Annotated in this window: 56 protein-coding genes, 1 pseudogene and 1 riboswitch (2 of these 58 cut by a window edge); of the genes and pseudogenes, 30 read left to right on the forward strand and 27 right to left on the reverse strand. The window is 63.3% G+C overall.

Going from position 1 to position 55,189, the window contains the following annotated elements; all coding sequences use genetic code 11:
• The 4 genes in view from AC097A_RS03730 to AC097A_RS03745 are tightly spaced (at most 10 nt apart) and all read left to right on the forward strand, a layout consistent with a single transcriptional unit that may run on beyond the window.
• Positions 1-476, forward strand: the 3' portion of a protein-coding gene (locus AC097A_RS03730; protein WP_479619803.1) for an amino acid ABC transporter permease. The gene continues 700 nt to the left of window position 1, outside the view; 476 of the gene's 1,176 nt are visible here — the last part of the coding sequence; its start codon lies off the left edge, out of view; it ends in the stop codon at positions 474-476.
• Between the two features lie 10 nt (positions 477-486).
• The gene (locus tag AC097A_RS03735; protein WP_105262547.1) at positions 487-1,590 is read left to right on the forward strand and encodes an amino acid ABC transporter permease; all 1,104 of its coding nucleotides are present in this window, start codon (positions 487-489) and stop codon (positions 1,588-1,590) included.
• 9 nt (positions 1,591-1,599) lie between these two features.
• A complete protein-coding gene (locus AC097A_RS03740; protein WP_105262548.1) occupies positions 1,600-2,343 on the forward strand; it encodes an amino acid ABC transporter ATP-binding protein in 744 nt (247 codons plus the stop codon).
• A gap of 6 nt (positions 2,344-2,349) precedes the next feature.
• Entirely contained in the window at positions 2,350-2,637 is a 288-nt protein-coding gene (locus AC097A_RS03745; protein WP_479619804.1) for a hypothetical protein, read from the forward strand.
• A gap of 3 nt (positions 2,638-2,640) precedes the next feature.
• Here AC097A_RS03745 and AC097A_RS03750 read toward each other — a convergent pair whose 3' ends face one another.
• Both AC097A_RS03750 and AC097A_RS03755 read right to left on the reverse strand, forming a co-directional pair.
• Complete coding sequence (locus AC097A_RS03750) at positions 2,641-4,095, reverse strand: flavin-containing monooxygenase (protein WP_479619805.1); 1,455 nt, start codon at positions 4,093-4,095, stop codon at positions 2,641-2,643.
• A gap of 8 nt (positions 4,096-4,103) precedes the next feature.
• The gene (locus AC097A_RS03755; RefSeq protein ID WP_315496633.1) at positions 4,104-4,841 is read right to left on the reverse strand and encodes a M14 family murein peptide amidase A; all 738 of its coding nucleotides are present in this window, start codon (positions 4,839-4,841) and stop codon (positions 4,104-4,106) included.
• Positions 4,842-5,030: 189 nt separating this feature from the next.
• Here AC097A_RS03755 and AC097A_RS03760 point away from each other — a divergent pair, with 189 nt between their 5' ends.
• The gene (locus AC097A_RS03760; protein ID WP_315496632.1) at positions 5,031-5,549 is read left to right on the forward strand and encodes a flavin reductase; all 519 of its coding nucleotides are present in this window, start codon (positions 5,031-5,033) and stop codon (positions 5,547-5,549) included.
• A 9-nt stretch (positions 5,550-5,558) separates the two neighbouring features.
• Complete coding sequence (locus tag AC097A_RS03765) at positions 5,559-6,902, forward strand: TAXI family TRAP transporter solute-binding subunit (protein WP_479619806.1); 1,344 nt, start codon at positions 5,559-5,561, stop codon at positions 6,900-6,902.
• On the opposite strand, the gene AC097A_RS03770 is transcribed toward AC097A_RS03765, so the two are convergent.
• The 3 genes from AC097A_RS03770 to AC097A_RS03780 all read right to left on the reverse strand — a co-directional run bounded on the left by AC097A_RS03770 (position 6,892) and on the right by AC097A_RS03780 (position 13,245).
• The gene (locus AC097A_RS03770) at positions 6,892-9,243 is read right to left on the reverse strand and encodes a DUF1631 family protein (RefSeq protein WP_479619807.1); all 2,352 of its coding nucleotides are present in this window, start codon (positions 9,241-9,243) and stop codon (positions 6,892-6,894) included. The two genes, AC097A_RS03765 and AC097A_RS03770, sit on opposite strands and share 11 nt — an antisense overlap.
• Before the next feature lie 37 nt (positions 9,244-9,280).
• Positions 9,281-10,942 (reverse strand): energy-dependent translational throttle protein EttA, encoded by a 1,662-nt coding sequence (gene ettA, locus AC097A_RS03775; RefSeq protein ID WP_105262554.1) that lies wholly within the window; start codon positions 10,940-10,942, stop codon positions 9,281-9,283.
• Positions 10,943-11,016: 74 nt separating this feature from the next.
• Complete coding sequence (locus AC097A_RS03780; protein WP_479619808.1) at positions 11,017-13,245, reverse strand: DUF1631 family protein; 2,229 nt, start codon at positions 13,243-13,245, stop codon at positions 11,017-11,019.
• 293 nt (positions 13,246-13,538) lie between these two features.
• Between AC097A_RS03780 and AC097A_RS03785 the strand changes: the two genes are divergently transcribed.
• A complete protein-coding gene (locus tag AC097A_RS03785; RefSeq protein ID WP_479619809.1) occupies positions 13,539-15,320 on the forward strand; it encodes a DEAD/DEAH box helicase in 1,782 nt (593 codons plus the stop codon).
• Between the two features lie 43 nt (positions 15,321-15,363).
• Complete coding sequence (locus tag AC097A_RS03790) at positions 15,364-15,903, forward strand: Rossmann-fold NAD(P)-binding domain-containing protein (RefSeq protein WP_479619810.1); 540 nt, start codon at positions 15,364-15,366, stop codon at positions 15,901-15,903.
• Here AC097A_RS03790 and AC097A_RS03795 read toward each other — a convergent pair.
• The 3 genes and pseudogenes from AC097A_RS03795 to AC097A_RS03805 all read right to left on the reverse strand — a co-directional run bounded on the left by AC097A_RS03795 (position 15,900) and on the right by AC097A_RS03805 (position 18,036).
• Complete coding sequence (locus tag AC097A_RS03795; RefSeq protein WP_479619811.1) at positions 15,900-16,280, reverse strand: cupin domain-containing protein; 381 nt, start codon at positions 16,278-16,280, stop codon at positions 15,900-15,902. The genes AC097A_RS03790 and AC097A_RS03795 overlap by 4 nt on opposite strands.
• 61 nt (positions 16,281-16,341) lie before the next feature.
• Positions 16,342-17,567: pseudogene (locus AC097A_RS03800) on the reverse strand (MFS transporter).
• Complete coding sequence (locus AC097A_RS03805; protein ID WP_479619812.1) at positions 17,554-18,036, reverse strand: MarR family winged helix-turn-helix transcriptional regulator; 483 nt, start codon at positions 18,034-18,036, stop codon at positions 17,554-17,556. The pseudogene AC097A_RS03800 and the gene AC097A_RS03805 overlap by 14 nt, the downstream one beginning before the upstream one ends.
• Before the next feature lie 65 nt (positions 18,037-18,101).
• Here AC097A_RS03805 and AC097A_RS03810 point away from each other — a divergent pair, with 65 nt between their 5' ends.
• Positions 18,102-18,647, forward strand: coding sequence for a PaaI family thioesterase (locus AC097A_RS03810; RefSeq protein WP_479620196.1), 546 nt, complete (start codon positions 18,102-18,104; stop codon positions 18,645-18,647).
• 26 nt (positions 18,648-18,673) lie between these two features.
• Positions 18,674-19,087, forward strand: coding sequence for a lactoylglutathione lyase (gene gloA, locus AC097A_RS03815; RefSeq protein WP_479619813.1), 414 nt, complete (start codon positions 18,674-18,676; stop codon positions 19,085-19,087).
• A 76-nt stretch (positions 19,088-19,163) separates the two neighbouring features.
• On the opposite strand, the gene AC097A_RS03820 is transcribed toward gloA, so the two are convergent.
• The 4 genes from AC097A_RS03820 to AC097A_RS03835 form a co-directional block, all read right to left on the reverse strand.
• Positions 19,164-19,895, reverse strand: a complete 732-nt coding sequence (locus AC097A_RS03820) for a Crp/Fnr family transcriptional regulator (protein WP_479619814.1) — start codon at positions 19,893-19,895, stop codon at positions 19,164-19,166.
• On the reverse strand, positions 19,879-20,706 hold the full coding sequence (locus tag AC097A_RS03825) for a response regulator (RefSeq protein ID WP_479619815.1): 828 nt from the start codon (positions 20,704-20,706) through the stop codon (positions 19,879-19,881). The genes AC097A_RS03820 and AC097A_RS03825 overlap by 17 nt, the downstream gene beginning before the upstream one ends.
• On the reverse strand, positions 20,703-22,421 hold the full coding sequence (locus tag AC097A_RS03830; protein WP_479619816.1) for an ATP-binding protein: 1,719 nt from the start codon (positions 22,419-22,421) through the stop codon (positions 20,703-20,705). The genes AC097A_RS03825 and AC097A_RS03830 overlap by 4 nt, the downstream gene beginning before the upstream one ends.
• Before the next feature lie 269 nt (positions 22,422-22,690).
• On the reverse strand, positions 22,691-23,656 hold the full coding sequence (locus AC097A_RS03835) for a helix-turn-helix transcriptional regulator (RefSeq protein ID WP_479619817.1): 966 nt from the start codon (positions 23,654-23,656) through the stop codon (positions 22,691-22,693).
• A gap of 90 nt (positions 23,657-23,746) precedes the next feature.
• Here AC097A_RS03835 and AC097A_RS03840 point away from each other — a divergent pair, with 90 nt between their 5' ends.
• Positions 23,747-24,373 carry a LysE family translocator gene (locus AC097A_RS03840; RefSeq protein ID WP_479619818.1) on the forward strand — a complete coding sequence of 209 codons (627 nt, stop codon included), beginning with the start codon at positions 23,747-23,749 and terminating at the stop codon, positions 24,371-24,373.
• Positions 24,374-24,375: 2 nt separating this feature from the next.
• Here AC097A_RS03840 and AC097A_RS03845 read toward each other — a convergent pair whose 3' ends face one another.
• From AC097A_RS03845 to AC097A_RS03880, 8 genes are all read right to left on the reverse strand, one after another.
• Entirely contained in the window at positions 24,376-24,855 is a 480-nt protein-coding gene (locus AC097A_RS03845; RefSeq protein ID WP_479619819.1) for a VOC family protein, read from the reverse strand.
• On the reverse strand, positions 24,852-25,523 hold the full coding sequence (locus AC097A_RS03850) for a dihydrofolate reductase family protein (RefSeq protein WP_479619820.1): 672 nt from the start codon (positions 25,521-25,523) through the stop codon (positions 24,852-24,854). Before AC097A_RS03850 ends, AC097A_RS03845 begins: the two co-directional genes overlap by 4 nt.
• 54 nt (positions 25,524-25,577) lie before the next feature.
• Positions 25,578-25,877 carry an addiction module antidote protein gene (locus AC097A_RS03855; RefSeq protein WP_479619821.1) on the reverse strand — a complete coding sequence of 100 codons (300 nt, stop codon included), beginning with the start codon at positions 25,875-25,877 and terminating at the stop codon, positions 25,578-25,580.
• A 2-nt stretch (positions 25,878-25,879) separates the two neighbouring features.
• Entirely contained in the window at positions 25,880-26,176 is a 297-nt protein-coding gene (locus AC097A_RS03860; RefSeq protein WP_479619822.1) for a type II toxin-antitoxin system RelE/ParE family toxin, read from the reverse strand.
• A 120-nt stretch (positions 26,177-26,296) separates the two neighbouring features.
• Positions 26,297-27,250, reverse strand: a complete 954-nt coding sequence (locus AC097A_RS03865) for a hypothetical protein (protein WP_479619823.1) — start codon at positions 27,248-27,250, stop codon at positions 26,297-26,299.
• Positions 27,251-27,410: 160 nt separating this feature from the next.
• Positions 27,411-28,052, reverse strand: a complete 642-nt coding sequence (gene eda / locus AC097A_RS03870; RefSeq protein WP_105262568.1) for a bifunctional 4-hydroxy-2-oxoglutarate aldolase/2-dehydro-3-deoxy-phosphogluconate aldolase — start codon at positions 28,050-28,052, stop codon at positions 27,411-27,413.
• 33 nt (positions 28,053-28,085) lie between these two features.
• Positions 28,086-29,954 carry a phosphogluconate dehydratase gene (gene edd / locus AC097A_RS03875; RefSeq protein WP_479619824.1) on the reverse strand — a complete coding sequence of 623 codons (1,869 nt, stop codon included), beginning with the start codon at positions 29,952-29,954 and terminating at the stop codon, positions 28,086-28,088.
• 169 nt (positions 29,955-30,123) lie between these two features.
• Complete coding sequence (locus tag AC097A_RS03880) at positions 30,124-30,696, reverse strand: nucleotidyltransferase family protein (RefSeq protein WP_479619825.1); 573 nt, start codon at positions 30,694-30,696, stop codon at positions 30,124-30,126.
• 61 nt (positions 30,697-30,757) lie between these two features.
• Between AC097A_RS03880 and pdxH the strand changes: the two genes are divergently transcribed.
• Positions 30,758-31,396: a pyridoxamine 5'-phosphate oxidase gene (pdxH, locus tag AC097A_RS03885; RefSeq protein WP_479619826.1), complete on the forward strand. Its 639-nt coding sequence runs from the start codon at positions 30,758-30,760 to the stop codon at positions 31,394-31,396.
• Between the two features lie 426 nt (positions 31,397-31,822).
• On the opposite strand, the gene AC097A_RS03890 is transcribed toward pdxH, so the two are convergent.
• From AC097A_RS03890 to AC097A_RS03915, 6 genes are all read right to left on the reverse strand, one after another.
• Positions 31,823-32,782 (reverse strand): AEC family transporter, encoded by a 960-nt coding sequence (locus AC097A_RS03890; RefSeq protein WP_479619827.1) that lies wholly within the window; start codon positions 32,780-32,782, stop codon positions 31,823-31,825.
• Positions 32,783-32,794: 12 nt separating this feature from the next.
• Entirely contained in the window at positions 32,795-33,313 is a 519-nt protein-coding gene (locus tag AC097A_RS03895) for a DUF3299 domain-containing protein (RefSeq protein WP_479619828.1), read from the reverse strand.
• 68 nt (positions 33,314-33,381) lie between these two features.
• Entirely contained in the window at positions 33,382-33,624 is a 243-nt protein-coding gene (locus AC097A_RS03900; protein ID WP_315847807.1) for a hypothetical protein, read from the reverse strand.
• 42 nt (positions 33,625-33,666) lie between these two features.
• Complete coding sequence (locus AC097A_RS03905) at positions 33,667-34,878, reverse strand: ABC transporter permease (protein ID WP_479619829.1); 1,212 nt, start codon at positions 34,876-34,878, stop codon at positions 33,667-33,669.
• Positions 34,875-35,567 carry an ABC transporter ATP-binding protein gene (locus AC097A_RS03910; protein ID WP_479619830.1) on the reverse strand — a complete coding sequence of 231 codons (693 nt, stop codon included), beginning with the start codon at positions 35,565-35,567 and terminating at the stop codon, positions 34,875-34,877. The genes AC097A_RS03905 and AC097A_RS03910 overlap by 4 nt, the downstream gene beginning before the upstream one ends.
• Complete coding sequence (locus tag AC097A_RS03915; RefSeq protein WP_315480939.1) at positions 35,564-36,076, reverse strand: Fur family transcriptional regulator; 513 nt, start codon at positions 36,074-36,076, stop codon at positions 35,564-35,566. The genes AC097A_RS03910 and AC097A_RS03915 overlap by 4 nt, the downstream gene beginning before the upstream one ends.
• Before the next feature lie 105 nt (positions 36,077-36,181).
• On the opposite strand from AC097A_RS03915, the gene AC097A_RS03920 reads away from it, so the two are divergent.
• The 12 genes from AC097A_RS03920 (at position 36,182) to AC097A_RS03975 (ending at position 47,430) form a co-directional block, all read left to right on the forward strand.
• A complete protein-coding gene (locus AC097A_RS03920; protein ID WP_479619831.1) occupies positions 36,182-36,334 on the forward strand; it encodes a hypothetical protein in 153 nt (50 codons plus the stop codon).
• Positions 36,331-37,137, forward strand: coding sequence for a zinc ABC transporter ATP-binding protein AztA (aztA, locus tag AC097A_RS03925; protein WP_479619832.1), 807 nt, complete (start codon positions 36,331-36,333; stop codon positions 37,135-37,137). The genes AC097A_RS03920 and aztA overlap by 4 nt, the downstream gene beginning before the upstream one ends.
• A gap of 7 nt (positions 37,138-37,144) precedes the next feature.
• On the forward strand, positions 37,145-38,035 hold the full coding sequence (locus AC097A_RS03930) for a metal ABC transporter permease (protein ID WP_479619833.1): 891 nt from the start codon (positions 37,145-37,147) through the stop codon (positions 38,033-38,035).
• Between the two features lie 46 nt (positions 38,036-38,081).
• Positions 38,082-39,011, forward strand: a complete 930-nt coding sequence (locus AC097A_RS03935; protein WP_479619834.1) for a metal ABC transporter substrate-binding protein — start codon at positions 38,082-38,084, stop codon at positions 39,009-39,011.
• Positions 39,012-39,078: 67 nt separating this feature from the next.
• A complete protein-coding gene (locus AC097A_RS03940; RefSeq protein WP_479619835.1) occupies positions 39,079-40,638 on the forward strand; it encodes an ABC transporter substrate-binding protein in 1,560 nt (519 codons plus the stop codon).
• Positions 40,626-41,603: an ABC transporter permease gene (locus AC097A_RS03945; protein ID WP_479619836.1), complete on the forward strand. Its 978-nt coding sequence runs from the start codon at positions 40,626-40,628 to the stop codon at positions 41,601-41,603. The genes AC097A_RS03940 and AC097A_RS03945 overlap by 13 nt, the downstream gene beginning before the upstream one ends.
• The gene (locus AC097A_RS03950) at positions 41,600-42,406 is read left to right on the forward strand and encodes an ABC transporter permease (RefSeq protein ID WP_479619837.1); all 807 of its coding nucleotides are present in this window, start codon (positions 41,600-41,602) and stop codon (positions 42,404-42,406) included. The genes AC097A_RS03945 and AC097A_RS03950 overlap by 4 nt, the downstream gene beginning before the upstream one ends.
• Positions 42,407-42,419: 13 nt before the next feature.
• Positions 42,420-43,880 carry an ABC transporter ATP-binding protein gene (locus tag AC097A_RS03955; RefSeq protein ID WP_479619838.1) on the forward strand — a complete coding sequence of 487 codons (1,461 nt, stop codon included), beginning with the start codon at positions 42,420-42,422 and terminating at the stop codon, positions 43,878-43,880.
• A gap of 25 nt (positions 43,881-43,905) precedes the next feature.
• Positions 43,906-44,152: riboswitch (cobalamin riboswitch) on the forward strand.
• A 130-nt stretch (positions 44,153-44,282) separates the two neighbouring features.
• Positions 44,283-45,137 carry an ABC transporter ATP-binding protein gene (locus tag AC097A_RS03960; protein ID WP_479619839.1) on the forward strand — a complete coding sequence of 285 codons (855 nt, stop codon included), beginning with the start codon at positions 44,283-44,285 and terminating at the stop codon, positions 45,135-45,137.
• Positions 45,134-46,084: an ABC transporter substrate-binding protein gene (locus AC097A_RS03965; protein ID WP_479619840.1), complete on the forward strand. Its 951-nt coding sequence runs from the start codon at positions 45,134-45,136 to the stop codon at positions 46,082-46,084. Before AC097A_RS03960 ends, AC097A_RS03965 begins: the two co-directional genes overlap by 4 nt.
• Positions 46,084-47,118 (forward strand): FecCD family ABC transporter permease, encoded by a 1,035-nt coding sequence (locus AC097A_RS03970; protein WP_479619841.1) that lies wholly within the window; start codon positions 46,084-46,086, stop codon positions 47,116-47,118. The genes AC097A_RS03965 and AC097A_RS03970 overlap by 1 nt, the downstream gene beginning before the upstream one ends.
• Positions 47,119-47,247: 129 nt before the next feature.
• The gene (locus AC097A_RS03975) at positions 47,248-47,430 is read left to right on the forward strand and encodes a hypothetical protein (RefSeq protein ID WP_146097387.1); all 183 of its coding nucleotides are present in this window, start codon (positions 47,248-47,250) and stop codon (positions 47,428-47,430) included.
• A 17-nt stretch (positions 47,431-47,447) separates the two neighbouring features.
• Here AC097A_RS03975 and msrA read toward each other — a convergent pair whose 3' ends face one another.
• Positions 47,448-47,987, reverse strand: a complete 540-nt coding sequence (gene msrA, locus AC097A_RS03980; protein WP_315496594.1) for a peptide-methionine (S)-S-oxide reductase MsrA — start codon at positions 47,985-47,987, stop codon at positions 47,448-47,450.
• A 126-nt stretch (positions 47,988-48,113) separates the two neighbouring features.
• Between msrA and AC097A_RS03985 the strand changes: the two genes are divergently transcribed.
• The 6 genes in view from AC097A_RS03985 to AC097A_RS04010 are tightly spaced (at most 54 nt apart) and all read left to right on the forward strand, a layout consistent with a single transcriptional unit that may run on beyond the window.
• The gene (locus tag AC097A_RS03985; RefSeq protein ID WP_105262589.1) at positions 48,114-48,797 is read left to right on the forward strand and encodes a TetR/AcrR family transcriptional regulator; all 684 of its coding nucleotides are present in this window, start codon (positions 48,114-48,116) and stop codon (positions 48,795-48,797) included.
• Between the two features lie 7 nt (positions 48,798-48,804).
• Positions 48,805-49,947 (forward strand): efflux RND transporter periplasmic adaptor subunit, encoded by a 1,143-nt coding sequence (locus AC097A_RS03990; RefSeq protein ID WP_479619842.1) that lies wholly within the window; start codon positions 48,805-48,807, stop codon positions 49,945-49,947.
• On the forward strand, positions 49,947-53,126 hold the full coding sequence (locus tag AC097A_RS03995) for an efflux RND transporter permease subunit (RefSeq protein WP_479619843.1): 3,180 nt from the start codon (positions 49,947-49,949) through the stop codon (positions 53,124-53,126). Before AC097A_RS03990 ends, AC097A_RS03995 begins: the two co-directional genes overlap by 1 nt.
• Before the next feature lie 44 nt (positions 53,127-53,170).
• Positions 53,171-53,824, forward strand: coding sequence for a protein-L-isoaspartate O-methyltransferase family protein (locus AC097A_RS04000; RefSeq protein WP_479619844.1), 654 nt, complete (start codon positions 53,171-53,173; stop codon positions 53,822-53,824).
• A gap of 19 nt (positions 53,825-53,843) precedes the next feature.
• Positions 53,844-54,185, forward strand: a complete 342-nt coding sequence (locus AC097A_RS04005) for a rhodanese-like domain-containing protein (RefSeq protein ID WP_479619845.1) — start codon at positions 53,844-53,846, stop codon at positions 54,183-54,185.
• Between the two features lie 54 nt (positions 54,186-54,239).
• Positions 54,240-55,189 carry the 5' portion of a TolC family outer membrane protein gene (locus AC097A_RS04010; RefSeq protein WP_479619846.1) on the forward strand. 385 nt of this gene lie beyond the right edge of the window, so 950 of the gene's 1,335 nt are visible here — the first part of the coding sequence; it begins with the start codon at positions 54,240-54,242; its stop codon lies beyond the right edge, outside the window.

Genomic DNA, 55,189 nt, shown 5'->3' on the forward strand with positions numbered 1-55,189 from the left:
GTGGTGCGCCCACCGCCCTGAACATGCCGGTGCAAGGCGACTTTGCCGTGGAAAACGGTGGCGCGCTAACACCGGAATATCTGTCCGTATTACTGGGCCTGACGGTGTACACCGCGGCCTTTGTGTCCGAAGTGGTGCGTGGCGGTATCCAGTCCGTGGCCCTGGGCCAATCGGAAGCCGCAGCGGCTCTGGGTCTCTCCCGCGGCCAGACCATGCGTCTGGTGATGTTGCCGCAAGCGCTGCGCGTGATCATCCCGCCCGTCACCAACCAGTACCTCAACCTGACCAAAAACTCCTCGCTCGCGGTGGCCATTGGTTACCCCGATGTGGTGTCGATTGCCAACACCGCCATCAACCAGACCGGCCGCGCTGTGGAATGTATTGCCATCATCATGTTGGTGTACCTGAGCACGTCGCTGTTCACATCGGTTGCGATGAATTGGTACAACACACGCTCCGCCATCAAAGAACGCTAAAGACCTGACCATGAGCGCAACTACTTTTGAACCTATCGCTGCGCGCCCCGCCCCCGTGAAAACGGAAGGGCTGGTGGCCTGGATCCGCAGCAACCTGTTTGGTGACTGGAAGACCACGGTGGGCACCCTGCTGGTAGCGGCCGTGCTGCTGAAGGTGCTGCCACCTTTCCTGCATTGGGCTCTGTTCAGTGCCGTTTGGACACCGCAATTTGAACTGTGCAATGCCGAGGGTGCTGGCGCTTGCTGGGGCGTGGTGGCGGAGAAATTCCGCATCATCATCTTTGGCCGCTACCCCTTCGAGGAGCAATGGCGCCCCCTCATATCGACCCTGCTGCTGTGTGCTCTGCTCGCAGGCAGCTGCATGCGCGCCTTCTGGAAGGCATGGTTGGTCCCCTTGTGGATTGCGGTGTTGGCCTTCTTCTTTGTGGTGATGTACGGCGGTATGTTGGGCCTGAGCCGCGTGGAAACCGACCGTTGGGGCGGCTTGCCGCTGACCATTCTGCTGGCCTCGCTGTCCATGGCCATGGCCTTCCCCATTGCCTTGCTGATTGCGCTGGGCCGCCGCTCCAAGCTGCCCGCCATCAAGACCTTTTGCACCATTTATGTGGAGTTGATCCGCGGCGTGCCACTGATCTCGGTGCTGTTCATGGCGTCCTTTATGTTCCCGCTCTTGATGCCGCAGGGCTTCAATATCGACGTGCTGGTGCGTGTGTTGGCCGGTATCACCCTGTTTGCCGCAGCCTACATGGCCGAGGTGATTCGCGGTGGGCTGCAGGCCGTGCCCAAGGGCCAGATTGAAGCCGCCGCCACGCTGGGCCTGAGCTACTGGCAGACCCAACGCAAGATTGTGTTGCCCCAGGCCCTGGCCATGGTGGTGCCGGGCATCATGAACAACTTCATCTCCACCTTCAAGGACACGTCGTTGGTCACCATCGTGAGTTTGTACGAACTCACCGGTGCCATGAGCCTGGCCCTGAACTCGGATGCTGACTGGCGCCCCTTCAAGATCGAAGGTTACCTCTTCATCGCCCTGATTTATTTTGGCTTCTGCTTTGCCATGTCCCGCTACAGCCTGTGGATCGAAAAGCAAGTCAACAAAAGCAAACTCCGCTAAGGAACGAATATGTCTGAACCCATCATCACCTTCAACAAAGTCAACAAGTGGTACGGCAATAACTACCACGTGCTGCGCGATATCGACCTGACCGTCACCAAGGGTGAACGCATCGTGATTTGCGGCCCATCGGGCTCCGGCAAGTCCACGCTGATTCGTTGTATCAACCGCTTGGAAGAACACCAGCAAGGCAACCTGACCGTGGACGGCGTGGAGCTGACCGACGACGTGAAAGCGATTGACGACGTGCGCAAAAAAGTCGGCATGGTGTTCCAGCAATTCAACCTGTTCCCCCACCTTACGGTGCTGGAAAACCTGACACTGTCGCCCATGTGGGTGGGCAAGATGCCCAAGAAAGAAGCCGAAGAAAAGGCGATGGAGCAGCTCAAGCGCGTGCGTATTGCCGAACAAGCCAGCAAGTACCCGCTGCAGCTGTCTGGTGGCCAGCAGCAGCGCGTGGCCATTGCGCGCGCGCTGTGCCTCAAACCCAAGATCATGCTGTTCGACGAGCCTACCTCGGCGCTCGACCCCGAGATGATCAAGGAAGTACTAGACGTGATGATCGAGATGGCCAACCAAGGCATCACGATGATCTGCGTGACCCACGAAATGGGCTTTGCCAAGGCCGTGGCCGACCGTGTGATTTTCATGGACCAGGGCCAGATCGTGGAACAGAACACGCCGCACGAGTTCTTCAACAACCCGCAGAGCGAGCGCAGCAAGGACTTCTTGTCCAAGATTTTGGGCCACTAAACCCGCATGTCTTCCACCGCGCTTGCGCAATGGCAGACATTGCAGACCGGCCTCACCCAGTTGCGCGCGGGCGTACTGGGTGCGCACGGTTTGTCGGAGCTGGGGCGTACCCAAGAGGCCTTGCTCGAAGCCCTGGGGCCGCGTTACCGCGAAGTCTTGCTGCAGCTGCTGGACCGGCTGGAATCCAGTGCGCTGTTCAGTGAGGAGAGCTGCTCCTTCAGCCAGCAGGGCCTGCTCGACAACCTGCAGATCTGGCTGGACAAGGCGCGCGGCCAACTCGACCCTGCCGCGTAAGCGTCAAAGGTAGTCGTCTGCCTTGAAACGGCGGGTCTGCAGCCAGTACTGCCACGTGTATCCCGGCCACAGGGTGTCTATGTCGCCCCGCGCGTTTTGGTACCAGCTGTGGCAACCCGAGGCCCACACCGTGCTCTGCATCTTGTCTTGCACCTGGCGATAGTCGGCATCCGCCACTGCGGCCCGCAAGCGTAAAACCTGTTGGTCCGTGCGACGCAGGTGTTGCAAGGCCCGCACGATGTAGTGCACCTGGCACTCGATCATAAAAATCAGCGAGTTATGCCCCAGGCCCGTGTTCGGCCCCACCAGCAAATACAGATTGGGAAAACCAGCCACTGTGATGCCCAGTTTGGTGGCGGCCGGCGCAGTGCGCCAACGGGCGCTGAGTTCTGGCACCACGCCGTCGTCTGCCTCGCCAAACACCTGCATAGGGGCCACAAACTCGGTGGCCTTGAAGCCCGTGCCCCACACAATCACATCGCAGGGGGTCAGGGTGCCATCCGCCCCCACTAGCCCCTCGGGCGTCACGCGTGCCACCGCCTGGGTGTGCAACTGCACATGCTCTTTCTGCAACGCTGGGAACCAGGTATTGGAGATCAACAGGCGTTTGCAGCCCGGGTTGAAATGGGGGGTCAGCGCGGCTTGCATGGCAGGTGCGCGCACCTGGCGCGCCACATGGTGCAAGGCCAGCTTGCGCAGCAGCGCCTGCATGCGCAGGGACCCCATAAAACCCATGCCAACCACTTCGTTGAACCAATACACCCGCCAGCGGCTCAGGCGCTGCAAGCCCGGCACATAGCGGTAGACCCAACGTTTGAATGTCCCATACGGCCGGTCCCAGCGCGGCAGCACCCAGGCCGCAGTGCGCTGGAACACATGCACCTGCGCCGCCACCTTGGCAATCTCCGGTACAAATTGCACCGCACTGGCCCCCGTACCCACCACAGCCACACGCAGGCCCCGCAGGTCTACGTCATGGCGCCATTGGTTGGAGTGGAAGGCCACGCCCGCAAAGTCCTGCACACCCGGAATGTCTGGCACCAAGGGTTTGTTCAAAGGGCCGGTGGCCAGCACCACATGGCGTGCCTGCAAGGGTTCACCATCTGCCACCTCAACCTGCCAACAGCTCGCCTCTGCGCGCCAGCGCAGCGCCGTGACCTCTGTACCGAAGCGGATCAGGGGGCGCAGCTGGTACTTGTCCGTCACACGCAGGATGTAGTCCTGAATCTCGGCCTGCTGCGGGTAGGGGCGTGTCCATTCGGTATTGGGCTCGAAGGAGAACGAGTACATGTGCGAGGGCACGTCACAGGCACAACCGGGGTAGACGTTGTCCCGCCAGGTACCGCCTACTTCGCGGGCACGCTCCAGTACCAACAAAGACTGCACCCCGCTGGCTCGCAGGCGAATGGCGGCTGCCAAACCGCCTAAACCCGCTCCCACAATCAGGACGTCCAGCATGGAGGGCCTCAGGGAGTTTTGGCAACCTGGGCGGGCCCCAGGCGCTCGGAGGTCCAGCGCAGCAGGTCCATCCACATCTGCCGCGTCTCGGCATCCTGGGTCATGCGCGAGGCGCTGGGCAGCTCAATGGTGACCACTGGCACCCGTTTGTGGATACCACCATAGTTGCCCAGAGAACCCGGGAAGATGCCCACCTGGTCCAGGTACAGGCGCCCCAGTTTGCTAGGTGGCACCGAGGGGCCGTCGAAGTCCAGCACCCCATACGGGGCATGCACACTCACAATCAAATTGGGTTTGAAGCTGTCCATCTGCTCCAGCAAAAAGCGCGACTCAGGTTCTGACAAGGGTTTGTTGCCAGGCCAACGGCGCGGGTCGCGTTTGGTGCGGGACTCCCAGTACATGCGGGCGTCACGCGCCCAGTTGGGTGTGGGGAAGTTGCGGTTCAGATCCACGCCACTGGCATTGGTGCGCCGGGAGGGTTTGGCAAACAGGCCATCCGGATTCAGCGAAGGAATAAAGCGCCAATGGATGGACAAGGACATGTCAGACGGCGGATTCTGCGCCAAACCAATCCAGTGGAAGACCAGCGAGCTGGAGGACATTTCATCGCCGTGGATGCCGCCCACCACCAGAACCCGGAAGTTGGCATCCGCGGGTTGGATATCGGTCCCCCACAATACGCGCCCTTTGACCGAGCGGCCCTGCATGTCCCGCATGCCAGCGGCCTCGCACAAGGCGGGCGTCACACTTGGTATTTTTGACGCATAATCGACGCAAGCCCTTGTTGTATTTGCGTGAGCAGCTATAGAAAACATAGCAAAAACCAAGGATGCACAGGTTTGAAATCGCATGACTCCATTGTAGGATGCCCGCTGACCAGCGCTTTTGCGGGCCGACAGGGCAAGGCAGCGGCCAAAACCAGTTAAATTGCGAAGATGCGCTCCCCCACCACGACGCAACAGGCGCGTCCCCCAGATTTTTCGACCACAGAGTTCCGCGAGGCCTTGGGCATGTTTGCCACCGGCGTCACCATCGTCACGGCCCGCACGCCCCAAGGCGAGCTGGTCGGCCTCACCGCCAACTCTTTCAATTCGGTATCGCTGACCCCCCCCTTGGTACTCTGGAGCCTGGCCCGCAGTGCCGGCTCCATGGCGGCCTTTAGCACAGGCTCGCATTACGCCATCAATATCCTGGGCGCCGAACAGCAGGCACTGGCCCGCCAGTTTGCCGCCAAAGATGTGGACCGCTACCACGGTGTGGCCTTCGCGTTAGGCGCCAGCGGTGCGCCGCTGCTGGAAGGTGCAGTGGCTACGTTTGAATGCTTCAACCGCAGCCGCTACGAGGAAGGCGACCATGTCATTTTTGTAGGGGAGGTAGAGCGCTGCCACCACCGGGCAGGTGCCTCGCCACTGCTGTACCACGGTGGCCGTTTTTACAACGAGCACCCGCTCTAGTCTGCCGCCATGAAGCTGCCCCAGTTGCCCAAATCCGTGCGTTATGTGCTGTTGTCGCTGCGCGACCTGCTCACATCGGCCAGCCCATTTGTCATCGCCGCCGCAGGTTTGCTGTGGCTGGCCTATTGGTGGTTGGACCCGATGCCGCCCAAGAAGATCACCCTCGCTACCGGTCCCGCGCAAAGTGCTTACGCCGATTTTGGCCAACGCTACGCCAAGGCCTTGCAAGCCAGTGGCATCGAGGTCGAGCTGCTCACGACCGATGGCTCTTCTGCCAACCTGGAGCTGTTGCACAGCGGGCAGGCCGATGCTGGCTTTGTGCAAGGCGGAACGACCTCGCCCCAGGCGCAGGCCGAAGACGCAGAAGTACTGGTCACGCTGGGCAATCTGTTTGTAGAGCCGATCTGGTTGTTCTACCGCAGCGCCTCCGCCCAGGCAGTAACACCCAGCGGACAACTCAGCTCACTGACACAGCTGGCCCATATGCGGGTCAACGTAGGCGCCGCTGGCAGCGGCGTGCCCACGCTGATGCAAACCCTGTTGGACATGAACCGCGTTGCCCCCAAGAGCATCACGCTGTCACAGCTGGACCAAACCCCTGCCACCGTCAAACTACTGCAAGGGCAGCTCGATGCCGTGGTGTTTGCATCCGCCCCGGAAGCTCCCATTGTGCAAATGCTGCTGCAAACACCGGGCATTCGGTTGATGGATTTTCACCAAAATGAGGCCTATGCCCGTCGACTGCCTTTTGTGACGCCTGCCACCCTGCCCAATGGCATTGTGGACCTGGCCCGCAAACTCCCCACCCAGGATGTGCACCTGATTGCCACCACCACCAGCATGCTGGCGCGCGACGACGTGCACCCGGCGCTGCGCCAGTTGCTGTCGCAGGCGGCCATGCAGATCCATGGCCAGGCGGGCTGGTTCAACCGGGCACGTGAATTCCCCAATGCTGGCAACGCCGAGTACCCCCTCGCACCCGAGGCAGAACGCACCATGCGCACGGGCGTGCCCTCGCTGCAACGCTACATCCCCTTCACGCTGGCCAACCTGATCGAGCGTATGTGGTTGGCGCTAGGCCTGATCATTGCCGTGCTGCTGCCGCTGGGCAAGATAGCCCCGCCGCTCTACGCCTTCCGGGTTCGCTCGCGCGTGTTCCGCTGGTACGGCCAGCTGCGCGAAATCGAAGAGCGGTTAGAAGAGTCGCCGGGCAGTGCACCCGAGCTTTTGACGGAGCTCAATGCGTTGGAGAGCAAGGTAGAAAAAATCATCGTTCCGCTCTCGTACACCGACGAGCTTTACACCCTGCGCAACCACATTGGCCTGGTGCGCCAGCGCCTGCTTACAGCGTAGAGTCCAGACTATTGCGCATGGCCTGTTGGGCCACCGCATCCAGTGCGCCGTCCACCACGGGTTGACCGGAAATCATGCGCAGTTGCCCTGCTGCCACCAACTTGTCGTGGGTTCTGCGCGTCATGGACTGTGTGGTGCCATACACACTGGTAAAAAGGAACAAGGTGCCATGCGGGCTGGCCCAGGTGAGCTGGGTGCGCACCCACTCTCCGTTGGTCATCAACTCCACCCAAGAACCCAGGGGCAAAACAGCCCCACTTGCCAGGGTACCGGCAGCAGGCATCAGCACGGCTGGCTGCGCACCAGCCGCCGCCGTGTCTGTAACCGCCACCGGGGCACCGGCCTCTGGCTCCTCGGGCAACTCGATGAAGTTGGACTCGCGTGCCTCTTCGGGAGCGACCCAAGGGTCACCATCCTCCACCGGCCGTGTTTTATGCACATGCAGCGGCGCGTCAACCGGCGGCACAGCGGGCTCCGCTTTGGCGGCAGAACGAAACACCTGTTGGTGCAAGCCCATCAGGGCCTCCAGGAAAACGCTGGTCTTGGTGGCCGGGTAGCGGATGATCTCCAACCCCTCGCGCAGAGTGCTGATCAACAGCGGTACGAGGCGCGTGAGTTTGGTGACATTGGTGCGAGCCAACTCCGGATGGGCACTCCACAACATGGCCGAGATCAAGGCCTGGTATTTGTCGGCCGCGCTGGAGCCTGTGCCGCCCTGCAGGCGCGCCTGCGCCACCACCTGGGCCCACGGGCCACACAAGAAAGTAATCACAACCTCGGGGACTTGGGCCGCATCGGGATGGGAGTCGATTTCACGGGCAATCTTTTCGGCCAGCAGGTTGCGCTGCTCGGCTTTTTGCAGTGCCTGCATGGCCTGCGCACGCGAGGCCTCCTGCGCCTTGGCCGCCGCATCCCACGAGGCGCGCAGCTGAGCCAGCACAATTTCAAAAGGCTCTGGGCCCTGCACATCCACTTCGGTCAAGGGCGCAACCGCGTCCCGAACCTCCTGGTAGAAACCGGCAAACCCGGTCGTCTGCTCGGTCGCAAACGCCAGGCTGCGGTGCGTGATCTCCTGCACCAAGCCACGGGCAGCATGCGCCTTGTCCGTAAATACCCGTGGATCCACCAACGCCAAACGCATCAGCGCAGGCTCCAGGCTGCGCACCAGCTCCTGCACGGGCACCAGCAGGCGTGGGTCGCGCGCAATGTTGTCCACCATCAGGTTGACCACCTCCAGGCTCAGGGCCTGGGCCACACCGCTAGCGCTGCGTCGGATTGCCTCGCAGGCCAGCTGCACTGCACCGGCCTGCGCCATGCGCACCGGCGCGCCGCGACGCTGCTCCAGGCGCTGCACCACGCGGTCCACCTGCTTCATTTCGGTCAAGGCCTCGAAAGCGGCGGGCACGGTCGCGGCAAAGCCGCCATCCTGCGGGGCCTGGGGCGCCAGCAGGGCCTCCCCTTCAAACTCACGGGCAAACTGCTGCGCAAAGGCCGCCACCCGGTGGGGCGTGCCCTGAGCGTCCAGCTCCCCCGACAGCAGTTTGCGCAAACGGTCCAGGGTCAGCAAGGCAGGATCTGCGGCACGGCGTGCGCGCAACTCGGCTGCAATTTGGGCTTCACGCTCGGTACTGCCCGGCGTGCCGTGTGACACATTCGTAGAAGCAGCCTTGCCCACCCCAGCACCGGGCGTGGGCACCACGGCATAACCAGCGGCAACAACACCCTCCACCCGCATGCGGGCGGCCAAGCGGGTATACAACTCGCGCAGCTCAGCCCCCAGGGCCACGCCCATGGTGGTGAGCCAGTCCAGGCGCATAGCGGCCGGCACAGGCGTGCGCTCAACCACCAATTTGAGCGCCTGCAAATACACGTCGGGGCGCAGGGGGTTGCGCTCCGGACGGACGGTCGCCAGCCCCAGGGTGGCGCAAATCAGGGTGTTGAGCTCGGTGAGGCTGGCTTCGGCGGCCAGCATGGCCATTTGCTGCGCGCGTGCCATGGTCACGCTTTCCTGAACCTGAACTTCATCCATCAGTTCGAGCTGGTCAAACTGCACCTCGGCCATGCTCAGGACGGTGGTCTTGGGGGATGACACGGGGCCACTAAAGGCTGCCAACAAGGCTTGTGGATACTGCAGGCGCAACTCAGGCTCCTGTGCATGCAAAAGCTTCAGGGAGTCTTCATGCACCTCACGCTCACGGTAGTCGCGTGCGGAGCCCAAACGTTCCTGCACTGACTTGCGCACCGCCGCCACCAGTTTGCCCATAATGGCCTGCCCACCGGATGCTGCGTCCTCAATGGTGGCCTGGTACAGCGCGGCATAGTGGGGAGAAGGCACGGTCATGGCAATGGGCCCTGGTTGGACGGCGGAAAACGGTCGTTTACTTCAGTGCTTTGTAGCGCATCCGTTTCGGCTTGGCACCCTCTTCACCCAGGCGCTTCTTCTTGTCGGCTTCGTACTCCTGGTAGTTGCCGTCAAAGAAGGTCCACTGGCTGTCACCTTCGGCCGCCAAAATGTGCGTGGCGATACGGTCCAGGAACCAGCGATCGTGGGAAATGACCAGCATGGTGCCAGCGAATTCCAGCAGCGCGTCTTCCAAGGCGCGCAGGGTTTCCACATCCAAGTCGTTGGACGGTTCATCGAGCATCAGCACGTTGCCGCCCGCAATCAGGGTCTTGGCCAGGTGCAAACGGCCGCGCTCACCGCCGGACAACATGCCCACCTTCTTCTGCTGGTCACCACCGTTGAAGTTGAAGCGGCCGCAATAGGCGCGGCTGGCCATCTGGAACTTGCCCACGTTCAGGATGTCGAGTCCACCGGACACGTCTTCCCACACGGTTTTTTCGTCGGACAGTGCATCACGGTGCTGATCCACAAACGCCATCTTCACGGTAGAGCCGATCACGACTTCGCCAGAATCTGGTTTCTCCTTGCCAGCAATCAGCTTGAACAGTGTCGACTTACCGGCACCGTTGGGACCGATGATGCCGACGATGGCGCCGGCAGGAATATTGAAGCTCAGGTTGTCGATCAGCACACGGTCGCCAAAGGACTTGCTCACCCCCTTGAACTCAATCACCTGGCTACCCAGGCGGTCGGCCACGGGGATAAAGATTTCGTTGGTCTCGTTGCGCTTCTGGTATTCGAAGTCGCTCAGTTCTTCAAAACGGGCCAGACGGGCCTTGCTCTTGGCCTGGCGGGCCTTGGGGTTCTGGCGTGACCATTCCAATTCCTTCTTCAAGGCCTTGGCGCGGGCTTCTTCGCCCTTTTGTTCGGCTTCCAGGCGCGCGCCCTTTTGCGTCAACCAGTCGGAGTAGTTGCCCTTGTACGGAATGCCGGAGCCACGGTCGAGTTCCAAAATCCATTCGGCCGCGTTGTCCAGGAAGTAGCGATCGTGGGTGATGGCCACCACGGTGCCAGAGTAGCGCTGCAGGAACTGCTCCAGCCAGTCCACCGATTCGGCGTCCAAGTGGTTGGTTGGTTCGTCGAGCAACAGCATGTCGGGCTTGGACAGCAGCAGGCGGCACAGCGCAACGCGGCGTTTTTCACCGCCGGACAACACGCCAATGTTGGCGTCCCAGGGTGGCAGGCGCAGCGCGTCGGCGGCGATTTCGAGTTGGTGCTCGGAGTCGGTGCCGGCGGTGGCAATGATGGCTTCCAGCTCAGCCTGCTCGGCAGCCAGCGCGTCAAAGTCGGCGTCTTCCGCGCCATAGGCGGTGTAGACCTCTTCCAGGCGGGCCTTGGCGGCAAATACCTTGCCCATGCCGGCTTCCACGCTTTCGCGCACGGTCTGGGTGGGGTCCAGCTGAGGTTCCTGGGGCAGGTAACCGATGTTCAGACCCGCCATGGGGATGGCTTCGCCTTCGATCTCCTTGTCCACACCGGCCATGATCTTGAGCAAGGTGGACTTGCCGGAGCCGTTGGTCCCCAAGACACCAATTTTGGCGCCCGGGAAGAAGCTCAGGGAGATATCTTTAAGAATGTGCCGCTTGGGCGGCACGATCTTGCCGACGCGGTTCATGGAGAAAACGTATTGGGCCATTGCGATTCGATTTTTTCAGCGATAAACCGCCATTATCGACTGCCTCACCCCCAAGCGCCCGCACACCCAGCGTTTCAGGTGCTGGCTTCGCCCTTTTCCAGGTCGTTGCGCAGGGCGGCCTGGGCCACGGCATCCAGGGCGTTGTCCATCACATGGCCGTCGGACACCAGATGGATCAGGCCCATGTCGCGCAGACGGTCCATCGTGCGGCGGGACATGGAGTGCGCCCCCCCGCCCGCAGAGGTGAACATGAACAAGGTGCGGTGCGGGCTGGCCCAGGTCAACTGGGCGCGCACCCAGACACCATCCAGCGCCAGGTCCACCCAGGACCCGGTGCCCAGACTCTCGGCAGCCCAGGTGTTTTGCAGGGCCGGATCTGCCGCTTGGGGAGCATCAGGCATGGAAGGCGGCAACTCCTCGCTGTCGCGCATGAAGCCAGAGTCCGCCACCTCGTCGTCCGCCATCCAGAGCTCGTCATCGTCGGGCACCTGAAGCTCTGCGGCATCCACCCTGGGCACCAGGGCAGGCGTGGTGCCCCCCTCTGTCGCGGCCACACGCCCAGCCTCAAAAGCCTGCTCGTGGATGCTGATCAGACCGTCGAAGAACGGTGGAATGCGGTCTTCGGGGTAATCGATACGCTGCAGCCCTTGGCGTAGCTTGACCAGCATTTGCGGCACCATGTCCACCAGGCGCGCCCGGTTGCGGCTGGTCAGGCGCAGCTGCACACTCCAAATCAGGTCGTCCACCAGCGCGAAGTAACCATCAGCGTCCTGCGAGCCATCGGCACAGCGCAGCTGCGACTCCGCAACCACCTGGGCCCAGGGGCCACGCAGAAAAGTCACCACCAGCTCCGGCACACGCTTGCTGCCCACCCGCCCCATGAATTCTTCTGACAACCGCTGGGCCAGCATATTGCGCTGTTCAGCATGCAGCAGGCTGCGTGCCGCTTCTTCCGCACGCTGGCGATGTTGGTGTTCTTCCTGCGCCCAGCCGTCTTCGAGTTTGCGCAGTAAACGGGCGAAGGCGTTCGCATCGCCCTCCCCTCCCGACAGCACGCTGACGGCGTTGTCCAGGGTCTTCTGAAACCGCGTAAAACCAGGCTCCTCGACCGAGGTAAAGGCCAGACTGCGGCTCGTGATCTTGTCCAGAAAATGGCGCGCCGGATGTTTTCTCTCACTGAAGAAACGCGGGTCAGTGTGCGACAAGCGCAACAACACCGGCTCCATGGCCTTGAGGTTCTGGCGGATGCCCGGCAGCATGCGCCGGTCTTGCATCAGGTTGTCCAGCATCAGACGCACGACCTCTTCCCCCAGCTGCTGGCCCAGGGCCTTGCTGCGCACCGCTTCTTTGGACACACGCGGGGCCACCGCAGGGGGCGCCCCGGGCAGGCCCTCCGGGTTGGCCAAGCGCGCGCGCTCGGCCAAGCGCTTCATCATGGGCTCGACCAACTTCATGTCTTCCAGCGCTTCAAACGAGGCAGGCACCGTGTGGGTAAAGTCTTTGACGCCGGCCGCGGCCCCGCTGGGGTCCAGCTCACCGGACAGCAGGCGACGCAGCTTGTCCAGCGTGAGCAGCGTACGGGTGACCGAGTTTTCAGCCCCCTTCACCGGCGCACCAAACGGACCGGTGCCACCCGTCAGGGGCACCACGGGCTCCACACCTTGGGAACGCAACCAGTCCACCATTTCGCGGTACAGCTGGGCCAGTGCCGCCCCCAACAAGCTGGCGGCAGGCCCCATAACACCAGCGCGGGCCTCATCCGCCGGAATGCACTGGGCCAAGGACTCGCGCAGCGCATAAACAAAGTTTTCGGGTTTGAGCGGGTTCAGGTGGGCTTGCACGCTGCTCCAACCCAACAAGCTGCTTACCAGCCCATTGAAAGCCGGCAACACCGTGTCCACGGACAGCAGGACTTCCTGCTCGGTCATGGCCAATTCGATATTGGCGTCGATCTGCTCCTCCTCCAGAAACTGGAAGTCATCGAAGCGCACCCGGGCCGGGGGAGATTGATGCCGCGCCGTGCCGCCGTACACAGCGGAACGCAAGGCCGTGGAAAAGGCGTATTGGAATTCTTTTTTCTGTTGGGCCAAGGCATCCACCACGGCACGGCGCTGGGGGTTCTGGCGGGCGTGCAGGCCTTTCTTGCTATGGGCCTCGGAGGTTGCCAGCTGCAAGCCGGCGATGATGTCGTCGATCACCGCATCACTTTGCTCCAGCACCACCTCGATGCAGGCCTGCAGCGAGGGCTTGGTCGCTCCCGGATCGTGGGCCACGCCGAGGCGCCGCAACAGGTATTTCTTCATCGTGCGCCCATTCTCCACAACCCTGACCGTTTGCACCAGTAGCGTGACAGATTGTTACGGCGCTCAGCCCGTGTTTTGAGGTCCTTGCAACACCTCTTTTAGGCCACCAAGGCAATGCATGCGACAATACGGCCCATTGCGGCGCTTCAGTTGCCCGCAATACCAGCACCTTGCTGGGGACCCCACGACACAGGGCGTCCCACTTTTGAATCCATCTGCCTTTGACTGACTGCCGGCCTTTGTGCCTGCAGAACGGCCGATTCCCAAGCGTCCCGGACGGACGCATCTATCCAATGAACTTCGAAGAACTGAACCTGGCCCCTGCCATTGTCAAAGCCGTGCGTGAGCAAGGTTACGAGACCCCCACCGCGATTCAGGCCCAGGCGATTCCGCTGGTGCTGGAAGGCCATGACCTGCTGGGCGGCGCCCAGACCGGTACCGGCAAGACCGCAGCCTTTACCCTGCCCCTGCTGCACCGCCTCTCCATGAGCCGCAGCGCGCAAAACAAATTTGGCGGCACCGGCATCCGTGCCCTGGTGCTGACCCCCACCCGCGAACTCGCCGCCCAGGTGGAAGAGTCGGTGCGCCAGTACGGCAAGTACCTGCAACTGTCCTCCACCGTCATCTTTGGCGGCGTGGGCATGAACCCGCAAATCTCCAAGGTCAAAAAGGGCGTGGACATTTTGGTGGCCACTCCCGGTCGTCTGCTGGACCTGGCCCAGCAAGGCATGCTGGACCTGGGTCAAGTGCAAATGTTGGTGTTGGACGAAGCCGACCGCATGCTGGACATGGGCTTCATCCACGACGTGAAGAAAGTGCTGGCCCTGGTGCCCAAGGAAAAGCAAAGCCTGCTGTTCTCGGCCACCTTCAGCGATGAAATTCGCGAGCTGGCCAATGGCCTGCTGAAGAACCCGCAAAGCGTGCAGGTGACACCGCGCAACACCACGGTGCAGCGCATCACGCAAGTGATCCACCCCGTGGGTCGCGGCAAGAAAAAGGCCCTGCTGGCCCACATCATCAACGAGCAAAACTGGAGCCAGGTGCTGGTGTTCACCCGTACCAAGTTTGGCGCCAACAACGTGGCCGAATTCCTGGAAAAGAACGGCATCACCGCCATGGCGCTGCACGGGAACAAGAGCCAGGCCGCCCGTACCCAGGCGCTGTCGGGCTTCAAGAGCGGCGATGTGCGCGCCCTGGTGGCCACCGACATTGCCGCCCGCGGTATCGACATTGACGACCTGCCGCACGTGGTGAACTACGAAATCCCGAACGTGAGCGAAGACTATGTGCACCGCATTGGCCGTACCGGCCGCGCCGGTGCCGATGGCGCCGCGGTGAACCTGGTGTGCCTGGATGAAGAAGGCTTCATGCAAGACATCGAGCGCTTCACCAAGCAGAAGATTGACGTCAAGGTCATCGACGGCTTTGGCCCCGAACCCGGCGAAAAGGGCGAACCCATCGCCATGGGCCGCCAGACCATCTGGGGCGGCGCAGGCAAGCCCCCTAGCCGTGACGTGATGCAGGCGGCTGCCAAGGCCGCTCGCACCGAAATGCTGCAACGCGTGCGTGACAGCAAGGCCGGCCAGGGCGGCGCACGCTCCGGCGGCGGTGGCAATGGTGGTGGTCACGGCGGTAATGGTGGTGGCCGTGGCGGCCAGGGACCACGCGGCAATGGCGGTGGAAACGGCGGCGGTAATGGTGGCGGCCAAGGCCGTGGTGCCGACCGCAGCGGCGAATTCCAGCCTCCACGCTCGCAAGGCGCACGTCCTCCCCAGGGCCAAGGCCGTGGCCGCGGTCCCGGCATGGGCCAGCCCGCTGGCTTTGCCAACGAACCCCGTGCACCGCGCGCACCTGCCGGTCAGCCTGACCCGATGCGCACCAGCGTCGATATGATGGCCGAACGCGGCGCTCGCCGCAGTTACGGCGGTGGCAACCGCAACGGAGGCGGCAATGGCGGTGGCGGATACGGTGGTGGCGGCGGAGGCTTCGGCGGCGGCGGTCGCTCGGGTGGCTTTGGTGGCGGGGGCAACGGGTCTCGTGGGCCGCGAGGTTCTGGCGGCTCTTCTAGCCGATAAGCACACCAGCGCGGTGCACAGTCTGGGGCGGCGCATACTGCCCTTGACCCACCCCAAGCTGACCCAACACATCGTCGACTTCGCGGCGCTCCCCGAGCTGCCGCGAACCGACGATGTTTTTATTTGTCTGGGTACCACCATCAAGGTGGCGGGCAGCCAGCAGGCCTTTCGCGCCGTGGACTTTGAGGCAGTTGTGGCTGTAGCCCGCACAGCCTATGCGCAAGGCGCTACCAAATTAGGAGTGGTGAGTGCCATGGGCGCCGACGCCCAATCGGGCATTTTCTACAACCGGACCAAGGGCGAGATGGAGGCTGCCGTGTCTTCCATCGGCTACCCAAGCGTATCCATCGCGCAGCCGTCCATGCTGGCGGGCAACCGCGCTTCGCTGGACCAGCCGGTACGCAGGGGCGAAATCTGGGCGCTCAATGTGTCGCGCTGGTTGGGGCCGCTGATTCCGGCCAATTACCGCTCAATCCAGGTTAAGGACGTGGCGGCTGGACTGGTGCAGGCCGTCAAGGCCGGACGGCCCGGCGTGCAACGCATTCCGTCAGGCGCACTGCAAGGCGCCGCAAGCAGGGGTTAGCCGCGCACGAACAAGGTCACCAGCGCATCCGGCCCCACCTGCTGGCTCCAATGGCCGTGGATGGCGGCATCGAATGTGGCGCCTTCGGGCAGCAAGTCGGCGGAGTAGAAGTGTTCACCAGGTTTGAAGATGCGCGATTCGCCGTGCACACCGATCTCCATTTGCCCCTGCAGGATGAAGCACCACTGCGTGTGGCCCGAGCAGTGGAACTGGCTGCGAAAACCCACGGGGCTGATACGCAGCTGGTAGCCACCTGAGGCAAACACATCGGACAGCAAGGCCTGTGGCGTGCCCTGCTCCAGCGGCACGGCCTCTTCCTTGAAGCGGGCACGGCCGTCGGTGTCGGTGAACAGAATGACTTTGGTGAAAGTGGCCATGGTGGAGTTGGTGTTTGATTGGGGAACAATGCCGGCCATTATTCCCCAACGCTAACCCAGCTCACGCCGGCTGCTGGGCCAGCTTGGCTTCCTTGATTGGCAAGTGGATCAGCGCTGCGCCCACGGCCAACACGATGTCGATATACCAGACCCAGTTGTAGCTGCCGGTGGCATCAAAAATCTTGCCGCCCAAAAACGCGCCCAAGAAGCCGCCCACCTGGTGCGTCAGCATCACCAGTCCAAACAGCGTGGCCATGTGGGCCGTGCCAAAGAACTTGGCGACCAGGCCTGCCGTGGGCGGCACAGTGGATAAAAAGCTCACGCCCATGACGGCGGCAAACACCAGCACCACGGGGCCCGTCTTGGGTGCGAAGAGAAACACCAGCACCGCCACGGCACGCACGGTGTAGACCAACGACAGCAACGACTTCATGCGCCAGCGGCCCACGGCCCAGCCCATGGCGATGCTGCATTGAATAGGCCCAGGATGCCCAGCGCCCAGGCGCCCCACTGGGTGGGCAAGCCGCACGCAGCCACCACCCCCGGCAAATGCGTGGCCAGAAATGCCACGTGGAAGCCGCACACAAAGAAACCTGCCGCCAGCAGCAAAAAACTGGGCGTGCGCAGCGCCATGCGCACCGCTTCGCCGGTGCCCATGGTCTTGGCGCCGGGTGCTACTACCTGCACGTTGTTGCCTTTGAGGAAGAAGGCCGCGGGCAACGCCAACAACACAATGCCTGCCATCACCTGCATGGCATTGCCCCAACCCACGCTGACCATCAGCGCGCCAGCGATGGGCGCCATGATGAATTGGCCAAATGAACCACCCGCATTGACGATGCCCGTGGCCATGCCGCGCTTATTGGCCGGCAGCAGGCGTGTGGTGGCCGCCATCAGCACGGCCGGCCCCGCCATGCCCGCGCCGCCCGCGGCCAGCACACCAATGGCAAATATCAGTCCGGCGGTGGTGGTCATGAAAGGCGTGATGAAAGTACCCAGGGCTACCAGCGCTACGCCCAGCAACAACACGCGCCCGGCGCCCACGCGGTCGGCAAAGGCGCCCGCAAAGGGCTGGGTGAGCCCCCACCACAGCTGGCCAAACGCAAACGCCAGGCTGATGCTGCCCACGCCCAAGCCGGTGGACGTGTTGAGCGAGCTGAGGAACAGGCCCATAGTCTGGCGCACGCCCATGGTCAGCGCAAAAGCGCCCGCGGCAGCCAGCAAGATCACCCACACCGCAAAGGTGCGCGCGGTGGTAGTCGTTGTGGGGGACTCAGGCTTCGTCATCGTCAGGCTCCAGGGGGGACAGTAGTTCCAGGGCTTCGTCAATCAGCGCATGCAGCACCAGCACGCGTTCGATGCCCAGCGTGGCGTTGATGCCCTCTTGCGCCACGCGCCACTTGCGTTGTGCCTCGGTGCGCTTGGTTTGGCCCGCATCCGTAGCGCGGATCAGGCGGCTGCGTGCGTCGTCGCCCGCGTTCACCACGATCCAACCACTGGCAATGAGTGGCTGCAGGTTGCGCGACAGCGTGGACGTGCTCATGCGCATCACGCCCGCCAGATCCACCGCACGAATCGGCCCCAGCTTCACCACATGCGACAGCAGCGAGTACTGCGTGGTCTTCAGGCCGGTCTTGGCCAGTTCCGCGTCGTAATGCTGGCTCACGCGGCGCGTGAGCTGGCGCAGCTTGAGGTTGGTACAGCCCTGCGGCTTGGGAACATCCGCGACTGCCACGGGCTTGACAAGGGTTTTCATGTCAATTATTGTAGCTGCATCTGTTGCATATGCAAGTTTATTCCAAGGACCCACCCATGAACGCCATGACCACCCCCACCGCGCTGGACGCCTGGCTGGCCGAAGAAGCCACTGTTATCACCCGCCTGAACGCGGGCCCCGGCCCCGGGGTGGCCCGGCCGGACCAAATCTTGTACCTGAACGGCCTGGAGCAGATGCAGGCCATGCTGCGCGGCGAGCTGCCCTACGCTGCCATTGCCAAGACGCTGGACTTCACGATTCTGGAAGTGTCCGAGGGCCGTGCGCTGTTCCAGGGCACGCCGGGCCCCGCCCACCTCAACCCCATGGGCACCATCCACGGCGGCTGGTACGCCACGTTGCTGGATTCGGCGCTGGGCTGCGCGGTACACACCATGATGCTGCCCGGGCGCGGCTACACCACGGCCGAACTGGGTGTGAACCTGGTCAAGGCCATTGGCCCCAAGGTGCAGCGCATTCGCGCCGAAGGCAAGGTCATCCACTGCGGCCGCCAGCTCGCCACCGCCGAGGCCCGCCTCTATGGCCCCGACGGCACGCTGTACGCCCACGCCACCACCACCTGCCTGGTGTTTGACCTCAAACTGCCCGGGTAAACGCGGGCTGCGGCACAATCTCTGGCATGCGATTTCTCCACACCATGCTGCGCGTTGGCAACCTTCAACGCTCCATCGATTTCTACACCGGCGTGCTCGGTATGCAGGTGCTGCGCACCTCGGAAAACCCCGAGTACAAATACAGCCTTGCCTTCCTCGGCTTTGACGGCGGCAACCCCGGCCAGGCCGAGATCGAGCTGACCTACAACTGGGGCGTGGAAAGCTACGAGCTGGGCACCGCCTACGGCCACATCGCCCTCGGCGTGCCCGACGCCTATGCCGCCTGCGAGAAGATCAAGGCGGCCGGTGGCAACGTGACACGCGAAGCCGGCCCGGTCAAAGGCGGCACCACGGTGATTGCGTTTGTGACCGACCCCGATGGCTACAAGATCGAGTTGATCCAGCGTAAGGAAGATGCTGCAGGCGGTGGATTGCGCTAATTTGCTACTTTTTTAGTAGCTGCTCGCGCAGTATCCACCGCATCTACAGCCCATTTATTTATAAATTTCGGGCACCTCACAAGCGAGCTTGCTTGCAGCGTGTATCTGGCAGCAAGCGGCTCATCTCATTTTTGACCACGGCATAACACTCGCACACGTGCGACTCCAGCCCGTGCCGGTCCAGTACCGCAATGTGTCCGCGCCGGTAGCGGATGTAGCCCACCTGTTGCAAGCGCCCAGCGGCCTCCGTCACACTCTCCCGCCGCACGCCCAGCATGTTGGAGACCAGCTCCTGCGTCATCACCAGTTCACGTTGGGGATGGCGGTCCAGCGTCATCAGAAGCCAACGGCAGAGCTGCTGCTCCACGCTGTGGTGGCGGTTACACACCAAGGTTTGCGCCACCTGTGTAATCAAGGCCTGGGTGTAGCGCAGCAGTAAACGGTGCAAAAACTCTGCGCGGGAGAACTCTGCCTTGAGCAGCTGCCCGCTGAGACGGTAGGCATGCCCCTGCGCCATGACCACTGCAGAACTGCTGGTGCTGTTGCCCCCCATGAACAGGGAAATTCCCACCACCCCCTCATTGCCCACGCTCGCACTTTCGGCCGTGGCGCCAGACTCGGTTACGTAGTGCAAAGAGACAATGGCACTGGTTGGAAAGTAGACATGTTGCAGCTCCCCACCGGGCTCATACAGCATGGCCCCCAGGGGCAAGGAAATAGGCTCCAGGTGGTCGGCAATACGCGCGAAATCCAGCGCTGGCAAAGCCGCAAGAAGTTGGTTGTGGCGCGGGTCAAGGTGCGGCGTCATCACGCACTTCAACACCGATGCCTCGGTAGCCGATGAGGCTGCAAGACCGGTTGAACATGGGCTCCCCGCTCACCCGAAATTGCTGGCGCCGGCCATTGGGGTGGGTGCGGCTGAACAAGAAATCGATAAAGGGCTGGCGCGCAGCGATTTTCTCCTGCAGCGCGGCGCGCTCGCTCTCATTCCAGCCGTCGATGGGTGCCCCCCCAGCCTCCCCCAGCAAGGTGTCCACCTGGATACCCAGCATGTCCAGCACCGGGCCAGAGACCTTGGTAAACGCCCCCAGTTCGTCCTGCTCCCAGTACCAGTCGGAGGCTAGCTCTGTCAGGCTGCGGTAGCGCGCCTCACTCTCCTGCAGTTCCTGTGTTCTGCGTTGCACAGCCAACTCTAGCGCCGTATTGAACTCAGCCAGTTGCCGGTAGAGCAGCCGCACCTCCAGCATGTTGTGAATGCGTGTTTTCACCTCCACCAGATCGAAGGGTTTGCTGATGAAATCCTTGGCACCCGCCTGCAAAGCACGCAACTTGTGGCCCGGCTGCGCCGTCAGCACGATCACCGGCAAGTAACTATTTTCGATGTTCGCTTTGAGCCCCTCCATCACCTGAAAGCCGTCCATGTCCGGCATCTGCAGATCCAGCAGGATCAGGTCGTACAGGTTGTCGCGGTGCAAACTGCACACCTCGTCGGGATTGGAGGTCGAACTCACGTGTTTGTATCCGGCGCTCTGAAGCAATTGCTCCAGCAACTCCACATTGGCTTGCTGGTCATCCACTATCAAAATACGGGCCGCAAAAATGTCGTCTGAACTGATCATGGTGTCTCTTCCTGTTTCTCTTTCTTATTAACTCCCCTGCGTGTCTTGGCTACTTTCAACGATATGTCCAGGATGTCCATGAACTCGTTGACCTTGATCGGTTTGGTGAGGTAGCGGAAAAAACCCGCCTCCAGCCCTCTCTCGATATCCCGTGGCATGGCATTGGCACTGAGCGCAATTACCAACATATGTGCCGTGGCGGCGTCATCCGCCAAAATCTTCATCGCCTTGATCCCATTCAAGCCCGGCAGGTTGATGTCCATCAGGATCACATCCGGCTGCGACGCACGCGCCATCGCAACGCCCTGCATGCCATCGGGCGCGCTGAGCAAACGGATATCGGGCCGCCGTGCCACCAACTCCTGCACCAGCAGCAGGTTGGCCGGGTTGTCCTCAACGTAAAGCAAGGTGTAAACATTCGCGTTGTCCGACTGCAGGGGAAGCGTGATGCTGTCCAGCGCAGTGCTATGGGCATCTACTAGCCGTTCACTGGTCAGATTCAGCTCGAACCAGAACACACTGCCTTCGCCCACCGTACTTTCCACGCCAATGCAGCCGCCCATCAACTCCACCAGGCGCTTGGTCATCACCAGGCCGATGCCAGTGCCTTCTTCGGCGCTGGTCTCTTGGCCCAGGCGGTTGAAGGGCTGGAACAGCTTGGTCAGTTGTTCGCCCGTTAACCCCTCTCCGGTGTCTTCAATACCGATACGAATCCGCTCTGCCGAGAGCGCGGTGCAGGTCAGCGTGACCCGGCCGCCGATGCGGTTGTACTTAATGGCGTTAGACAGCAGATTGATCACCACCTGCTTGACCCGGGTGCGGTCTGCACGCACACAATAGTGCGTGCTGAGCAGTGGAAAGTGCATCTGCACATTGCGCTTGGCCGCCTGTGGTTCACACATGGTCTCGCACTCTTGCAGCACCTCGCGCAGGGCCACCGACTCGGGCGACAGCGACAGGCGCCCTGATTCGATCAGCGCCAGGTCCAGGATTTCGTTGATCAGCTTGAGCAGGTACCAGCCCGCGTTGAGGATCTGGTCCAGGCTGCGTTTCTGCGACACCGTAGGCGGCGGCATGCCCGACTCAATCAACTGCGCAAAACCCAAAATCGCGCTCAGCGGCGTGCGCAGCTCATGGCTCATGCCCGATAAAAAATCCGACTTGGCCAGATTGGCCTGCTCCGCGGCCGCCATCGCCAGCTTGAGGTTGGCCTCCACCTGCTTGCGCACGGAGTTGTCGGTGGCAATCAGCAGGTAACCGATGATGTCCTCGTACTCATTACGCAGCGCGGTGATGGAGGCAATCGCCGGAAAACTGCTGCGGTCCTTGCAGATGTAGGTCAGCTCGTAGATGTCTTCGATGCCGCGCGAGGCCTTGAACGCCAGCGCCTCAAAACCCGGTGCAATGGTGGTGCCCAGCTCCGCGCTCAGCGCCTGCGCACGGGCAATCACTTCTAGGGGGTCCTGGATATCGCTGGGCTTGATCTTGTTGACCACCTCGGCCGCCAAGTAGCCGAGCTTGCGCTCCGCCCCCACGTTGAAGAGCTGGATGATGCCTTTCTCGTCGGTGGCAATGATGGAAAAATTGGCACTGGTGAGGATGGCGCTCTGCAAGGCCCCAGTCTTGAGCCAAGCCTGCTGCCGCAGCAACTCATGCGAGCTGCTGAGAGCGGAAGGGGCGCCGCTTGCGGTCGCCTGAAAGGGCTTGTCCAACATGAATACTTCCGGGGTTAGTCGCTATCGCCCGTTCGCGGCATCCGCTGCCGCACGACGAAGAGAGACTTCGGTGGCATGCGGTTTGGCGCACAGACAATGAGCGGACCTTATCCGTCCATCGCCGAAAAATATGTGCGTTACCGAACATAGCCGTTCAATGCGCCCCATCTATGGAGGCCTACAGCACTATCGCACCGAGCCAAATAGCTATCAAATTAATAGCTGCTTGCGCAATATCCACCTGGGCTATGTGCCGATTTCTCTAAAAATCACACCACATAACAAGTCTGGATCGCTTTCAGGCGCTGCGCGATGGCCCGGCGCAGGGCCACAGGTGCCAGCACCACCACATCGGGCGCCATGCGCAGCAGCTGGTAGCTGGCGTTGTCCAGGGTTTCTATCGGGATCCTGAGGCGCACGGTCTCGCCTGGTTGTGCGATTGGCGCCTGCGCCGCCACGGCCTTGGCTACCGCGCTGCTGAGCTGGCGCAGCTGCTTCACGCCCTGGGCTGTGGCCTGCACCACGGCATGGCCCTGGTACAGCTCGGCCTCGAAGCGTTGGATCGATTCGGTCCAATAGGCTGGCAGGTCAAACCGCTTGGGCCGCGTGCTGGCCTTGTCCAGCACCGTGGCGCCAAGGATGTTGGAGATGCGGTAGGTGCGCGGTTTGGCGTCGCTGGTGGCCACTAGGTACCAGACGCCCGCCTTCAAGACCAACCCCAACGGGTGCACAGTGCGTTGCACCTCGGCCTTCCAGCTGTCGTAGCGCAGGCTCAGCTGCCGCTCTTGCCACACGGCGGTGGCCACCGTGGCCAGGTGCGGCACCGGGTCGGCCTCGCGGTACCAGTCGGCCGGGTCCAGGTGAAAGCGGGCCTGCACACGCTGCGCATCGTCGCGCTGGTGCGCGGGCAGCGCACTCATGAGTTTGAGCTGTGCGTCCACCACCTGCTGGCCCAGGCCCAGCTCGGCCGCGGGGCCGGCCAGCCCACTCATGAACACCGCCTGCGACTCGGACGCCGTGAAGCCGGTGAGCGTGGTCTTCCACCCCTCCACCAACTGAAAGCCGCCGTTGCGCCCTTGCTCCGCATAAATGGGCACGCCCGCTGCGGTGAGCTGGTCCACATCGCGGTACAGCGTGCGCACGGAGACTTCCAGCAGCTGGGCCAACGCCTGCGCGCTCATGCGCCCGCGGGTTTGCAGAAGCATCTGGATAGTCAGGAGGCGGCTGGCACGCATATCGGCATGGTAGCCATAAAAGATGACATTCGATGGCAGCTATTACGACACACACTCGCTCCCATCTTCACAAATCAACAAGGAATCGAGATGGAACACCTCTGGCTTTATGCGGTTTTGGTAGCGGGCATCGTCGTGCTGCCCGGCATGGACATGGCCTTTGTGCTGGCCAGCACGCTGGTGGACGGCCGGCGTTCTGGCGCCGCGGCCGTGGCGGGCATTGTGCTGGGCGGCATGGTGCATGTGGCCATGGGCGCGCTGGGCGTGGGTTTGCTGTTGCAGCACTTGCCCATCGCATTTAACGCACTGCTGCTGGCCGGCAGCCTGTATGTGGCGTGGATGGGCTACAGCCTGCTGCGCAACACGCAAGCGCTGTCCGAAGTGCAGGACCAACCCTCGCGCCCTTTGCACAGCACCTTTCTGCGCGCCACCCTCACCTGCTTGATGAACCCCAAAGCCTACATCTTCATGCTGGCCGTGTTTCCGCAGTTCATTCGCCCGCAGCTGGGCAATATTGCCACCCAGTCCATCGCCCTGGGCGCTATCACCGCCGCGGCGCAGATCGCGGTGTACGGTGGCGTAGCGCTGGCCGCGGCACAGTTGCGCGTATGGCTGCGCGGCAGTTCGTCCAGCCAGACGGCGTTCAGCCATTGGCTGGGTGGGCTGCTGGTACTGACCGCGGTGTGGACGCTGTGGATGGGGTGGCGGGTGGCTTGAGTTCAGCCGCGCCGGGCGGCTTCAATCTTTGCGATGTCGATCTTGCCCATCTCCATCATCGCTTCGAACACGCGCTTGGCGGCTGCACGGTCCGGGCCCGCCATGGCATCGGTCAGGGCACGCGGTGTGATCTGCCACGACAAGCCCCATTGGTCTTTGCACCAACCGCATTGGCTTTCTTGCCCGCCGTTGCCCACGATGGCGTTCCACAGGCGGTCGGTTTCGACCTGGTCGTCCGTCGCCACCTGGAACGAAAAGGCCTCGGTGTGTTTGAACATCGGCCCGCCGTTGAGCCCGAGGCAGGGAATGCCCATCACGGTGAACTCCACCGTCAGCACTTGGCCCTGCTTGCCCATGGGGTAGTCGCCCGGTGCGTAGTGCGCCGCGCCCACCGCACTGTTGGGGAAGGTCTTGGCATAAAACTCCGCGGCCTCCACTGCGCCGCCGTCGTACCAGATACAAACCGTGTTCTTGGGGGTCATGGATGTTCTCCTGGGGTGAGCGTTGCCGTGAACACCACGTGTGTGGCCAGCGCGGTGTTTTCGTGCTGGATGCAGGTGTAGCCCAAAGCGGGCAAGTTGACACCCTCGAACAGCCGCTCCCCCGCGCCCAGCAACACTGGCGAGATGGCGATGTGCATTTCGTCAATCAGGCCCAGGCGCAAATACTGCTGGATGGTGTTCACCCCGCCGCCCACCCGCACGTCCTTGCCCCCGGCCGCCGCACGGGCGCGCTCCAGCGCGACCACGGGGCCTTCGGTGACAAAGTGGAAGGTCGTGCCACCCTCCATAACCAACGGCGGGCGCGCGTGGTTGGTCAGCACAAACACGGGCACGTGGTACACCGGGTTCTCCCCCCACCAGCCGCGCCAGCTTTCGTCCGGCCAGGGCCCGCGCACGGGGCCGAACATATTGCGCCCCAAAATCCAGGCACCCATGTTCTGGAAACCACGCTGGGCAAAGTCGTCGTCGATGCCCGTCGCTCCGCCCTCAGTGTTGCCAAACACCTTGGTCTGAAACGTGCGCGTGGACATCGCCCAGCCATGCAGCGAGGTGCCGCCCACGCCGAGCGGGTTGGCCAGGTCTTGGTCAGGGCCTGCACCGAAGCCGTCCAGAGAGATGGTGAAACTTTCTACGCGGAGTTTGGACATGGGGATTCCTGGCGTTGTTGGTCGCTTCACTCAATCGCAGTGCTCGATATCCGATTACTGTTGAATAGCTTCTGCATGCAGCTTCAACCCCAGCGCACCCATGACCTTCAGAATGGTATCGAAGCCCGGCGCACGATCACCCGACAGTGCTTTGTAGAGGCTCTCACGGGATAGCCCGGCATCACGTGCCACCTGCGACATGCCTTTGGCACGGGCAATATCGCCAAGTGCTTTGGCAATAAAAGTCGCATCCCCGTCGGCCTCTTCGATGCAAGCCTCAAGGTAAGCCGCCATTTCCTCCGGAGTTCGAAGATGCTCCGCCACGTCATAACGGGAAGTTGTTGTCTTTGTCATGCCTACTCCTTCATATTGCGCGCCAACCGCAACGCCGTTTTGATATCTGCGGCCTGGGACGACTTGTCACCACCAGCCAACAAAATCACAAGCTCTCGGTCTCGCTTGGTGAAATACACCCGATAACCGGGTCCAACATCAATACGCAACTCGGAAACACCCTCGCCAACAGACTTCACATCGCCGGGGTTCCCAGCCGCAAGCCGTTCGATTCTGACCAAGATGCGTGCTCGCCCTCGAAGATCATGAAGACCATCTATCCAAGCAGCATAGACATCGGTTTTTCGGATTTGGATCACAGACTAACTGTAGCCAACAGACTACAACCTGTCAAGGTGAGAACTACGGCTTGGGGCTGCTGCCATTGCCGGTGGGTACTGTTCACGCTTTTGGCAATACCGTGCTCAGCCATTCGCGTGTCAATCGCCCGTGGCGATCACGTATGCCTTGGTAAGCCGAAAAACGTGTGCTGGTATGTCTTCACCACCTAGTGGTGCAGAAGTAGGGCAAAAGCGTGAACCGAACACTTCATCAATGACAAGAGGGACGAAGCTCTCGTGCTCCACCTGAACTAATTTTCCGAGATGGCAACGTATATCAACCTCCAACACCAAGTCCGCACCAGCCATAAATGGTGCGCGACTCAATGCACCCAAAAACTGATCCTTCAGTTCCTCTGGCAGGCCAGCCACAAGCAAGGGAAGCTGCTCTCGCTTAAAGTCAAAACTTGCGCAATGTGATTCATCTACTAGCTCTGTATTGACCGAAGCTGTATAGAGATTCAGGTCAATTTTGGCAAACATACCGAGTCGAACTCCCACCATGATGACATCAGCCCCATCGACCAACCCTAAACGAGAAATCTTGAACCCAAAATCTGGTTTCAACTGCCTTAGCTCCGGCTGCAGCAAATACTTTGGTGCGAGATACCTCTCAATTTCCTCCCAATGCGATTCGAATTTTTTGAATGGCAAGTCCAGAAGCGGAATAAGACTGTCGGCGCTATAGACAACTAGATGTCGCCCATTGCACAACGCGAAATTTTTTGTCCGAATCTCAGGATGGATGGCATAGCTATACGCTTGTTGAACGTTGGCCGCCGACGCTACGCTTTCGATCGGGCTCTTTGCGTCCAACACAGCCACTGGACGACCTTTGTAGTTCAGCGTGTAGTCTGGAATGATCGTAACGGGATGTTGACGGGTACCAACATAGATAAACGGCTGGACCAGTGATCTACTCCGGGTAACGGTTTGATCCCCGGTAGGGTGATACCCCAATCTGCGAAGCATTGGAACAATGATGACTTCCCGAACCGAATCCTCTTTGAAGTTTGGGTCATTGAACAGCGCTTCATCAAAGTGATCAAACATTTCGTTTCCTTTGTATCGGAGATGTCTCATTCCGCATTTTCAGAGGATAGCTAAATTCCACTCAACCAGTTATTTCATTAATTTGCTACCAAATACATAGCTGCTCGCGCAATAACAAAGGGGGCCTCAGCCCCCTTTGTTATTCAATCGCCAGTGCGCCTTACTTGCGCAGCGCCTGCGTATCTTTGGCAAGCTGCGTGATCTTGTCCCACTCGCCCTTGACCATGGCATCAGCAGGCACGATCCAGGAGCCGCCCACGCAGACCACATTGGGCAGCGCCAGAAACTCGGGCGCATTTTGCAGCGTCACGCCGCCGGTGGGGCAGAACTTCACGTCGAAGAAGGGGCCGCTCCAGGCCTTGAGCATGGCGGGGCCGCCGGCTTGCATGGCGGGGAAGAACTTGAGCTGGGTGAAGCCGTCTTCCTGCGCCATCATGATTTCGCTGCCGGTGGCCACACCGGGCAACAGCGAGAGGCCCAGGTCGCGGCAGGCCTGGCCCACGGCGCTGGTGTAGCCGGGGCTCACGGCAAAGCGCGCGCCAGCGTTGGCAGCGGCTTGCGCATCGGCCTTGCTGCGCACGGTGCCGGCGCCGACCACGGCTTCGGGCACATCACGGGCAATGGCTTCCATACAGGCCAGGGCCTGGGGGGTGCGCAGTGTCACTTCGAGCATGCGCACGCCGCCGGCCACCAGGGCGCGGGCCATGGGCACGGCATGGGCCACATCGTTGAGCACGATCACAGGGATGACGGGGGCGTCCTGCATCACTTGCAGGGCGGTAAAGGCGGGAGCTTGAGACATATAAATTCCAGATCGACGTTATAGGTAGTGGGTTCAGAACCAAGTGCAGGCGCCTTCTTCGGCGGCCAGTGCATTGCGGCGGAAGTTGGCAAAAAGTTCGCGGCCCATGCCGATGCCGTTGGCAGCGCGCAGTTCTTCGGGCATGGTGTCCAGCGGGCGGGCGGCCCATTCGGCATCGCTCACCAGCACTTGCAGGGTTTCGGCATTCGCGTCCAGGCGGATGACGTCGCCATCGCGCACCTTGGCCAGCGGGCCACCGGCCGCCGCTTCGGGCGACACGTGGATGGCGGCAGGCACCTTGCCCGATGCGCCGCTCATGCGGCCGTCGGTCACCAGTGCCACGCGGAAACCCTTGCCTTGCAGCACGGCCAGCGGCGGGGTGAGCTTGTGCAGCTCGGGCATGCCATTGGCCTGCGGGCCCTGCCAGCGCACCACGCAGATCACGTCGTGGTTCAGCTCGTTGGCGCTAAAGGCCTTGTGCAGCGCGTCTTGTGAGTCGAACACACGGCACGGCGCTTCGATGATGTGGCGATCGTCCGGCACGGCGGAAACCTTGATCACGCTGCGGCCCAAGTTGCCCTTGAGCAGCTTCAAACCACCACTGGCGCTGAAAGGCGCGCTGGCAGGGCGTACCACGCCTTCGTCCTTGCTGACACCGGCGTCGGTCCATTGCAGGCTACCGTCGGTGGCGGCGGAGGGAATGGCGGTGAACTCGCGCAAGCCACCGCTGCGCACGGTCAGCACATCGGCGTGCATGAAGCCGGCGTCCAACAACTCGCGGATCACGTAGCCGGGGCCACCTGCGGCCTGAAACTGGTTCACGTCGGCGCTGCCGTTGGGGTACACGCGGGTCAACAACGGCACCACGTCCGACAGGGCCGAGAAATCATTCCAGTCGATGACGATACCGGCCGCGCGAGCCACAGCCACCCAGTGGATCAAATGGTTGGTGGAGCCACCGGTGGCCAGCAGGGCCACCATGGCGTTGACGATGCAGCGCTCGTCCACCACCTTGCCAATGGGCGCAAAGCGCTTGGCCTTGGTGATGCCCAGCACGGTGCGCACGGCTTCGCGGGTCAGCTCCTGGCGCACGCCGTCACCGGGGTTGATGAAGGCGGTGCCGGGCACATGCAGGCCCATGGCTTCGAGCAACATTTGGTTGCTGTTGGCCGTGCCGTAAAAAGTACAGGTGCCTTCGCCGTGGTAGGCGGCGCTTTCAGCGGCCAGCAGCTCGGGGCGGCCCACCAGGCCCTGGGCGGCTTTCTCGCGCACCTTGGCCTTTTCGTTGTTGGGCAGGCCCGAAGTCATGGGGCCGGCCGGCACAAACACCGTGGGCAAGTGACCAAAGTGCAGCGCGCCAATCAAGAGGCCCGGCACGATCTTGTCGCACACGCCCAGCATCAGCGCGCAGTCAAACACGTCGTGGCTCAGCGACACGGCGGTCGCCATGGCAATCGCGTCGCGGCTGAACAGGCTCAGCTCCATGCCCGGGGTGCCCTGGGTCACGCCATCACACATGGCGGGCACGCCGCCAGCCACTTGGGCGGTGGCGCCGTGCTTGCGGGCTTCCACTTTGACGAGGTCGGGGTAGTGCTGCAGCGGCGCGTGGGCCGAGAGCAGGTCGTTGTAGGCGTTGACGATGCCGATGTTGGCGCCCTTCTCTTCCACGATCTTGAGCTTGTCCAGCCCGGTGACGCGGGTCTTGTCGGCGTCGGGCATGGCGGCAAAGGCGTGGGCTACGTTGGCGCAGCCCATGCGGTCAGCGCCGGGCTTGCGGTTGGCGGCCAGCTCCAGCTGAGCCAAGTAGGCAGCGCGGGTGACCACACTGCGCTCGCGGATGCGGCGGGTAACGGCCTCGACAACAGGATGCAAGGCGGTAGGGAATGGGGTGGTGTCTGGCATGGTGCTCTTGTAACTAAATTACAGGTTCTGATAGTAACTGGGAAACACCGGCTTGTGTGCAGGCGGAGTTACCAGGCGGGTACGAACTGGCCCCCACGCTCCGCCGCTGCGCGGGTCGCTGCCCCCCAAGGGGGCGCATTTCGCCTTGGGGCGGCCCGGCGGCGAAATCCTAGCGCCTTTTCTCCCAAGCGGCGCGGGCCCGTTCCAGATCGTCCACGGTGTCAATGTCGAGCACACAGCCCGCGTCATTCACTACTATTTTGATAGCTTCTCGCGCAGACACCACGGGGGCTGCGCCCTGATTTCCCTTTAAATCCGCGAGTGCGTCACCACAGCCGACCGCAAAGCGCACCGGGTGGCCGCGCTGCCCCTCGAACCACGGCACCAGCACGTCCCCATCCAGCGGGGCGCGGGCGATGGTAACCAGGGTGTTCGGCTGCACCAGTGGCAGATCCGCCGGCAGCACCATCCAGCCGCCCGCCGCTCCGCGTGTGGCGCGCACCGCGGCGGCAATGCTGTCGCCCATGCCGGGGTGGCCCGCGTCTTCCAGGTGCCAACGCAGGCCACTGGCCTGCACCGCGTCCAGCGTGCGCTGCAGCACCGTGGCACCGCATAGGTCGGCCTGCAGTTTGTGGGTAGTGCCACCGGATGCCAAAAAACGCTCGCCCCGGCCGGAGGCCAGCACCAGCACCACGGGCAGGTGGTCGGCATCGGGTAACAGCTGGGGGGTGGGCAACGACATCGCGGCATGGTAGCTGACCTGCGGCAAGCACCGGGTATGGCGCGCTGCCTATACTGGCCGCATGACCTCTATCGCCGACCTTCGCAAAAGTTACGAACGCGCCGAGCTGGACGAAAAAGCCTCGCGCGCCGATCCCCTGCAACAGTTTGACCAGTGGCTGAAAGAAGCCATTGCCGGCGAGGTGCCCGAGCCCAACGCCATGACCCTGGCCACCGTGGGCAGCGACCTGCGACCCAGCACCCGCGTGGTGCTCATCAAGGGCTATGACGCGCAAGGCATCGTCTGGTACACCAACTACGACAGCCGCAAGGGCCACGAGCTGGCTGGCAACCCCTATGCCGCCCTGCAGTTCCACTGGGTGGAGTTGGAGCGGGTGGTGCGCATTGAGGGCCTGGTGGAGAAAGTCAGTGCTGAAGAAAGTGATGCCTACTTTCATAGCCGGCCCTTGGATTCCCGCATTGGGGCCTGGGCTTCGCCGCAGAGCGAGGTGATACCGGGGCGTGGTGTGCTGGTGACCAACGCGGCCAAATACGCCGCGCAGTTTTTGCTGCAACCGCCACGTCCGCCGCATTGGGGGGGGTACCGGTTGAAGCCGGACAACTGGCAGTTTTGGCAAGGGCGCAGGAGCCGGTTGCATGACCGGTTGCGGTATACGCTGGAAGCGGATGGCAATTGGAAGCGGGACCGGTTGGCGCCTTAGTTTTTTCTATTTTTTTGGGTGCGCCTGCACCGCTTTTTTTAACACCCACTCCCCCAGCCCCTCGCCCCGTCGGCGAGGGGAGCCTTTAACAGCCATATTTTGTTGTCGTGCGCCGGCTATGGGCTAATGGGGGCAGGTTGCCACTATTAGTTCACTCCACGGCCCTGGGCTGCGGTTGTAGGACTTCGGAGGGATTTGTTTACCAACGCTGGCGGCTACGCACGCCAGTGGCGGTGCACCGACCCATGTGAAACCCTACAACCGTTCGCACTGGCCGTGGCGTACCCACCCGTTTGCAACGTTTCCGCTGTAGCACCGTAGCCAGAGTGAAGCCATCAAATCGGCTGTTCAAAAGGCTCCCCTCGCCGACGGGGCGAGGGGTTGGGGGAGTGGGTGTTAAAAAAGCGGTCCAGCCGAGCCAAAAGCCTAGGCAATCAAAGGCACCAACGTCATCACCAACGTCACGCTAACCAACGCCACCAAGGTAGAGACGGCCACACTAGCCGTCACCAAGTCCTCCGCCTTCTGGTACCGCTGCGAGAACAAAAACACGTTGGCGCCAATCGGCAGCGAAGCCGCCACCACCAACACCGTGAGCGACATGCCGCGCAGGCCGCACACATAACCCACCAAAGCCATCAACGCGGGGTGCAGCAAGGTTTTCACAGAAGAAATGGCCAAGGCGCCCTTGAGGTTGCGGCCAATGGCGGCGTTGGACAAGGTCACCCCTACCAATACCAGCGCCACAGGGCCAAAGGCATTGCCCAGCAACAGCAGGGGGCGGTCCACCACATCGGGCAGGCCCCAGCCGGTTTGGGCGTACAGCAGGCCGGCGATGATAGGCATGGGCACCGGGTGCACCACCGCGTTGCGCACGGCCAGGCCGATGGACTTGAGCGGGTGGCGCGGCGGGCCATCGGCTTGTGCGCTTTGCTCGCGTGCGCTCAGCAGCTCCAACACCACCGTGGCAAAAGTCAGCAGCACCAGCGCGTGCAAAGAGATAAGCGTGAACAACAGCACCAGGGCGTCTTTGCCATAGGCCAGCCCGACCAGCGGGATGCCGATCATCACGGTGTTGCTGAAGGTGCCCGACAGCGCGATAACCGCCGCGCGGCTGCTGGCGCCCTGCACCAGCAGCATGGCGGTAAACAAAGCTGCGGCCACCGCAAAGTAGAGCGAGACGGGCTGGAAGTCCAGGTCTTGCACATGCACACTGCTCATGGTGCGAAACAGCAGCGCCTGCGTGAGCACTAGGAAGACGAGGTTGGACAAATCGCGCACCGCCTCCTGGCGGATCAGCTTGGCCTTGCCGGTGATGAGGCCCACCACAATCAGCAGGACCACCGGCAACAGGGAGGAGACGACCGGGTGGTCGAGGGACAACAAACCGCGCGCCCTTTACTTGACGGCCACGGCGTCGGTGATGCGGTAATACAGACCGTAGGGATCGTCGGCGAGCACGGCAAACTGGCCTTCCACCACCACCACTTCCAGCGAATATTTGACCGGGGTTTTGGTCTTCACCTCCACCATGCTCTCAGGCCCGCCGGGTACACAGAACGAACAGGTCAGTGGCACCGAACTGAGCAAAAAGTGTTTTTGTTTTTCACCCGGCTCCAACGGCATCATGAAACCCTGGATGCGCTGGGTCTTCTTGTTAAGCGCCTGCACATCGGTCGGAAAGACGGGCAGCAGGCGGTTCTTCTCGGTCTTGGTTTTGACGGTGGTGAGCACCGACCAGGGCAGCACATCAGCCCGCTCCTTGATGGGGGCAAACGGGCTGTTGGGGTTGTGCACGCCGGCGCCGCTGCCAGGCGGCACACCCGGCATGGGGGAACTGAGCTGGGCCTGGGCGGCGCCCATGGCAAGGCACAGAACGAGGGGCAGGACGGCAAAAGTGCGAGCGAACAGTGTCATGGGAACCTCCAACCGGCTTATCTTAAATCGCCGCCTCGGCGGCGACAGGCGCAGGGGCTTTGCAGCGCTCAGTGTTCGTGTTTCATGCCGCAGAACTTGCCAATCGCCAGGCCTTTGCAGGCAGCTTGTAATTCCTTGTTGCAGACGGCTTCGCCCTTGCCGGACTCGCGGCATTGGGCGGCGGCGGTGTGAGCGGCGGCCATGGCGCGGTGTTTGGCGATGTCTTCTTTGGTTTCCTTATCACTCTCGGCTGCTATGGAAAACGTAGCTGCTTGCGCAAGCAGGACGAGGGCTAGAAGTGCTTTTTTCATATATTTCCTAAAGGTTGGAAGGGTTGCAGAAAGAAAACCAATTCAGCGCGCTTGCAGCAGTTCGAGCACGCTCACGCGGTAAGCCGCAAAGGTGGGTAACAACGCCGACAGCAAAGACACACCCAACGCCAGCGCGGGCACCAGCCACAGCGCCACAGGCCAGACCAGGCCGCCGATGAGCAAGGAGTTGTCCAGCGCCAGCAGCCAGGCCAGCAGCGCCGCAAAGCCCTGCCCCAGCAGCAGGCCCAGCACGGCGGCCAGCAGCCCCAGCCACAGTGCCTCGCTCAGCAGCAAGGCGGCCACCCGGCGCGGCGGTGCGCCCAGCATGCGCAACAGCGCCAAATCCGCCCGGCGCTCACGCACCGCGCTCCACAGCGCGATGAACACGCTCAGGCCCGCGGTCAGCAGCAGCACACCGGCAAAGGCGCGCAGCACATCGGTGCCCAGCCCCAGCATGTGCAGCAGGCGGCTCACCTCCAGCGCGGGGGCGGCGGCCTGCATCTCGGTGCTGGTGTTCACGTAGCGCGGAAAACTCAACGCGGCCATGGGGGTCTTGTATTTGACGAGCGCCATGGTGATTTCGCGCTCTTCTTCCATCACCTGGCGGTCTTCTTCGCTGTCATCGGGGGAGGCCGTGTAGTCCTCGTGCACCTTCCAGACCGAGGCCGTGTCGGTCAGGATGAGCCGGTCCAGCACGCTGCCGCTGGGCGCCAGAATGCCGACCACGGTGTAGGGGCTGTCGCCATGGGTGTGGCCACCTGCGCCCAGGCCATGCGAGCCCACAAAGGTCTGCCCCAAAGCGAGGCCCAGCTTGCGCGCCGTGGTGGCGCCCAGCACCACTTGCATGGGTGCGTCCCATACACGGCCCTGCGCGAGCTTGGCCTCGTAGTGGTCGACATAGGCCAGCGAGGTACCCACGATGCGGTAGCCCGCAAAGTTATCGCCCAGGCTGATCGGGATGATGCGTTCCACCAGCGGGTTCTTGGCTAGCTCTTTCACGGCCTTGAGCGGTACGTTACCGGGCGGCACGTCGATGTGCAGCACACCCGAAAGGATGAGCTGCATGGGGCTGCCCTTGGCGCCCACCACCACGTCGATGCCGGCCAAGTCGCGGTCAAACGCCTTGGACAGTTGTGCGCCCACCAGCACCAGAAACGTGATGGAGGCCAGCCCCAGGCTTAACAAAAGCAGGTTGAGCACCGCACCCAGGGGGCGCGACCACAGGTAGCGCCAGGCCAACAGCAGCGTCTTCATGCAACTTGCTCTTCTTTTGATAGCTGCTTGCGCAATAACGGTAAGCGCTGGAAGCCGATTTGACCCTCAACCCCGGGTGGAATGAGCACCGCCACCCGCGCATCGTGCGTGGCAATCACCAGCGTGGCGCCGTGGGTGCTGGCCGTAGCCAGCAGCAGCGCCACCGCGTCGGCCGCGGCCTCGTCGTCCAGGCTGGCGGTGGGCTCATCGGCCAGCAGCACACGCGGCTGCAGCAGCACGGCGCGCGCCAGTGCCACACGCTGCGCCTGCCCGCCAGACAGCTGCGCGGGCTTGCGTGCCGCCAGTTCGGCCACACCCAGCGCCTGCAGCGTGGTGCGGATGGCGCCTGCGTCTTCGGGCTGGCCGGCCGCCCACTGCGCCATGGCCAGGTTCTGCTGCACAGTGAGTGCCGCACTGAGGTGCAATTTTTGAGGGAGAAAGCCAATAGCCCTCGCTCGCCATGCATCAGCAGCTACGGATTTAAGCGCATGCAACGGCTGCCCGGCCACTTCGACGGTGCCGGCCGTGGGCGCCACCAGCCCGGCGACGAGCGCCAGCCAGGTTGATTTGCCGCAGCCAGACGGACCACTGAGCAGCAGCACCGCGCCCTGCGCCACGTCCACATCAGGGAACTGCAATGCGGCATCCGCGCCGGGGTACCGGTAGGCCAGCCCCTGCGTGCGGATCATGCGGCGGGCCCTGCTGCCACCTCAGGCGCCACAACGCCAGTGGCGCAGTCCACACACACACCACGCACCGCAAAGTCCATGCTCATGCCTTGGTAACCCAGCGCCTTGAGCGCTTCCAGCGCGGTCTGGGCAGCTTTTTCCAGGTCGTTGGCATTGGCCTTGAGCGCGCCGGCCAGCGGGCTGTCGCGGTGGCAGCTCTGGCATTCGAAATGGGGGATGGCGTGCACGCTGGTCGGCATGGCTTGGTAACGGCGCACGCGCTGGCTGTCCACGCGGCACAGCAGCAGGCCCACTTGGGTGAGCCGGTCGATCAGGCGGTAGAGCGTCACGCGGTCCAGTGCGGCGTCCGTGTCATCGGCCAACGCGGCCTGCAGCTGGGCGTGGGTGTAGCTGGTGTCCGGGTGGGCCAGCAGCCAGCCCAGCACCTGGCGTGCAGCCGCCGTGCGGCGCAGTCCGTGGGCGGACAGCAGCGCGTCAATCGGGTCTGTGGACGGGGGCAAGGGGGCCATACATCGCCTTTTAAAAATGCAATTGTGTTGCATTAAATGCAAATACGCAACCAAGTTGCGTTATATTCGCACTCCATTTACTGCAATCAAGTTGCATTATTACCGATGAAACGCGCTCCTCTTTCCCCCTTTACACAGGCTTTGCGCAGCAGCGTGCTGGCCTGGCCCGCCTGGCTGCGTGCCCTGGCCGTCACCCCGCTGCTGGCTCTGCTGTGGCTGGGCGTGCTCTGGGCCAGCGTGGAGGCCATCCCGCTATGAATACCGCCGCCCCAGCAGCGATCACGCTGCACAACCTGACCGTGAGTTACCGCCAGCACCCCGCACTGCACCATGTGAGCGGCCACTTTGTGCAGGGCTCGCTCACCGCCGTTATCGGGCCCAACGGCGCGGGCAAAAGCACGCTGCTCAAAAGCCTGGCCGGGCTGCTGCCGCTGGAGCCGCACAGCCGGGTGGAACGCGCCCCCGGCCTGCGCCTGGCCTACCTGCCGCAGCAGAGCGAACTGGACCGCAGCTTTCCGCTGGACGTGCGCGACTGCGTGCTTATGGGCCTGTGGGCGCACACGGGCGCCTGGGGCCGCTGCACACCGGCAATGCAGGCGCGTGTGGACGCGGCGCTGCAGGCCGTGGGACTGCAGGGGTTTGAGCGCCGCCCCGTGGGCACGCTCTCCAGCGGGCAACTGCAGCGCACGTTGTTTGCGCGCCTGCTGGTGCAGGACGCACAACTGATCCTGCTGGACGAACCGTTCAACGCCGTGGACAGCCAAACCACCGCCGGCCTCTTGGCGCTGGTGCAGCAGTGGCAGCGTCAGGGCCGCACCGTGGTGGCCGTGCTGCATGACAACGCACAGGTGCAGACGCACTTTCCGCAGACCCTGCTGCTGGCGCGCGAATGTATCGCCTGGGGTGCGACTGCCGACGTGTTGACCGACACCCATCTATCCCATTCCCGCCGCATGGCCGAAGCCTGGGACGAAACCGCCGCCCTCTGCGATGTGGACGGTGCCTTCAACGGGCAAGACTTCGACACCCTGCTAGCCCAGCGCCTGGCCGCCACTACCTAAGGCCACCATGGACATCTTGCTGGGCCCGGTGTGGGACACCCTCTTCTCCCCGTTTGCCGAATTTGCTTTCATGCGCCGCGCACTCGTCGCCACGCTGGCGCTATCGCTTAGCGCGGCGCCGCTGGGCGTTTTCCTCACACTGCGGCGCATGAGCCTGCTGGGGGACGCGCTGAGTCACGCGGTGCTCCCGGGTGTGGCCGTGGGTTTTATGGTCAGTGGCCTCTCACTCACGGCCATGGCGCTGGGCGGCGTGGTGGCCGGCCTGCTGGTGGCGGCCGTGGCGGGTGCGGTCACGCGTTTCACCACCCTCAAGGAAGACGCGAGCCTGGCCGCCATTTACCTTGTCGCGCTGGCGCTGGGCGTGACGCTGATTGCGCGCCACGGCACGCAGCTGGACCTGCTGCATATTTTGTTTGGCAGCGCGCTGGGCGTGGATACCGCAGGGCTCTACCTGGTGGCCAGTGTCGCCAGCGCCAGTGTGCTGGCCCTGGCGCTGATGTACCGCGGCCTGGTGCTGGAAACCTTTGACCCCGTGTTTCTGGGCGCGCACCGCCGTGGTGTGCCGGCCTGGGTGTGGCAACAGGGCTTCTTGATGCTGGTGGTGCTCAACCTCGTGGCGGGCTTCCAGACCCTGGGCACGCTGATGGCCGTGGGCCTGATGATGCTGCCCGCCGTGAGCGCGCGCCTGTGGCACGACACCCTGCCCGCGCAACTGCTCAATGCCAGCGCGCAGGCCGCTCTGGCCGGCGTGGCCGGGCTGCTGCTGTCCTACCACTTTGACACGCCCTCGGGCCCCACCATCATCGGTTGCGCCGGTGCGCTCTACGCCACCTCGCTGCTGCTGGCACCCGGCGGCTGGCTGCCACGCCACTGGGCCCGCCCGCACCGCGTGGCCTGAACCTCTGTCTTCCCCTCTTTCTTCACCCACCTCAGGAACTACTCCCATGCTGGACACCATCCCCAACCTTCCCCGCCGTTTTTTACTGGCCAGCGCCACCGCACTGGCGCTCTTGGGCAGCCAGGCCCATGCGGCTGACAAATTGCCCGTGGTCGCCAGCTTCAGCATCCTGGGCGACCTGGTACGCGTGGTGGGCGGCGATCGCGTGGCGGTGACCACGCTGGTCGGCCCCGACGAAGACGCCCACGTGTTCGCGCCCAAACCCGCCGACGCCAAGGCCCTGCTGGCCGCGAAGCTAGTAGTCACCAACGGCCTGGGCTTTGAGCCCTGGGCGGGCAAACTCATCAAGTCGGCAGGCTACAAAGGCAAAACCGTGGTGGCTACCCAGGGCGTAAGCGCCCGCCACATGGCCGAAGAAAAGGGCCACGTGGGCCATGCCCATGAGGAACTGGACCCCCACGCCTGGCAAAACCCGAACAATGTGGTGCTCTATGTGCGCAACATCGCGGCCGGCCTAAGCCAGGTGGACGCAGCCGGCGCCAGCACCTACCAGGCCAATGCCGAGGCCTATGTGCAGGAGCTGCAGGCGCTGGATGCTTGGGCCAAGGCGCAGATAACCAGCATCCCGCAGGCCAAACGCAAGGTCATCACTTCGCACGACGCCTTTGGCTACTTTGCGGCGCACTACGGTGTGCAGTTTCTGGCGCCGCAGGGCGTGAACACCGAAACCGAGCCCAGCGCCAAACAGGTGGCCCGGCTCATCCGGCAGATCCAGCGCGAAAAGATCCGCGCCGTGTTTGTGGAAAACATGGCCAACCCCCAACTCATCGCCCAGCTCAGCAAAGACGCCGGGGCCACCCTGGGCGCCAGCCTGTATGCCGACGCCCTCTCCCCTGCAGGCCAGCCCGGCGCCACCTACCTGCAGATGGTGCGCCACAACGTGACGCAGCTGGTCACTGGCATGCGACAAAACTGAACCCAATACGCTCACATTTTGATAGCTGTTTGCGCATACTCCACAAGGGCCAAGGCCATAAAACACCATGAAATTCACCCCACCGCGCCTCCCCAACAAACTCCCGCGTCGCCTGGTGCTGGCCACCCTCTTGTCCGCCGCCGGCGCATCCCTCACCTGGGCCGCACCACCTGACAGCAAGACACTCAGCATCGCAGGTCCGTGGGAAGTTCACAGCCTGGATCCGTCCAAAAACGGCTACATCTTCACCCGCCTGCAGGTGGCAGAAACGCTGGTCACCGTGGACAACCAGGGTGCGCTGGTGCCCGGCTTGGCATCGGGTTGGGAGGTGTCGGCCAACCAGCTGACTTGGCGCTTCAAGCTGCGCGCTGCAGCCCAATTTCACGATGGCAAGGCGGTCACCGCCGCTGATGTGGTGTCTGCCCTGGAGCGCGCCCGCAAGAACCCCGGCGTGATGAACAGCATGCCCTTGCAAAAGATCAGTGCCGACAAAGACGTGGTGGTGTTCGAGCTGAGCCGCCCCTTCACGCCGCTGCCTGCTTTTCTGGTGAACTACAGCACCCAGATTTTGGCCCCCAGCGCCTATGGTGCCGACGGCAGCGTGAAGGCGGTGGTGGGCACGGGACCGTACAAAGTGACCCTGGCCCAGCCGCCCCAAAAGGTGGAGACCGCGCGCTTTGAAGGCTGGGCGGGCAGCAAGCCCGCGATTGAGAGGGTGTCCTACCTGGCGGTGGGCCGGGGCGAGACACGCAACCTCATGGCCACCAGCGGCCAAGCGGACGTGGTGTTCACCCACGACCCTGCCAACTTTGGCCGCCTGCGGGCCAGCAAAATGCTCACACTGCAAACCCAGCCCATCCCGCGCACCATCTACATCAAGGTGAATGCCGGGCACCCCGCCCTCAAAGACGTGGCCACACGACGCGCCATCAGCCTGGCACTGGACCGCGTGGGCATGGCCAGCGCCATCCTGCATGAGCCCAAGGCAGCGGCGACCCAGCTGTTCCCCGCCAGCATGGCAGAGTGGCATGTGCCCGGCCTGCAAGCACTGACGCGTGACCTGGGTACCGCCCGCGCACTGCTCCAATCCGCCGGCTGGACGCCGGGGCCCGACGGCATCCTGCGCCGCGAGGGCAAGCCCTTCAAGGTCACGCTGCGCACCTACCCGGACCGGCCCGAACTACCCGTGCTGGCCGCCGCCATCCAGGCGCAGCTGCGCGAGGTGGGCATTGACATGGCAGTGGCCATTGCCAACTCCAGCGAAGTCCCGGCGGGCCACAAAGACGGCACCTTGGAGCTGGCCCTGGTGGCGCGCAATTACTCCCTGGTGCCCGACCCGGTGGGCACATTGCTGGAAGACTTTGGCCCCAGCGGCGGTGACTGGGGCGCCATGGGCTGGACCAGCGCCAGCCTGCGCGATGCCATCAGCGCGCTGAGCAGCACCAACGACAGCCAGCGCCGCTCGCGCCAACGCGGCGCCATTGCCACGGTCATCCAGGCCGACCTGCCGGTGATTCCGGTGGCCTGGTACCAGCACTCGGCCACCAGCAACCACCGGGTCACCCACGTGAGCTTTGACCCGCTGGAGATCTCCTACCGCATCATGCAGATGCAATGGGCCCGATGATGCGGGCGCTGGGTGTATCTCTCTTGCGCGGTGTGGCGCGGCTAGTCCTGCGGGCAGCCGCTGTGGGTGGCATCGTCGGCGTGGTCTCGTTCCTGCTGATGCGCGCCCTGCCGGGCGACGCAGCCTACCGCATTGCGGCCGGGCGCTACGGCTACGACATGGTCAACAGCGCCGCCGCAGAAGCGGTGCGCCAGGAGCTGGGGCTGGACCGCCCCTGGTGGGTGCAACTGGGCACGTGGATGGCCGACCTGCTGCAGGGCCGGCTGGGCCACTCGCTGGTCACCGGCGACCCGGTGCTGAGCGAGCTGGCCCACCAGTGGGGCCATACGCTGCTGCTGGCGCTGGCCGCCTGGGCACTTGCGCTGGTGCTGGGCCTGGTAGGCGGCAGCCTGGTGGCACTGGCCCGCAAAACCTGGCTGGACCAAACGTCAAGCACCCTGGGCCTGGCTCTCAAGGCCACGCCCACGTTTGTCGTGGGCCTGGTGCTGGCCATTGTGCTGGCCGAGCGGGCCCGCTGGCTGCCTGCCGCGGGCCATGGCGGGCCTGAACATCTGGTACTACCGGGTCTGGCCCTGGCGCTGGGTCTGGCCGCCGGTTTGGGCCTGGTCACCCTGCACAGCATGCGCCAGGTGCTGGCATCACCCTCGGTGGCGTTTGCGCAGACCAAAGGCTTGCCGCAAGCCGCCGTGGTGTGGCGCCACGTGCTGCGCAACACCGCCGTGCCCGTGGTGGCCTACGCCGGTACCCAACTGGTGCTGCTGATGGAAGGCGTGGTGGTGGTGGAGAGTTTTTTTGCCTGGCCCGGCATCGGCCACGCGCTGATTCACGCACTGGTTGCGCGTGACATCCCCATGGTGCAGGGCACGGCACTGTGCATGGGCTGGATGTTTGTGCTGCTCAACAGCGCCGTGGACGGCCTGTGCTGGCTGCTCGATCCACGCCTGCAACACCAGGAGGCTTCATGAACCATAACAAGACACTGCAACCAAGCACCCACTATCGCCTGGGGTGGTTCACCCTGCTGGCCTTGATAACGTATGCATGGCTGGCACCGCTGGCCATGCCTGATCCGTACCTGCAAGACCTGTCGGCCACGCTACAACCACCATCACATCAGCACTGGCTGGGCACCGATGCGCTGGGGCGCAGCGTGCTGGCGCGCCTGGCAGAGGGTGTCCGCGTGTCGCTGTCTTTGGCCCTGGGCTCGGCCCTGATGTCGGCCGTGTTGGGGGCCAGCCTGGGCGTGCTGGCCGCCTGGCGCAAGGGTTGGCTCGCGCGTGCGCTGCAAAGCCTGGCCGATGCGGTGATGGCCATGCCCGGCCTGCTGTGGGTGCTGCTGCTGTCTGCCCTGGCACCGGGTGAAAAGTGGCCGCTCTACCTGGGCCTGGTGCTCACTGCCTGGGTGGAGTTTTACCGCACCACGCGTGCATCAGTCGGTGCGCTGCTGGTCGGGCCGCAGGTGCAGTCCAGCCGGCTGCTGGGCTTTGGCCCGGCTTACATTGCGCGATACCACCTGTGGCCTGCCGTGCGGTCTACCTGGCTCTCGCTGCTGGCCTTTGCCGTGTGCAACGGCGTGCTGGCCGTGGCCGCCATGGGTTTTGTCGGCATTGGCTTGCGCCCGCCCGGCGCCGAACTGGGCGTGCTGATGACCGAGGCGCTGCCACATTCCGACGATGCGCCCTGGCTACTGGCCACCCCGGTGCTGGCGCTGCTGGCCTGTGTGCTGGCGCTGCAAGCCGTCACCCGCCCACGCCCCCCACAACCTTGATGAAAGTATGCAGATGACACTCGCTCTAGAGATCAACAACCTGCACGTGACAGCCCCTGGCCAGCCGTCTGACGCAGGCATTGTGCGCGGCGTGAGCCTGGCGTTGGCAGCGGGGCAACGACTCACGATTTTGGGTGAATCCGGCTCGGGCAAGTCGATCCTGGCCCAGGCCATCATGGGCACCCTGCCCACAGGCATGCAGACCCGCGGTCAAGTCGCGGTGTGGGGCCAGCCTGTGGTGGGCCCCGATGCAGCAGCCAAGGCACAGCCCCCTCTGTGGGGTCGCCAGTTGGCCATGTTGCCCCAAGAGCCCTGGCTGGCGCTGAACCCCACCATGCGCACCCACACGCAAGTCGCCGAGGTAGCGCATTTTGTGAAAGACCAAACCTGGCCCACAGCACGCCAAACTGCAGACCAGGCCCTGGCCCAATTGCAGTTGCAGCACGCGGCCCGCAAATACCCGCACCAGGTGTCGGGCGGCATGGCACAACGGGTCTCGTTTGCCGCCACCTGCGCAGCAGGGGCGCAACTGCTGATTGCCGATGAACCTACCAAGGGGCTGGACGCGGCGCTGCGTGACCAGGTCGCCGATCTGCTGGCCGCCCACGTGCCCACAGAAGATGCCACCCACACCGCCCTGATCACCATCACCCACGATGTGGCACTAGCCCACCGCCTGGGCGGCACGGTGGCCATCATGCTCGACGGCCAGGTGATCGAACACGGCCCAGCGTCTGAGGTGCTGGTGCGCCCGCAACATGCCTACAGCCAGGCGCTGGTGCAGGCCGATCCGGCCCACTGGCAGGGCCTGCTCCAGCCCGTGGCAGCAGCGGCCGCCCCCGTGGTGCTGGCGCAAGGCCTGGCCAAGTCGTTCGGGGCCGAGCGCCTTTTCTCCAACGTGGACCTGTCCATCGCCCAGGGCGAAATCGTGGCCGTGACTGGCCCCAGCGGCTGCGGCAAAACCACGCTGGGCCACATCTTGCTGGGCGTGGCCCAGCCCGACGCGGGCGTGGTGAGCCGACCACCAGGCACTCCGCCCCATGCTTTTCAAAAGCTGTACCAGGACCCACCCGCCGCGTTTGCCCCCAGCCGCACGCTGCGCCAGTGCCTGCATGACCTCATCACGCGGCACCGGCGCAGTTGGGCCGACGCCACCGAGTTGATGCGTGAACTGAAACTGGGCCCCGAGCTGCTGGAGCGCCTGCCCGACCAGGTGTCGGGCGGCGAACTGCAGCGCTTTGCGTTGCTGCGGGTGCTGCTGCTCCAGCCCCGCTTCATCTTTGCGGACGAGCCCACCTCACGGCTAGACCCCCTCATCCAGAAAACCACCATGGCGCTGCTGTGCGCCAGCGCTGCGGCGCACCGCTTTGGCGTCATTCTGGTCACACACGATGCGGCGGTGGCGGCCCACGCAGCGCACCGGGCTGAACACATCCGGTTTGGCGCGCAGTCCCCGGCGATAGCCGCCGCATGAACGCAACTGCGTTGCCAACATTCACAACTAGAATGCGCCCGTTGGTGCTCGCGGCGTGGTTCACAGGCCGCAGTTCAACGGGAAGCAGGAGGACTGCGGGGCCCACGCCCCGACGCCCCACCTGCGCTGCCCCCGCAACGGTCAATTGGATGAAGAAAGCCTGGCTTTCTTCACCCCCCATCACTCAGCCACTGGGCGCTCTGAACAGGCACCTGGGAAGGCGATGGAGGGTTGCCATCAGCCCGGATACCGGCCAACACGGTGACGGTGTGCCTAGCACGCCGTCGTGACGCTCAACCGCTGGCGGGGATGCCGGTGCGAGTTTTTGTTCAGGAATTTTTCCATGCCATTTGCACCTGGCCGCTTGGCCCCACCGCGCACGCCACTTCGCCCGGCTTAGCCATGCCCACCCTCGCCGGTATGTCACTGCAGGTGTGCGACGCAAGCTTTCGCACGCCCCAAGGCAGCGCGTTAATCCAGCCTCTGAGCTTCTCGGTGGCGCAGGGTCAGCGCCTCGCCATCGTCGGCCCAAACGGGGCCGGCAAATCTACCCTGCTGCGCATGCTGGGCGGCCTCCTGGCGCCCACGACCGGCCATGTGCTGCTGGACGGCGAGCCGCTGCAGCACATGGCCCCTGTGGTCCGAGCGCGCACGCTGGCCATCCTCGGGCAAGCCGACCACGCCGACGTGCGCCTGCGGGTGCAGGACTACGTGGCGCTGGGCTGCCTGCCGCACCGGCAAACGCAGAGCCCGGCCCAGCTGCGGAGAGTCGTCGCCGATGCGCTGGCGCTGTGCAACCTGACCGCCCTGGCAACACGCGCCATGGGCAGCCTGTCCGGCGGCGAGCGCCAGCGTGCCCACCTAGCCCGCGCTTTGGCCCAGCAACCCCGCCTGCTCTTGCTGGATGAGCCGACCAACCACCTGGACCCGCGCGCCACGCTGGATTTGCTGCGCATGGTTAAAGACCTGGGCATTACCGTGGTGGCGGTGCTGCATGACCTGCCACTGGTGCCGCCCTGGGCCGACCAGGTGCTGGTACTGAAAGCTGGCGCCCTGGTCCGCTGTGACACCCCCACGCTGGCACTCAACCCTGTCACGGTGCACCAGGTGTTTGCCATGCATTCCTACTACCTGCCCCACCCCGGTACGGCGCAACCCATGCTGGTGCTGGACGCACATCCGCCCGACGCGCCTGCAGGCAGCCCGCCCCACCACCGCACCAGTTTTTTCAACCACTACGAGGAACCCACGCCATGAAACATATTGTCAGCACCCTGGCCTTGTCGCTCGCATCGACGTTGTGCGCCGCGCAAACCTTCCCCGTTACCGTGGACAGCTGCGGGACGCCACTGACCTTCGCCGCACCGCCCAAGCGGGCGGTGATCCACGACCTGAACATGACCGAAATGGCGCTGGCCCTGCAGCTCAACACGCGTATGGTGGGCGTGACCGGCATCACCGGCTGGTACAAGACCGGCCCCGAATTCAAGACGGCCCTGGGCAACATTCCCGAGCTCGCGCCCAAGAACCCCAATCTGGAAAACATCCTGGCCGCCAACCCCGATTTCTTCTTTGCCGGCTGGAACTACGGCATGAAGGTGGGCGGCGAAGTGACCCCCACCACGCTGGCCAAGTACGGCATCCAAACGCTGGTGCTGTCCGAGAGTTGCGTGCATGTGAACAAGCAGCGCCCGGCGGCCAGCATGGACTTGCTCTACACCGACTTCGTCAAGCTCGGCACCATTTTTGGCAAAGAAGCCCAGGCCAAAACCCAGGTGGCGCAGTGGAAGTCGCGTCTAGCCAAACTCACACCCGCAGCCGGCAGCAAGGACACCCGCGTATTCCTCTACGACTCGGGCGACGACAAACCGTTCACGGCCGGCAAGTACGCGATTCCCACCGCCATGATCGACGCTGCCGGCGGCCGCAACATCATGGCCGACATGGAGACCAGCTGGGGCACCACCTCGTGGGAAACCGTGGCGGCGCGCAACCCGCAGTTTTTGGTGATGCTGGACTACCAGGATGGCAACGGTGTGAGCCGGCTACTGCAGTTCCTCAAGAACCACCCGGCCATGAAAGAAACCGACGCGGTGAAGAACGCGCGTTATGTGGCCCTGCGCTATGCCGAGTTGACACCCGGCCCCGCCAATATTGAAGCGATCGAGAAGATTGCCAAGTCCATGGCCACCAAAGCCAAGTGATGTCGCAACGCGCCTTTATTAGTAGCCTGGCGGCGGGCTTGCTCCTGCTACTGGTCTTCGCTCTGGCCTCCATTGCCAAAGGCAGTACGCCGCTGCCGCTGGCCGAGGTGCTCAGTGCACTGGCCGGGCCCTGGGCGCCGGCGCTGGGTTTGCCCGAGGTGGGCACCACCCTGCAGCGCATCGTGCTGGACCTGCGCATTCCGCGCGTGCTGCTGGCGCTGCTGGTGGGCGCGGGCCTGGCGGTGGTGGGCGTGTTACTGCAAACCGTCACGCGCAACGATCTGGCGGACCCGTTTTTGTTTGGCTTATCGTCCGGCGCCAGCGCCGGTGCGGTGGCCGTCATCACCGCCACCGGAGAGTGGCTGGGCATCTGGACCCTGCCACTGGCGGCACTGGTGGGCGGGCTGGTGTCGGCCGCCACGGTGCTGACCATTGTGAAGAGGAGCGAGTCCAGCGGGCCTGAAAAACTCATTCTGGCGGGGCTTGCCACTTCTTTCCTGTTTGGCGCTATCACCCATTACCTGGTGTTCGCAGGTGACCAGCGGGCCGCCCATTCGGTGCTGTTTTGGACCCTGGGCGGTCTGGGCCTGGCGCGCTGGGACAACCTGGGCCTGGCCCTGTTTGGCCTGCTGGCCCTGCTGACCTTTGCGGCCAGCCGGCGGCATGCCTTGGACGCGCTGCTGGCCGGGGATGAAACCGCCCAGAGCCTGGGCATTGCGCCCCAGCGCCTGCGGGCCGAGGTGTTTGGCGTGGCGGCCCTGGCCACCGCTTGTTTTGTGGCGCTGACCGGGGTGATCGGTTTTGTCGGCCTCATGGTGCCGCACCTGGCGCGCGCGCTGTGCGGTGCACTGCATGGGCGCCTGCTAGCGCTGTCCGCGCTGGCCGGCGCTGTGCTGATGCTGGGTAGCGACTTGTTGTGCCGCACGCTGCTGCCCCCGCAGGAGCTGCCCATCGGCATCGTCACGGCAGCGCTGGGCGGACTATTTGTGGTTTTTCTGGTGCTGCGTACAGACGGCAGGTCTGCACCGACATAAGGAGGGTTGCCAGGCGCTGGTGCACTTGTATTCACTCCAAATTTTGCTATACATCCGGTAGCTGCTCACGCAGCAAGGACGGGCGTTGGAGTCAACAGAGGCACAATAGCGTGCAACTGGAGAATGCGCATGAAACGCGATGATGAACCCAAGCTGTGGGTCACCGTACTGAAATTGGTCATCGGGCTGACCATCTTGATTGGTGGGGTCGGGTTGGCCCTGAACTACGCGGAACAACACCAAGAAGAAATGCCCAAGCCCGCGCCCAAATCCAACTGGGGCATCTTCAGCGACTCGCCGATCCGCCGCTAAAGCGCCCCGCCTTCCGCCTACTTCTGCAGGCGGGCAAAGGTCTTGCGGAACTTGGCCACCTTGGGGGCAGCCACGGCCATGCAGTAGCCCTGGTGCGGGTTGCGTTCAAAAAAGTCCTGGTGGTAGGCCTCGGCCGGCCAGTAGTTGTCCACCGGCAGCACTTCGGTGACGATGGGTCGGCTGTAGACACCGCTGGCCGCCATCTCGGCCATCACTTCCCGCGCTACGGCCTCCTGCTCCGGGGTGGACACATAGATGCCGCTGCGGTACTGGGTGCCCACGTCATTGCCCTGGCGGTTCAGCGTGGTGGGGTCGTGGATCACAAAAAAGATCTCCAGCACTTCCCGCGTGGAAATTTGGGCTGGGTCGTAGACCAGCTTCACCACCTCGTTGTGGCCGGTGCTGCCGGTACACACGTCTTCGTAGCTGGGCTGCACCACCTGGCCGTTGCTGTAGCCGGACTCCACGTCCACCACACCCTTCACCTGGACATACACCGCTTCGGTGCACCAAAAGCAGCCGCCGCCCAGGGTGATGGTTTGCAAGGCTTGGGTCATGGGGAACTCCGTAGGTAGTGAAAAGTCATTGGTCGTAACAAGCGCCTGCATCTTACGCAGGAGACCCGCAACGATTGACACTGTCGCGGCCCACGGCTACATTAATAACCAATCAGTCAGTAATTTATGCAGTGCCCCATCGACCTCCTCGCCAGCAATGTGCGCGCCAAACGCGAGCGCCGCAAAGACGCACGCCCCGGTGAACTGCTGGCAGCGGCGCTGGAGTTGTTTGTGGAAAAAGGCTTTGCCGCCACCCGCGCCGAAGAGGTGGCCAAACGTGCCGGTGTGTCCAAGGGCACCTTGTTCCTGTATTTTTCCAGCAAAGAAGAGCTGTTCAAGGCCGTGGTGCGCGAGAACATTTCAGGCCGTTTTGACGAGTGGAGCCAGGAGCTGGACGCGTATGAGGGCAGCAGCGCCGAGCTACTGCGCTACTGCATCACCGTCTGGTGGGAGCGTGTGGGCTCCACCCAAGCCGCGGGTATTTCCAAGCTCATGATGAGCGAGGCTGGCAACTTTCCCGAGCTGGCTGCGTTCTACCAGGCTGAGGTGATTGCCCCGGGCAACGCACTGATCCAACGGGTGCTGCAACGCGGCATCAACAGCGGCGAGTTCCGTCCCATGGAGCTGAACTACGGCGCCTACCTGGTCATGGCGCCCATCCTGTTTCTGGCCATTTCCAAGCAGTCGCTGGGCTCGTGTATGCCCCCTGGGGTCGTCTTTGACCCCTTGGCCTATATCCAGACCCAGGTGGACAACATGCTGATAGGCTTGGCCGTGCGCCCGCCCCCTTCTCCACTGCAAGCGAGCTGAACACCCCATGAAACCCTGGATCAAATGGACAGCAGGTGCGCTGGTGCTGGCCCTGGTCGCTACGGTGTCCGTGCGTGCCCTGTCGGCACGCAAGACCCAACAAGAGGCCCTGGCCAACCAACAGGCAGCCAGCAAAGTGCAGGTGGCGATTGCACTGGGCCCCAAGGATGTGGTGCTGGTGCAAAACATGGAGCTTGCACAAGGCCTGGCCATTTCGGGACCGCTCAAGGCGGTCAACTCGGCGTTTGTAAAAGCCCGGGTGGCCGGTGAGCTACAGGGTTTGACCGTGCGTGAAGGCGATGTGGTGAAAGCCGGACAGGTGATTGCCCGTGTGGACTCCACCGAATCCCAGGCCCGGGTGCGCCAGGCCCAACAGCAGGCCGAAGCCGCACGCGCCCAGGTCGACATTGCCAAACGCAGTTTTGAGAACAACCGCTCGTTGGTCGACCAGGGCTTTATCTCCAAAACCGCCCTCGAATCGTCGTCGGCCAACCTGGCCGCGGCCGAAGCCAGCTACCGCGCCGCCCAGGCCGGTGCCGATGTGGCCACCAAATCGCTGGACGACACCGTGCTGCGTGCGCCTATCAGCGGCCAGGTGGCTCAGCGTCTGGCCCAGCCGGGCGAACGTGTGGCCATTGATGCCCGGATTGTGGAAATTGTGGACGTGAGCCGCCTGGAGCTGGAAGCCAGCCTCAGCGCCACCGACTCGCTGCAGGTGCGCGTGGGCCAGATGGCCCAACTCAGCGTAGAGGGCTCGGCCACCACGGTGGCGGCCAAGGTGAGCCGGGTCAACCCCAGTGCGGTGGCCGGCAGCCGCGCGGTACTCGCCTACCTGGCGCTGGAACCCCATGCCTCGCTGCGCCAGGGCCTGTTTGCCCAGGGCCAGCTCAACCTGGGTAGCACCCGCGCACTGGGCCTGCCCTTGTCCGCCGTGCGCACCGACAAACCGCAACCGTATGTGCAAACCGTGCAAGCGGGTGTGGTGCAGCACCAGACGGTAGACGTGGTGGCGCGGGGTGAGGCCCAGGGCCAGACCTTCGCCGCCATCCAAGGTGTGCCCGAGGGCACCCAGGTGCTCAGCGGCAGCGTGGGGCCGGTACGTGCCGGCACGGCCGTGAAAACTGCCACCGCTGCCCAGGGTAGCAACTGATGTGGTTCACCCGCGTTAGCCTGCAAAACCCGGTATTCGCCACCATGGTCATGCTGGCCCTGGTGGTGTTGGGCCTGTTCTCGCTGCAGCGCCTGCAGGTGGACCAGTTCCCCAACATCGACTTTCCCGTGGTGGTGGTGATTGCCGACTACCCCGGCGCCTCGCCTGAGATTGTGGAGAGTGAAGTCTCCAAAAAGATCGAAGAAGGCGTCAATTCGATTGCCGGCATCAACGCCCTGACCTCGCGCAGCTACGAAGGCCAGAGTGTGGTGGTGATCGAGTTTGGCCTGCATGTGGATGGCCGCAAAGCCGCCGAAGATGTGCGCGAAAAGGTGGCCTCCATCAAGCCCAATTTGCGTGCCGAGGTGAAAGAGCCGCGTGTGCTGCGTTTTGACCCGGCCGCACGCGCCATCTGGTCGGTGGCGGTACTGCCGGATACGGCAGCAAGCACCAAAGTGCCCAGCGCGGTGGAACTGACCAACTGGGCCGAGCAGACCTTCAAGAAACGGCTGGAGAACGTGCGCGGCGTGGGTTCGGTCACCGTGGTGGGTGGCACCAAACGTGAAATCAATGTCTACCTGAACCCGCAGGCGCTGGAGTCCTTTGGCATTACGCCCGACCAGGTGGTGAGTGCGGTACGCAGCGAAAACCAGGACCTGCCCGTGGGCGCCATCCGCTCTGCCGAGCAGGAGCGTGTGATCCAGATCGAGGCGCGGATGCAGCGGCCCGAAGACTTTGGCAAGATCATTGTGGCGCGCAAAAACGGTGCGCCTGTGCGGGTGGACCAGGTGGCCCGTGTGGCCGATGGCGCTCAAGAGGTGGAGAGCCTGGCGCTCTACAACGGCCAGCGCACCCTGATGCTCACGGTGCAGAAATCGCAGGACGAAAACACCATTGCGGTGGTGGACGGCCTGATCAAAACCCTGGGCGAGATGCAAAAGCAGCTGCCCCCCGGCGTGAAGCTGGAGTCCATTACCGACGGCTCACGCCAGATCCGTGTGTCCGTGGACAACGTACGGCGCACGCTGATTGAAGGTGCGGTACTCACGGTGCTCATCGTGTTCCTGTTCCTCAACTCCTGGCGCTCCACCGTCATCACAGGGCTCACCCTGCCCATCGCGCTGATCGGCACCTTTTTGTTCATGAACTGGTTTGGTTTCACCATCAACATGATCACGCTGATGGCACTGAGCCTGTGTGTGGGCCTGCTGATTGACGATGCGATTGTGGTGCGCGAAAACATCGTTCGCCATGTGCAAATGGGCAAAGGTGCCTACCAGGCCTCACTGGATGGCACGCAGGAAATTGGCTTGGCCGTGTTGGCCACCACCCTGTCCATCGTGGCGGTGTTTTTGCCCATTGGTTTTATGGGCGGCATCATCGGCAAGTTTTTCCACGAGTTTGGCATCACCATCGTGGCCGCGGTGCTGATCTCCATGTTTGTGAGCTTCACGCTCGACCCCATGTTGTCCAGCATCTGGCACGACCCCAGCATCGACGACCATGGCAAACACGGCCCACCGGTCACGCTGTACGACAAGACCATTGGCCGCGTGACACGCTGGTTTGACAATGCCACCGAAAGCATGGCCGATGCCTACCAGGGCATCCTGCGCTGGTCGCTCAAACACAAGCTGGCTACCGTGGGCCTGGCGCTGGGCATTTTTGTGGCCAGCATCTTCATGGTGCCGCTGCTGGGCACCGAGTTTGTGCCCAAATCCGACTTTTCGGAAACCACACTCAACTTCCACACCCCTGTCGGCTCCTCGCTCGAAGTGACCGAGGCCAAGGCCAAACAGGTCGAAGCCGTCATCCGCGAGTTTCCCGAGGTGCGTTACACACTCTCCACCATCAACACCGGCAACGCGCAGGGAAAAATTTACGCCAGCATCTACATCCGCTTGGTGGACCGAAAAGACCGCCAGCTCAGCGTGGACGCCATGTCGGTCAAGCTGCGCGAACGCCTGCGCGAGGTACCCGGCATCACCGTCACCCACGCGGGCCTGATGGACGCCGTGGGTGGGCAGAAACAAATCCTGTTCTCCATCCAGGGTGCGGACACCGGCGAACTGGAGCGCCTGACCACCCTGGCGCTGGAAAAAATCCGCGACATCCCCGGCCTGGTGGACCTGGACTCCAGCGTGAAACCCAACAAACCCACGCTGGACGTGCAGGTGAAACGCGACGTGGCCTCGGACGTGGGCCTGTCGGTGGCGCAAATTGGCACCGCGCTGCGCACCCTGGTGGCGGGCCAGACGGTGGGCAACTGGCGCGCGCCGGACGACCAAACCTATGACGTGAACGTGCGCCTGGCCCCCACCGCACGCAACAGCGCCAGTGACCTGAGCCAATTGCCGTTCACCGTGGGCAGCAATGCCGACGGCAGCCCGCGCATCGTGCGCCTGAATCAGGTGGCCGAGGTGGTGGAGTCCACCGGCGCCAACCAGATCAACCGGCGCGACCTGACGCGCGAGGTGTCCATCACCGGCAACGTGTCGGGCCGCTCGGCGGGTGAGGTGTCGGCCGACATCAAAACCGCCATGGACACCATCGCCATGCCAGCGGGCTATAGCTACAAGTTCAGTGGCTCCACCAAGGACATGGCAGAGGCCTTTGGTTACGCCATCTCGGCCCTGGTGCTGGCCATTGTGTTCATCTACATGATTCTGGCCAGCCAGTTCAAGAGCTTTTTGCAGCCGCTGGCGCTGATGACGGCGCTGCCGCTCACGCTGATTGGCGTGGTACTGGCGCTCATGACGTTTGGCTCCACCCTGTCCATGTTTTCCATCATCGGCGTGGTGATGCTGATGGGCCTGGTGACCAAAAACGCGATTCTGCTGGTGGACTTTGCGATCCGCGCGCGCGAAGACGGTGTCGACAACCACGGCAACCCCGTGCCCGGCTTGCCCCGCTCCGACGCCCTGTTGCTGGCTGCCAAGGTGCGGCTGCGCCCCATTCTGATGACCACACTGGCCATGATTTTTGGCATGGTGCCACTGGCGTTTGCGCTGACCGAAGGCTCCGAGATGCGCGCGCCCATGGGCCAGGCCGTCATTGGTGGCGTCATCACCTCTTCGCTGCTAACGCTGGTGGTGGTGCCCGTGGTGTATTGCTATATGGACGATCTGGCGAACTGGGCCAAGCGGATGTGGAGCAGACCCGCCACCCCCGCCCGCTAAAATTTGGCCCATCAACGCTACCTGATTCCCAAGGAGAAACGACTATGAACTTCGCCCAAGCCCGCTTCAACATGATTGAGCAACAGATCCGCCCCTGGAACGTGCTGGACACCGGCGTGCTGGAGCTGCTGAGCACCGTGCCACGTGAAGAGTTTGTGCCACTGGCGCACAAGGCCCTGGCCTTTGCCGACCTGGAGATTCCCCTGCCCGGTGGCCAGTGCATGTTGGCCCCGCGCATGGAAGCCCGCCTGCTGCAAGACCTGGCCCTACAACCCCATGAGTCGGTGCTCGAAGTCGGTGCCGGCTCGGGCTTTATGGCGGCCCTGCTGTCACACCGCGCCGCCCAGGTGCTGAGCGTGGAACTGCTGCCCGAGCTGGTGGACATGGCGCGCAGCAACCTGCAAAAAGCCGGCATCCGCAACGTGACCGTGCACCAGGAAGATGGAGCCAAGCTCAGTGCGGCTCTGGGTACGTTTGACGCCATCGTGCTGAGTGGCTCGGTGACCCAGGTACCCCACGACCTGCTGCAGCGCCTGAATGTGGGTGGCCGCCTGCTCGCCATCGTGGGCGACGAGCCCCAGATGCGTGCCACCCTGGTCACCCGCACCAGCAGCACCGATTTCCGCACCACCCAGCCCTGGGACGCCAACGCCCCGCGCCTGCAACACTTTGCCGAGCCTTCGCGTTTCCAGTTTTAAGCCCTCCCCCGTAGACACCATGATCGACCAAATCCGCCCCAGCCAACTGGAACCTTGGTTCCAGTCACTTGCCTCCGCTCTCCAGCCCCTGGTGCTGGATGTGCGCGAGCCGCACGAGCTGGCGCTGGCGCGGGTTGAGGAAGACGGTGTGGAGGTGCTGGCCATTCCCATGGGGACGATTCCCGTGCGCCTGGCCGAGCTGGATGCCACACGCCCGATTGCCTGTTTGTGCCACCACGGTGCGCGCAGCATGCAGGTAGCGATGTTTTTGCAAAGCCGCGGCTTCACGCAGATTGCCAATATTGCCGGCGGCATCGACGCCTGGTCAATCGAGCGCAACCCCGGCATTGCGCGTTATTGATTGCTCCGCATCCGTACGACCCCATTCCTTCCGAGCCCCAGAAAGCCCTCCTCCATGTCACGTCTACGAAATCCCATGCGCCTCAAACTGCTGCCCCTGGCCCTGCTGGCCGCTGCCACCTTCGCCCCCCTGGCCCAGGCCCAGAGCCTGCTGGACCTGTACAGCGCCGCACGCGGCTTTGACGCCAGCTACCAGTCGGCCAAGAGCCAGTTCGACGCCACGCTGGCCAAGTCGGCCCAGGCACGGGCGGCCATCCTGCCCACGGCCAACTTTGCGCTGGGTGCGAGCCGCTCCAACCAGGAAGTGCTGCCCTCGGCTGAGCGTTCATATGGTTCCCAAACCGCCACCATCAGCGCCTCCCAGCCTTTGTACCGCCCGGCCAACTGGGCCAGCTACGAGCAGGGCAACAAACAGATCGCCCTGGCCCAGGCCCAGCTGCAGGCCGCCGAGCAGGACCTGATCGTGCGGGTAAGCCAGGCCTACTTTGATGTGCTGGCCTCGACCGACAGCCTGGCCTTTGTGAAGAGCCAGAAGACCGCGGTGGCGGAGCAGCTGGCCTCGGCCAAGCGCAACTTCGAGGTGGGCACCTCCACCATCACCGACAGCCGCGAGGCCCAGGCTCGTTTTGACCTGGTGGTGGCGCAAGAGCTGGCCGCCGAGAACGACCTGCGCGTGAAAACCATTGCCCTGAACCAGTTGGTGGGTAAGAGTGATGCCACGCCCAAACCTTTGGCGGCCCCGGTGGTGCTGGCGCCGCTGGAGCCCGGTGATGCCGAAGTCTGGGTGCAACAGTCTGCCACTCGCCACCCTGGCATCCAGCAGCAAGAGATTGCGCTGGAAGTGGCCAAACTGGAAACCGCCAAAGCCGAAGCCGGCCACAAGCCCACGCTGGACCTGACGGGCAGCTATTCGGCAGTTAACAACAACGGTACTTCAACCGCCACCGCCGACAGCCGAGTCAATGTAGCCACCGTGGGCCTGTCCTTCAATCTGCCGCTGTTTGC

It is taken from the genome of Rhodoferax sp. XS2R6 (genome assembly GCF_056521365.1).

What these genes read in the sequence shown, in the direction of transcription:
- AC097A_RS03735 (WP_105262547.1), top strand. Translation starts at nt 487, where the DNA reads ATGAGCGCAACTACTTTTGAACCTATCGCTGCGCGCCCCGCCCCCGTG.
- AC097A_RS03740 (WP_105262548.1), top strand. Translation starts at nt 1,600, where the DNA reads ATGTCTGAACCCATCATCACCTTCAACAAAGTCAACAAGTGGTACGGC.
- AC097A_RS03745 (WP_479619804.1), top strand. Translation starts at nt 2,350, where the DNA reads ATGTCTTCCACCGCGCTTGCGCAATGGCAGACATTGCAGACCGGCCTC.
- AC097A_RS03750 (WP_479619805.1), bottom strand. Translation starts at nt 4,095, where the DNA reads ATGCTGGACGTCCTGATTGTGGGAGCGGGTTTAGGCGGTTTGGCAGCC.
- AC097A_RS03760 (WP_315496632.1), top strand. Translation starts at nt 5,031, where the DNA reads ATGCGCTCCCCCACCACGACGCAACAGGCGCGTCCCCCAGATTTTTCG.
- AC097A_RS03765 (WP_479619806.1), top strand. Translation starts at nt 5,559, where the DNA reads ATGAAGCTGCCCCAGTTGCCCAAATCCGTGCGTTATGTGCTGTTGTCG.
- AC097A_RS03770 (WP_479619807.1), bottom strand. Translation starts at nt 9,243, where the DNA reads ATGACCGTGCCTTCTCCCCACTATGCCGCGCTGTACCAGGCCACCATT.
- ettA (WP_105262554.1), bottom strand. Translation starts at nt 10,942, where the DNA reads ATGGCCCAATACGTTTTCTCCATGAACCGCGTCGGCAAGATCGTGCCG.
- AC097A_RS03780 (WP_479619808.1), bottom strand. Translation starts at nt 13,245, where the DNA reads ATGAAGAAATACCTGTTGCGGCGCCTCGGCGTGGCCCACGATCCGGGA.
- AC097A_RS03785 (WP_479619809.1), top strand. Translation starts at nt 13,539, where the DNA reads ATGAACTTCGAAGAACTGAACCTGGCCCCTGCCATTGTCAAAGCCGTG.
- AC097A_RS03795 (WP_479619811.1), bottom strand. Translation starts at nt 16,280, where the DNA reads ATGGCCACTTTCACCAAAGTCATTCTGTTCACCGACACCGACGGCCGT.
- AC097A_RS03805 (WP_479619812.1), bottom strand. Translation starts at nt 18,036, where the DNA reads ATGAAAACCCTTGTCAAGCCCGTGGCAGTCGCGGATGTTCCCAAGCCG.
- AC097A_RS03810 (WP_479620196.1), top strand. Translation starts at nt 18,102, where the DNA reads ATGACCACCCCCACCGCGCTGGACGCCTGGCTGGCCGAAGAAGCCACT.
- gloA (WP_479619813.1), top strand. Translation starts at nt 18,674, where the DNA reads ATGCGATTTCTCCACACCATGCTGCGCGTTGGCAACCTTCAACGCTCC.
- AC097A_RS03820 (WP_479619814.1), bottom strand. Translation starts at nt 19,895, where the DNA reads ATGACGCCGCACCTTGACCCGCGCCACAACCAACTTCTTGCGGCTTTG.
- AC097A_RS03825 (WP_479619815.1), bottom strand. Translation starts at nt 20,706, where the DNA reads ATGATCAGTTCAGACGACATTTTTGCGGCCCGTATTTTGATAGTGGAT.
- AC097A_RS03830 (WP_479619816.1), bottom strand. Translation starts at nt 22,421, where the DNA reads ATGTTGGACAAGCCCTTTCAGGCGACCGCAAGCGGCGCCCCTTCCGCT.
- AC097A_RS03835 (WP_479619817.1), bottom strand. Translation starts at nt 23,656, where the DNA reads ATGCGTGCCAGCCGCCTCCTGACTATCCAGATGCTTCTGCAAACCCGC.
- AC097A_RS03840 (WP_479619818.1), top strand. Translation starts at nt 23,747, where the DNA reads ATGGAACACCTCTGGCTTTATGCGGTTTTGGTAGCGGGCATCGTCGTG.
- AC097A_RS03845 (WP_479619819.1), bottom strand. Translation starts at nt 24,855, where the DNA reads ATGACCCCCAAGAACACGGTTTGTATCTGGTACGACGGCGGCGCAGTG.
- AC097A_RS03850 (WP_479619820.1), bottom strand. Translation starts at nt 25,523, where the DNA reads ATGTCCAAACTCCGCGTAGAAAGTTTCACCATCTCTCTGGACGGCTTC.
- AC097A_RS03855 (WP_479619821.1), bottom strand. Translation starts at nt 25,877, where the DNA reads ATGACAAAGACAACAACTTCCCGTTATGACGTGGCGGAGCATCTTCGA.
- AC097A_RS03865 (WP_479619823.1), bottom strand. Translation starts at nt 27,250, where the DNA reads ATGTTTGATCACTTTGATGAAGCGCTGTTCAATGACCCAAACTTCAAA.
- eda (WP_105262568.1), bottom strand. Translation starts at nt 28,052, where the DNA reads ATGTCTCAAGCTCCCGCCTTTACCGCCCTGCAAGTGATGCAGGACGCC.
- edd (WP_479619824.1), bottom strand. Translation starts at nt 29,954, where the DNA reads ATGCCAGACACCACCCCATTCCCTACCGCCTTGCATCCTGTTGTCGAG.
- AC097A_RS03880 (WP_479619825.1), bottom strand. Translation starts at nt 30,696, where the DNA reads ATGTCGTTGCCCACCCCCCAGCTGTTACCCGATGCCGACCACCTGCCC.
- pdxH (WP_479619826.1), top strand. Translation starts at nt 30,758, where the DNA reads ATGACCTCTATCGCCGACCTTCGCAAAAGTTACGAACGCGCCGAGCTG.
- AC097A_RS03895 (WP_479619828.1), bottom strand. Translation starts at nt 33,313, where the DNA reads ATGACACTGTTCGCTCGCACTTTTGCCGTCCTGCCCCTCGTTCTGTGC.
- AC097A_RS03900 (WP_315847807.1), bottom strand. Translation starts at nt 33,624, where the DNA reads ATGAAAAAAGCACTTCTAGCCCTCGTCCTGCTTGCGCAAGCAGCTACG.
- AC097A_RS03905 (WP_479619829.1), bottom strand. Translation starts at nt 34,878, where the DNA reads ATGAAGACGCTGCTGTTGGCCTGGCGCTACCTGTGGTCGCGCCCCCTG.
- AC097A_RS03910 (WP_479619830.1), bottom strand. Translation starts at nt 35,567, where the DNA reads ATGATCCGCACGCAGGGGCTGGCCTACCGGTACCCCGGCGCGGATGCC.
- AC097A_RS03915 (WP_315480939.1), bottom strand. Translation starts at nt 36,076, where the DNA reads ATGGCCCCCTTGCCCCCGTCCACAGACCCGATTGACGCGCTGCTGTCC.
- AC097A_RS03920 (WP_479619831.1), top strand. Translation starts at nt 36,182, where the DNA reads ATGAAACGCGCTCCTCTTTCCCCCTTTACACAGGCTTTGCGCAGCAGC.
- aztA (WP_479619832.1), top strand. Translation starts at nt 36,331, where the DNA reads ATGAATACCGCCGCCCCAGCAGCGATCACGCTGCACAACCTGACCGTG.
- AC097A_RS03930 (WP_479619833.1), top strand. Translation starts at nt 37,145, where the DNA reads ATGGACATCTTGCTGGGCCCGGTGTGGGACACCCTCTTCTCCCCGTTT.
- AC097A_RS03935 (WP_479619834.1), top strand. Translation starts at nt 38,082, where the DNA reads ATGCTGGACACCATCCCCAACCTTCCCCGCCGTTTTTTACTGGCCAGC.
- AC097A_RS03940 (WP_479619835.1), top strand. Translation starts at nt 39,079, where the DNA reads ATGAAATTCACCCCACCGCGCCTCCCCAACAAACTCCCGCGTCGCCTG.
- AC097A_RS03945 (WP_479619836.1), top strand. Translation starts at nt 40,626, where the DNA reads ATGGGCCCGATGATGCGGGCGCTGGGTGTATCTCTCTTGCGCGGTGTG.
- AC097A_RS03950 (WP_479619837.1), top strand. Translation starts at nt 41,600, where the DNA reads ATGAACCATAACAAGACACTGCAACCAAGCACCCACTATCGCCTGGGG.
- AC097A_RS03955 (WP_479619838.1), top strand. Translation starts at nt 42,420, where the DNA reads ATGACACTCGCTCTAGAGATCAACAACCTGCACGTGACAGCCCCTGGC.
- AC097A_RS03960 (WP_479619839.1), top strand. Translation starts at nt 44,283, where the DNA reads ATGCCCACCCTCGCCGGTATGTCACTGCAGGTGTGCGACGCAAGCTTT.
- AC097A_RS03965 (WP_479619840.1), top strand. Translation starts at nt 45,134, where the DNA reads ATGAAACATATTGTCAGCACCCTGGCCTTGTCGCTCGCATCGACGTTG.
- AC097A_RS03970 (WP_479619841.1), top strand. Translation starts at nt 46,084, where the DNA reads ATGTCGCAACGCGCCTTTATTAGTAGCCTGGCGGCGGGCTTGCTCCTG.
- AC097A_RS03975 (WP_146097387.1), top strand. Translation starts at nt 47,248, where the DNA reads ATGAAACGCGATGATGAACCCAAGCTGTGGGTCACCGTACTGAAATTG.
- msrA (WP_315496594.1), bottom strand. Translation starts at nt 47,987, where the DNA reads ATGACCCAAGCCTTGCAAACCATCACCCTGGGCGGCGGCTGCTTTTGG.
- AC097A_RS03985 (WP_105262589.1), top strand. Translation starts at nt 48,114, where the DNA reads ATGCAGTGCCCCATCGACCTCCTCGCCAGCAATGTGCGCGCCAAACGC.
- AC097A_RS03990 (WP_479619842.1), top strand. Translation starts at nt 48,805, where the DNA reads ATGAAACCCTGGATCAAATGGACAGCAGGTGCGCTGGTGCTGGCCCTG.
- AC097A_RS03995 (WP_479619843.1), top strand. Translation starts at nt 49,947, where the DNA reads ATGTGGTTCACCCGCGTTAGCCTGCAAAACCCGGTATTCGCCACCATG.
- AC097A_RS04000 (WP_479619844.1), top strand. Translation starts at nt 53,171, where the DNA reads ATGAACTTCGCCCAAGCCCGCTTCAACATGATTGAGCAACAGATCCGC.
- AC097A_RS04005 (WP_479619845.1), top strand. Translation starts at nt 53,844, where the DNA reads ATGATCGACCAAATCCGCCCCAGCCAACTGGAACCTTGGTTCCAGTCA.